General features: G+C 50.8%; 52 protein-coding genes (2 of these 52 running past the window's edge). 23 read left to right on the top strand and 29 right to left on the bottom strand.

Going from position 1 to position 57,671, the window contains the following annotated elements:
- Positions 1-525, bottom strand: partial view of an AraC family transcriptional regulator gene (locus tag LCS67_RS00795; RefSeq protein ID WP_000891808.1) — the 5' portion only. Its footprint begins 291 nt before the window's first position; only the first 525 of its 816 coding nucleotides appear in the window; its start codon is at positions 523-525; its stop codon lies off the left edge, out of view.
- Between the two features lie 263 nt (positions 526-788).
- Here LCS67_RS00795 and LCS67_RS00790 point away from each other — a divergent pair, with 263 nt between their 5' ends.
- A complete protein-coding gene (locus LCS67_RS00790; protein ID WP_001101497.1) occupies positions 789-2,744 on the top strand; it encodes a glycoside hydrolase family 127 protein in 1,956 nt (651 codons plus the stop codon).
- Positions 2,745-2,973: 229 nt separating this feature from the next.
- Here LCS67_RS00790 and aldB read toward each other — a convergent pair whose 3' ends face one another.
- Positions 2,974-4,512 carry an aldehyde dehydrogenase AldB gene (aldB, locus tag LCS67_RS00785; protein ID WP_000183988.1) on the bottom strand — a complete coding sequence of 513 codons (1,539 nt, stop codon included), beginning with the start codon at positions 4,510-4,512 and terminating at the stop codon, positions 2,974-2,976.
- Between the two features lie 168 nt (positions 4,513-4,680).
- Between aldB and LCS67_RS00780 the strand changes: the two genes are divergently transcribed.
- Positions 4,681-5,562 (top strand): ROK family protein, encoded by an 882-nt coding sequence (locus LCS67_RS00780; protein WP_001188271.1) that lies wholly within the window; start codon positions 4,681-4,683, stop codon positions 5,560-5,562.
- A 71-nt stretch (positions 5,563-5,633) separates the two neighbouring features.
- On the opposite strand, the gene yiaY is transcribed toward LCS67_RS00780, so the two are convergent.
- From yiaY to LCS67_RS00760, 4 genes are all read right to left on the bottom strand, one after another.
- Positions 5,634-6,785 (bottom strand): L-threonine dehydrogenase, encoded by a 1,152-nt coding sequence (gene yiaY, locus LCS67_RS00775; RefSeq protein WP_000741491.1) that lies wholly within the window; start codon positions 6,783-6,785, stop codon positions 5,634-5,636.
- 185 nt (positions 6,786-6,970) lie between these two features.
- Complete coding sequence (gene selB / locus LCS67_RS00770) at positions 6,971-8,821, bottom strand: selenocysteine-specific translation elongation factor (protein ID WP_000582383.1); 1,851 nt, start codon at positions 8,819-8,821, stop codon at positions 6,971-6,973.
- A complete protein-coding gene (gene selA, locus LCS67_RS00765) occupies positions 8,818-10,209 on the bottom strand; it encodes an L-seryl-tRNA(Sec) selenium transferase (RefSeq protein WP_023229751.1) in 1,392 nt (463 codons plus the stop codon). Before selA ends, selB begins: the two co-directional genes overlap by 4 nt.
- Positions 10,210-10,307: 98 nt before the next feature.
- Positions 10,308-10,916 (bottom strand): glutathione S-transferase, encoded by a 609-nt coding sequence (locus LCS67_RS00760; protein WP_000766674.1) that lies wholly within the window; start codon positions 10,914-10,916, stop codon positions 10,308-10,310.
- 476 nt (positions 10,917-11,392) lie between these two features.
- Between LCS67_RS00760 and mtlA the strand changes: the two genes are divergently transcribed.
- The 3 genes from mtlA (at position 11,393) to mtlR (ending at position 15,265) form a co-directional block, all read left to right on the top strand.
- Entirely contained in the window at positions 11,393-13,309 is a 1,917-nt protein-coding gene (gene mtlA, locus LCS67_RS00755; RefSeq protein ID WP_000093290.1) for a PTS mannitol transporter subunit IICBA, read from the top strand.
- Positions 13,310-13,529: 220 nt separating this feature from the next.
- Positions 13,530-14,678: a mannitol-1-phosphate 5-dehydrogenase gene (mtlD, locus tag LCS67_RS00750; protein ID WP_000645385.1), complete on the top strand. Its 1,149-nt coding sequence runs from the start codon at positions 13,530-13,532 to the stop codon at positions 14,676-14,678.
- Positions 14,675-15,265 carry a mannitol operon repressor MtlR gene (gene mtlR, locus LCS67_RS00745; protein ID WP_000193201.1) on the top strand — a complete coding sequence of 197 codons (591 nt, stop codon included), beginning with the start codon at positions 14,675-14,677 and terminating at the stop codon, positions 15,263-15,265. Before mtlD ends, mtlR begins: the two co-directional genes overlap by 4 nt.
- 9 nt (positions 15,266-15,274) lie before the next feature.
- Here the strand turns inward: mtlR and LCS67_RS00740 are convergent, their stop codons facing one another.
- On the bottom strand, positions 15,275-15,484 hold the full coding sequence (locus LCS67_RS00740; RefSeq protein WP_001062558.1) for a hypothetical protein: 210 nt from the start codon (positions 15,482-15,484) through the stop codon (positions 15,275-15,277).
- Positions 15,485-15,774: 290 nt separating this feature from the next.
- On the opposite strand from LCS67_RS00740, the gene LCS67_RS00735 reads away from it, so the two are divergent.
- The 7 genes from LCS67_RS00735 to trmL all read left to right on the top strand — a co-directional run bounded on the left by LCS67_RS00735 (position 15,775) and on the right by trmL (position 26,105).
- On the top strand, positions 15,775-16,137 hold the full coding sequence (locus tag LCS67_RS00735; RefSeq protein ID WP_000665687.1) for a YibL family ribosome-associated protein: 363 nt from the start codon (positions 15,775-15,777) through the stop codon (positions 16,135-16,137).
- 487 nt (positions 16,138-16,624) lie between these two features.
- Positions 16,625-17,266, top strand: a complete 642-nt coding sequence (locus tag LCS67_RS00730) for a DUF3251 domain-containing protein (protein WP_000549451.1) — start codon at positions 16,625-16,627, stop codon at positions 17,264-17,266.
- Positions 17,267-17,309: 43 nt separating this feature from the next.
- Positions 17,310-21,653, top strand: coding sequence for a trimeric autotransporter adhesin SadA (gene sadA, locus LCS67_RS00725; RefSeq protein WP_031567258.1), 4,344 nt, complete (start codon positions 17,310-17,312; stop codon positions 21,651-21,653).
- 298 nt (positions 21,654-21,951) lie between these two features.
- Entirely contained in the window at positions 21,952-23,607 is a 1,656-nt protein-coding gene (lldP, locus tag LCS67_RS00720; protein WP_001055308.1) for an L-lactate permease, read from the top strand.
- Positions 23,604-24,380 (top strand): transcriptional regulator LldR, encoded by a 777-nt coding sequence (gene lldR, locus LCS67_RS00715; protein WP_000636700.1) that lies wholly within the window; start codon positions 23,604-23,606, stop codon positions 24,378-24,380. The genes lldP and lldR overlap by 4 nt, the downstream gene beginning before the upstream one ends.
- Entirely contained in the window at positions 24,377-25,567 is a 1,191-nt protein-coding gene (gene lldD, locus LCS67_RS00710) for an FMN-dependent L-lactate dehydrogenase LldD (protein WP_000586996.1), read from the top strand. The genes lldR and lldD overlap by 4 nt, the downstream gene beginning before the upstream one ends.
- A 64-nt stretch (positions 25,568-25,631) precedes the next feature.
- Positions 25,632-26,105, top strand: a complete 474-nt coding sequence (trmL, locus tag LCS67_RS00705; RefSeq protein ID WP_000932335.1) for a tRNA (uridine(34)/cytosine(34)/5-carboxymethylaminomethyluridine(34)-2'-O)-methyltransferase TrmL — start codon at positions 25,632-25,634, stop codon at positions 26,103-26,105.
- Positions 26,106-26,287: 182 nt separating this feature from the next.
- On the opposite strand, the gene cysE is transcribed toward trmL, so the two are convergent.
- From cysE to LCS67_RS00680, 5 genes are all read right to left on the bottom strand, one after another.
- Entirely contained in the window at positions 26,288-27,109 is an 822-nt protein-coding gene (gene cysE / locus LCS67_RS00700; protein WP_001112114.1) for a serine O-acetyltransferase, read from the bottom strand.
- A gap of 77 nt (positions 27,110-27,186) precedes the next feature.
- A complete protein-coding gene (gpsA, locus tag LCS67_RS00695) occupies positions 27,187-28,206 on the bottom strand; it encodes an NAD(P)H-dependent glycerol-3-phosphate dehydrogenase (protein ID WP_001076597.1) in 1,020 nt (339 codons plus the stop codon).
- A complete protein-coding gene (gene secB, locus LCS67_RS00690; RefSeq protein WP_000003370.1) occupies positions 28,206-28,673 on the bottom strand; it encodes a protein-export chaperone SecB in 468 nt (155 codons plus the stop codon). The genes gpsA and secB overlap by 1 nt, the downstream gene beginning before the upstream one ends.
- Positions 28,674-28,716: 43 nt before the next feature.
- Positions 28,717-28,968 carry a glutaredoxin 3 gene (gene grxC, locus LCS67_RS00685; protein ID WP_001273795.1) on the bottom strand — a complete coding sequence of 84 codons (252 nt, stop codon included), beginning with the start codon at positions 28,966-28,968 and terminating at the stop codon, positions 28,717-28,719.
- Between the two features lie 85 nt (positions 28,969-29,053).
- Positions 29,054-29,485 (bottom strand): rhodanese-like domain-containing protein, encoded by a 432-nt coding sequence (locus LCS67_RS00680; RefSeq protein ID WP_001156179.1) that lies wholly within the window; start codon positions 29,483-29,485, stop codon positions 29,054-29,056.
- Between the two features lie 247 nt (positions 29,486-29,732).
- Between LCS67_RS00680 and gpmM the strand changes: the two genes are divergently transcribed.
- The 3 genes from gpmM to LCS67_RS00665 are packed head-to-tail and all read left to right on the top strand — an operon-like array spanning position 29,733 to position 33,536.
- Complete coding sequence (gene gpmM / locus LCS67_RS00675; RefSeq protein WP_000116587.1) at positions 29,733-31,277, top strand: 2,3-bisphosphoglycerate-independent phosphoglycerate mutase; 1,545 nt, start codon at positions 29,733-29,735, stop codon at positions 31,275-31,277.
- A gap of 33 nt (positions 31,278-31,310) precedes the next feature.
- A complete protein-coding gene (gene envC / locus LCS67_RS00670; protein ID WP_058814511.1) occupies positions 31,311-32,570 on the top strand; it encodes a murein hydrolase activator EnvC in 1,260 nt (419 codons plus the stop codon).
- Between the two features lie 3 nt (positions 32,571-32,573).
- Positions 32,574-33,536 (top strand): divergent polysaccharide deacetylase family protein, encoded by a 963-nt coding sequence (locus LCS67_RS00665; RefSeq protein WP_001135519.1) that lies wholly within the window; start codon positions 32,574-32,576, stop codon positions 33,534-33,536.
- Here the strand turns inward: LCS67_RS00665 and LCS67_RS00660 are convergent.
- From LCS67_RS00660 to kbl, 3 genes are all read right to left on the bottom strand, one after another.
- The gene (locus tag LCS67_RS00660; protein WP_000798195.1) at positions 33,523-34,557 is read right to left on the bottom strand and encodes a glycosyltransferase; all 1,035 of its coding nucleotides are present in this window, start codon (positions 34,555-34,557) and stop codon (positions 33,523-33,525) included. The two genes, LCS67_RS00665 and LCS67_RS00660, sit on opposite strands and share 14 nt — an antisense overlap.
- A 292-nt stretch (positions 34,558-34,849) precedes the next feature.
- Positions 34,850-35,875: an L-threonine 3-dehydrogenase gene (gene tdh / locus LCS67_RS00655; RefSeq protein ID WP_000645990.1), complete on the bottom strand. Its 1,026-nt coding sequence runs from the start codon at positions 35,873-35,875 to the stop codon at positions 34,850-34,852.
- A gap of 9 nt (positions 35,876-35,884) precedes the next feature.
- Positions 35,885-37,081 (bottom strand): glycine C-acetyltransferase, encoded by a 1,197-nt coding sequence (gene kbl, locus LCS67_RS00650; protein ID WP_001213790.1) that lies wholly within the window; start codon positions 37,079-37,081, stop codon positions 35,885-35,887.
- A 202-nt stretch (positions 37,082-37,283) separates the two neighbouring features.
- On the opposite strand from kbl, the gene rfaD reads away from it, so the two are divergent.
- From rfaD to rfaL, 4 genes are read left to right on the top strand one after another with little or no spacing between them, the layout of a single operon-like run.
- Positions 37,284-38,216, top strand: a complete 933-nt coding sequence (rfaD, locus tag LCS67_RS00645; RefSeq protein ID WP_000587771.1) for an ADP-glyceromanno-heptose 6-epimerase — start codon at positions 37,284-37,286, stop codon at positions 38,214-38,216.
- Positions 38,217-38,218: 2 nt separating this feature from the next.
- Positions 38,219-39,265, top strand: a complete 1,047-nt coding sequence (gene rfaF, locus LCS67_RS00640) for an ADP-heptose--LPS heptosyltransferase RfaF (RefSeq protein WP_000699196.1) — start codon at positions 38,219-38,221, stop codon at positions 39,263-39,265.
- Entirely contained in the window at positions 39,265-40,218 is a 954-nt protein-coding gene (gene rfaC, locus LCS67_RS00635; RefSeq protein WP_001221411.1) for a lipopolysaccharide heptosyltransferase RfaC, read from the top strand. Before rfaF ends, rfaC begins: the two co-directional genes overlap by 1 nt.
- Positions 40,219-40,257: 39 nt before the next feature.
- Positions 40,258-41,472 (top strand): O-antigen ligase RfaL, encoded by a 1,215-nt coding sequence (rfaL, locus tag LCS67_RS00630; protein ID WP_031567239.1) that lies wholly within the window; start codon positions 40,258-40,260, stop codon positions 41,470-41,472.
- A gap of 56 nt (positions 41,473-41,528) precedes the next feature.
- On the opposite strand, the gene LCS67_RS00625 is transcribed toward rfaL, so the two are convergent.
- From LCS67_RS00625 to rfaQ, 10 genes are all read right to left on the bottom strand, one after another.
- Positions 41,529-42,674, bottom strand: a complete 1,146-nt coding sequence (locus tag LCS67_RS00625; protein WP_000591836.1) for a lipopolysaccharide N-acetylglucosaminyltransferase — start codon at positions 42,672-42,674, stop codon at positions 41,529-41,531.
- 82 nt (positions 42,675-42,756) lie between these two features.
- Positions 42,757-43,566 (bottom strand): 3-deoxy-D-manno-oct-2-ulosonate III transferase WaaZ, encoded by an 810-nt coding sequence (gene waaZ, locus LCS67_RS00620; protein WP_000536017.1) that lies wholly within the window; start codon positions 43,564-43,566, stop codon positions 42,757-42,759.
- Positions 43,567-43,715: 149 nt separating this feature from the next.
- On the bottom strand, positions 43,716-44,414 hold the full coding sequence (gene rfaY, locus LCS67_RS00615; protein WP_000582809.1) for a lipopolysaccharide core heptose(II) kinase RfaY: 699 nt from the start codon (positions 44,412-44,414) through the stop codon (positions 43,716-43,718).
- 22 nt (positions 44,415-44,436) lie between these two features.
- Positions 44,437-45,450, bottom strand: a complete 1,014-nt coding sequence (gene rfaJ / locus LCS67_RS00610) for a lipopolysaccharide 1,2-glucosyltransferase RfaJ (protein WP_000376851.1) — start codon at positions 45,448-45,450, stop codon at positions 44,437-44,439.
- Positions 45,451-45,467: 17 nt separating this feature from the next.
- Entirely contained in the window at positions 45,468-46,481 is a 1,014-nt protein-coding gene (gene waaO / locus LCS67_RS00605; RefSeq protein ID WP_000088482.1) for a lipopolysaccharide 3-alpha-galactosyltransferase, read from the bottom strand.
- Between the two features lie 5 nt (positions 46,482-46,486).
- The gene (waaB, locus tag LCS67_RS00600) at positions 46,487-47,566 is read right to left on the bottom strand and encodes a lipopolysaccharide 1,6-galactosyltransferase (RefSeq protein ID WP_000683982.1); all 1,080 of its coding nucleotides are present in this window, start codon (positions 47,564-47,566) and stop codon (positions 46,487-46,489) included.
- An 85-nt stretch (positions 47,567-47,651) separates the two neighbouring features.
- Positions 47,652-48,575, bottom strand: a complete 924-nt coding sequence (locus tag LCS67_RS00595) for a glycosyltransferase family 52 (protein ID WP_000183407.1) — start codon at positions 48,573-48,575, stop codon at positions 47,652-47,654.
- 54 nt (positions 48,576-48,629) lie between these two features.
- Positions 48,630-49,427, bottom strand: a complete 798-nt coding sequence (gene rfaP / locus LCS67_RS00590) for a lipopolysaccharide core heptose(I) kinase RfaP (RefSeq protein WP_000229821.1) — start codon at positions 49,425-49,427, stop codon at positions 48,630-48,632.
- Entirely contained in the window at positions 49,420-50,544 is a 1,125-nt protein-coding gene (locus tag LCS67_RS00585) for a glycosyltransferase family 4 protein (RefSeq protein WP_001261579.1), read from the bottom strand. Before LCS67_RS00585 ends, rfaP begins: the two co-directional genes overlap by 8 nt.
- The gene (rfaQ, locus tag LCS67_RS00580) at positions 50,541-51,611 is read right to left on the bottom strand and encodes a lipopolysaccharide core heptosyltransferase RfaQ (RefSeq protein WP_071985502.1); all 1,071 of its coding nucleotides are present in this window, start codon (positions 51,609-51,611) and stop codon (positions 50,541-50,543) included. The genes LCS67_RS00585 and rfaQ overlap by 4 nt, the downstream gene beginning before the upstream one ends.
- Positions 51,612-52,019: 408 nt before the next feature.
- On the opposite strand from rfaQ, the gene waaA reads away from it, so the two are divergent.
- Together waaA and coaD are read left to right on the top strand one after the other, a co-directional pair.
- The gene (gene waaA / locus LCS67_RS00575) at positions 52,020-53,297 is read left to right on the top strand and encodes a lipid IV(A) 3-deoxy-D-manno-octulosonic acid transferase (protein WP_000891580.1); all 1,278 of its coding nucleotides are present in this window, start codon (positions 52,020-52,022) and stop codon (positions 53,295-53,297) included.
- A gap of 8 nt (positions 53,298-53,305) precedes the next feature.
- Positions 53,306-53,785: a pantetheine-phosphate adenylyltransferase gene (gene coaD, locus LCS67_RS00570; protein ID WP_001171884.1), complete on the top strand. Its 480-nt coding sequence runs from the start codon at positions 53,306-53,308 to the stop codon at positions 53,783-53,785.
- A 27-nt stretch (positions 53,786-53,812) separates the two neighbouring features.
- Here coaD and mutM read toward each other — a convergent pair whose 3' ends face one another.
- From mutM to radC, 4 genes are all read right to left on the bottom strand, one after another.
- Complete coding sequence (gene mutM, locus LCS67_RS00565; protein ID WP_001114508.1) at positions 53,813-54,622, bottom strand: bifunctional DNA-formamidopyrimidine glycosylase/DNA-(apurinic or apyrimidinic site) lyase; 810 nt, start codon at positions 54,620-54,622, stop codon at positions 53,813-53,815.
- 97 nt (positions 54,623-54,719) lie between these two features.
- Positions 54,720-54,887 carry a 50S ribosomal protein L33 gene (gene rpmG / locus LCS67_RS00560; protein WP_001051798.1) on the bottom strand — a complete coding sequence of 56 codons (168 nt, stop codon included), beginning with the start codon at positions 54,885-54,887 and terminating at the stop codon, positions 54,720-54,722.
- A gap of 20 nt (positions 54,888-54,907) precedes the next feature.
- Entirely contained in the window at positions 54,908-55,144 is a 237-nt protein-coding gene (gene rpmB / locus LCS67_RS00555) for a 50S ribosomal protein L28 (protein WP_001519051.1), read from the bottom strand.
- Between the two features lie 217 nt (positions 55,145-55,361).
- The gene (gene radC / locus LCS67_RS00550) at positions 55,362-56,027 is read right to left on the bottom strand and encodes a RadC family protein (RefSeq protein ID WP_000380129.1); all 666 of its coding nucleotides are present in this window, start codon (positions 56,025-56,027) and stop codon (positions 55,362-55,364) included.
- A gap of 175 nt (positions 56,028-56,202) precedes the next feature.
- On the opposite strand from radC, the gene coaBC reads away from it, so the two are divergent.
- Positions 56,203-57,423, top strand: coding sequence for a bifunctional phosphopantothenoylcysteine decarboxylase/phosphopantothenate--cysteine ligase CoaBC (gene coaBC, locus LCS67_RS00545; RefSeq protein ID WP_031567194.1), 1,221 nt, complete (start codon positions 56,203-56,205; stop codon positions 57,421-57,423).
- A protein-coding gene (gene dut, locus LCS67_RS00540; protein WP_000976078.1) for a dUTP diphosphatase crosses the window boundary here: on the top strand, positions 57,401-57,671 show its 5' portion. The gene runs 188 nt beyond the window's last position; the window shows 271 of its 459 coding nt (coding positions 1-271); its start codon is at positions 57,401-57,403; the stop codon falls past the right edge of the window. The genes coaBC and dut overlap by 23 nt, the downstream gene beginning before the upstream one ends.

The following is a 57,671-nucleotide window of genomic DNA, read 5'->3' as shown; positions in this document are numbered from 1 at the left end:
ATAGTGCGTTCGAATCAGCTGCTGTACTTTCCAGGCCAGCGACACGCCAGCGGCCTCGGCGTTTTCATTCTGCCGGGCGTCAACGGTAAGCTGCTGCAAAATCAGCAGCACGATGAACTCCAGCGCCGGGCTGCGCTGGTGCTTTTCCTGCTCGTTCATAAACTGGCGAAAAAGCGCAATCAGCGCCTGCGGATCGGCAACCTGGGTATGCTGCGGCACGGAAAGATGCGTCAGCCAGCGCGGGTCGCTGTCCGGCGCTTTGACCTCAAAATGGAGCCAGTAAAATTTAAGATCGGCGGGAAACTCCTCAACGCCAATATGGCGGCGATGCGGCCAAAGCAACAGGCTTTCCCCGGCTTCAACACAGAAAACACATTCTTCTTCCTGAATTTTCAGGCAGCCTTTTTCCACAAATATAATTTCCCACGATTGCAGACGCCTGGCAGGATGACGCCCAATGCCGCGAGAAATAAATAATCCGCCGTTTTGGACTTTAATCGGTAATGTTATGGATAATTCGAGCATTAATATGTCATTTCCCGCTCATTCAGCACCGTATTTCATATTAGCCTTTGATTATTAACTAAAAATAGTCATTTCACTCGATCCATCTCACATTTTTAAATACGGGTCGGAATCGTCATCTTTTTTTACTCTTTTATCGCCTTGTCGCTCACCGCTATCTGGGCAAAATGAATCAGGTCATAACGCGAAAATAAAAATTACTGCCATAAAATACCCCGTCAGCGAGGAATATCTATGACCTCTACAGCCTTAAGGAGCACGAAATGAACGTACTGGAAGTCGATCTGCATAAACTGACGGTCAGCGATCCGTTCCTCGGACAGTATCAACAACTGGTTCGCGATGTGGTTATTCCTTACCAGTGGGATGCGTTAAACGATCGTATTCCAGAGGCTGAACCCAGCCATGCCATTGAAAATTTCCGCATTGCCGCAGGACAGCAGACGGGCGACTTTTACGGCATGGTCTTTCAGGACAGCGACGTGGCGAAATGGCTGGAAGCGGTTGCCTGGTCACTGTGCCAGAAGCCCGATCCCGCGCTTGAGAAAACCGCCGATGAGGTGATTGAACTGGTGGCCGCCGCACAGTGTGACGATGGCTATCTCAATACGTACTTTACGGCAAAAGCCCCGCAAGAACGCTGGAGCAACCTGGCGGAGTGCCACGAGCTTTATTGCGCCGGGCACCTGATTGAAGCGGGCGTCGCCTTCTTTCAGGCCACCGGCAAGCGTCGGCTGCTAGACGTCGTTTGTCGACTGGCCGATCATATCGACAGCACTTTCGGCCCTGGCGAAAATCAGCTGCACGGCTATCCGGGCCACCCGGAAATTGAGCTGGCGCTGATGCGTCTGTATGAGGTAACAGAGCAGCCGCGCTATATGGCGCTGGCAAGCTACTTTATCGGGCAGCGCGGTGCCCAACCGCACTTCTACGACGAAGAGTACGAAAAACGCGGCCAAACCTCTTACTGGCACACCTACGGCCCGGCGTGGATGGTCAAAGACAAAGCCTACAGCCAGGCGCATCTGCCAATTTCGCAGCAGCAGACGGCCATTGGCCACGCGGTACGTTTTGTCTATCTGATGACTGGCGTGGCGCATCTCGCTCGCCTGAGCAACGATGAAGGCAAACGCCAGGACTGCCTGCGCCTGTGGAAAAATATGGCGCAACGTCAGCTGTATATCACCGGAGGCATCGGTTCACAGAGCAGTGGCGAAGCCTTTAGCTGCGATTACGATTTACCCAATGATTCGATCTATGCGGAAAGTTGCGCTTCAATCGGCCTGATGATGTTCGCCCGCCGGATGCTGGAAATGGAAGCCGATAGCCAGTACGCCGACGTGATGGAGCGCGCGCTGTACAACACCGTCCTCGGCGGTATGGCGCTGGATGGCAAGCATTTCTTCTACGTCAACCCGCTGGAAGTGCATCCAAAATCGTTAAAATTCAACCATATTTACGATCACGTTAAGCCCATTCGCCAGCGCTGGTTTGGCTGCGCCTGCTGCCCGCCGAACATCGCCCGCGTGCTCACCTCCCTTGGTCACTACATCTACACGCCGCGTGCGGATGCGCTGTACATCAATATGTACGTGGGTAACAGCGTGGAAATACCGGTTGAAAATGGCGCGCTCAAACTGCGGATTGGCGGGAACTACCCGTGGCATGAGCAGGTGAAGATCGCCATCGACTCTGTGCAGCCGGTACGTCACACGCTGGCGCTACGTCTGCCGGACTGGTGCCCTGAGGCAAAAGTGACGCTCAACGGGCTGGAAGTGGAGCAGGATATTCGCAAAGGTTATCTGCATATCCGTCGAACCTGGCAGGAGGGCGATACGATAACCCTGACGCTGCCGATGCCGGTTCGCCGCGTGTATGGCAATCCGCTGGCGCGTCACGTCGCCGGTAAGGTCGCCATTCAGCGCGGGCCGCTGGTCTATTGCCTTGAGCAGGCCGATAACGGCGAAGAACTGCATAATCTGTGGTTACCGAAAGAGAGTGAGTTCCGGGTCTTTGAGGGCAAAGGGCTTTTTGCGCATAAGATGCTGATTCAGGCTGAAGGCGAGAAGCAAAGCGCCCCAGATGCGCAGCATCAGGCGTTGTGGCACTACGATAACGCGCCGTCATCGCGCCAGCCGCAGACGCTAACGTTCATTCCGTGGTTTAGCTGGGCCAACCGCGGCGAGGGCGAAATGCGGATTTGGGTCAACGAGCGGTAATACTGTGCCGGATGGCGGCTGCGCCTTATCCGGCCTACAAGATTTGCAATATCAGTACATTGCGATGAATTTTTGTAGGCCCGATAAGCGAAGCGCCATCGGGCATTACCACCAGGCTGATATCAATGCGGTAGGCCCGATAAGCGCAGCGCCATCGGGCATTACCACCAGGCTGATATCAATGCGGTAGGCCCGATAAGCGCAGCGCCATCGGGCATTACCTCTTGCGTCAGAACAGCCCCAGCGGCTTATCGGAATAGCTCACCAGCAGACACTTGGTTTGCTGGTAGTGTTCCAGCATCATCTTATGCGTTTCGCGCCCGATGCCCGACTGCTTATAGCCGCCAAACGCCGCGTGTGCCGGATAGGCGTGATAGCAGTTGGTCCATACGCGCCCGGCCTGAATGCCGCGACCCATCTTATAAGCCAGATTGCCGTTGCGGCTCCAGACGCCTGCGCCGAGGCCATACTGCGTATCGTTAGCGATTTCCAGCGCCTCCTCCATGGTTTTAAAGGTGGTTACCGCCAGCACCGGGCCAAAGATCTCCTCCTGAAAGACGCGCATATTATTCTTACCAAACAGGATAGTGGGCTCAAGGTAATAGCCCTCTTTAAGTTCGCCATCCAGCTCCTTGCGTCGCCCACCGGTCAGAATATCGGCCCCCTCTTTTTTACCGATATCGATATAATTGAGGATAGTCTCAAGCTGGCCGTGGGAGACCTGCGCCCCCATTTGCGTACCGCTATCTAGCGGGTTCCCACTGCGAATGCTCTCTACCCGGCGAATAGCGCGCTCCATAAAGCGCTCATAGATGGACTCCTGGACCAGCGCACGGCTTGGACAGGTACACACCTCGCCCTGGTTAAAGGCAAACAGGGCAAAACCCTCCAGCGCTTTATCAAAGAACGCATCTTCTTCATCCATCACGTCAGCAAAGAAGATATTTGGCGATTTACCGCCTAACTCCAGCGTCACCGGAATAATATTCTGCGTGGCGTACTGCATGATCTGTTGACCCACTTCCGTCGAACCGGTAAACGCCACCTTCGCGATACGTTTCGAGGTCGCCAGATATTCACCGATCTCGCCGCCCGCGCCGTTCACGACGTTGACGACGCCCGGCGGTAACAGATCGCCAATGACTTCCATTAACAGCAGAACGGAAAGCGGCGTCAGGCGTGCCGGTTTAAGCACCACGCAGTTACCCGCCGCCAGCGCTGGCGCCATTTTCCAGCTTGCCATCAACAACGGAAAGTTCCACGGGATTATCTGCCCCACGACGCCAAGCGGTTCGTGAAAATGGTAGGCCACGGTTTCGCTATCAACTTCGCTGATCCCGCCCTCCTGCGCACGTATACAGGAGGCGAAATAGCGGAAATGATCGATCGCCAGCGGTACGTCGGCGGCGCTGGTTTCACGAATCGGTTTACCGTTATCCCAGGTTTCCGCTGTCGCCAACAGTTCGAGGTTTTGTTCCATCCGATCGGCGATCTTAAACAAGATAGCGGCACGGTCTTGTACTGACGTATGCGCCCACTTATCTTTCGCCTTATGCGCGGCGTCGAGCGCTAAATCGATATCTTTTTTACCGGAGGAAGCGACTTCACATAGCGGCTGGCCGGTCACTGGCGTCAGGTTTTGATAATATTCGCCGTCGGCGGGCGCTACCCAGTCACCGCCAATAAAATTGTCATAGCGGGCTTTTAATTTCAGTGGGTACCCGTATTCACCTGGCTGAATACGTGTTGAAGGGGGATTGTTCGTCATGACCAACTCCTTATTGTAAAGGTACTCCACAAGGGTAGACGGTACTGGTGAATTTTTCGCCAATGGTTTTCCGCTTTACGACAGCAATCACGAATTACTTTCCTTTACGTTTCTCCGTCTGGTTTTAGCCATACTAAACAGGTGCCTGTTTAACGTACGGAGAACACTATGCAGCAATATATCGGCATTGATGTGGGAGGAACTCACGTCAAATATGGCGTGATTAACAGTGACGGCGAAGAATTAACCCATCATCAATTCGATACGCCAGAGGACGCCTCCACGTTTACCCGCAAATGGCAGGATGTGGTGGCGCGTTGCCAACAGGACTATGACATTGCGGCAATCGGGGTCAGTTTCCCCGGCCATATTAATCCCCATAACGGTCATGCGGCAAAAGCGGGCGCGCTGGCTTACCTGGATGACGTCAACCTGATGGAGTTGTTCAGCGGGCTGACCGATCTGCCGCTGGTCGTGGAGAACGACGCGAACTGCGCGGCGCTGGGCGAAATGTGGCGAGGCGCCGGGCAGCATTATGACAATCTGGTCTGTATCACCATTGGAACCGGCATTGGCGGCGGTATTATCGTCGGACGAGAGCTGTATCGCGGCGCACATTTCCATGCCGGTGAATTCGGCGTCATGCCGGTCGGGAACAATGGCGAAAGTATGCATAAAATCGCGTCAACCAGCGGATTAATGGCGTCGTGCCGCCAGGCGCTGGCGCTGCCTGCCGAAGAGATGCCGCCTGCGGATGTGATCTTCGAACGAATGGCGACCGATGTTCATCTGCGTGAGGCGGTCAATGACTGGGCGCGTTATCTGTCACGCGGCGTTTACAGCGTGATCTCTATGTTTGATCCGGGCGTGGTGCTGATCGGCGGAGGAATAAGCGAACAGGAAAAACTCTACCCGCTCCTGACGCGGCATCTTGAAACGTTTGAAATGTGGGAGGCGCTCCAGGTGCCGATTCAGCCCTGCCAACTGGGAAATCAGGCGGGCAGGCTGGGCGCCGTCTGGCTGGCGCAGCAAAAGCTCGACCGAAGCTAACGTATTACGCCTTATCCGGCCTGCATCGTCTACGCAGGCCCGGTAAGCGTCCGCGCCACCGGGCAAAGGCGTTACATCGCCGCGCGATAAATTTCCACAATCTCATCGTGAGTCGCCTGAATCGGGTTCGTCAGACCACAGGCATCTTTAAGAGCATTGGTCGCCAGAACCGGGATATCTTCTTCCTTCACGTTTAGCTCGCGCAGTCCCGCCGGAATGTTGACTTTCTGCGACAGTTGGCGAATGGCCGCCACACACGCCTGCGCGCCTTCCGCCTCGCTCATATCTGATACATCGACGCCCATCGCCGCTGCGCAATCACGCAGGCGAGCCGCCGCTACCTGGCTGTTGAATACCTGCACATGCGGCAGCAGAACCGCGTTACATACGCCGTGCGGTAGGTTGTAGAAACCGCCAAGTTGGTGCGCCATAGCATGAACGTAGCCCAGCGACGCATTGTTAAACGCCATTCCCGCCAGAAACTGAGCATAAGCCATCGCTTCACGCGCCTGGACATTGCTCCCCTCTTCAACCGCAACAACCAGATTTTCCGCAATCATCGTTACCGCTTTCAACGCGCAGGCATCGGTAATAGGCGTTGCCGCAACGGAAACATAAGCTTCAATCGCGTGGGTTAACGCATCCATACCGGTTGCCGCCGTCAGGGATTTCGGCATACCAACCATTAAAGAGGAGTCGTTGACAGAGAGCAGCGGCGTAACGTGTTTATCGACGATAGCCATTTTAATATGACGTTCTTCGTCGGTGATGATACAAAAACGGGTCATTTCAGACGCGGTGCCGGCGGTCGTATTAATCGCAATCATCGGCAACTGCGGTTTCGCGGAGCGGTCAACGCCTTCATAGTCACGAATATCGCCGCCATTCGCCGCCACCAGAGCGATACCTTTCGCACAGTCGTGCGGGGAACCGCCGCCCAGCGAGATAACGCTGTCGCAGCCATTTTCTTTCAGAAGCTTCAACCCAGCTGCCACATTGCTGGTGGTAGGGTTAGGCTGCGTACCATCATAAATCACGCTAAAAATATCACGTTCCTGTAGCGCTTTTTGAATATCACCCGCCATCCCTAATTTTGTCAGCATAGCATCCGTAACAATTAATGTACGGCGAAAACCATATTCCGCCATCGTATTCATTGCGTTCTTTAATGAATCGGCACCAATTACATTCACGGAAGGAATAAAAAACGTTGAAGCTGCCATTATACTGTCCTTAATTACCAGAATAAGGTGCGAAGAATACGGGTGAAATTATCCTAATAATATGATCACGATGACTATTTTAAGAAGTCAGAAAAATAAAAAGCACATTAGGTTAATTTCCTGATGTGCTTTTATAAATCAACTCAATAATTGTATTGATTCATTTCTGATTTAATTTAACCATTTCATTCTTTTTGCGGAAATAATAACGCATCACGTAATAAATGATCATTTCCACGACGCCGTGTAAATCCAATCCGGTCAAAATATTCAAGGATCTGAATAGCCAGTTTCCGCCCTACATTCAGCCTGTCGCGAAAATCCGCCGCACACGTTGATCCTCTCTCTTGATCCAGCTCGCGGATCATATTGGCGAAAGCGACAATCCGATCGTTACGATAGTACCGATCTTTTACGATCGCGGTAATGATGCCTTGCTGTGCCGCCTGCCGCAGCACGAGCCGCATCAATTGTTCTTCCGTTCCGGTCTCTTTCGCCAGATCGCGTACCCACCAAGGCTCATCGCCAAATAGCGGTTCAACTTTTTGCCAGACGGCCTGCTGCTCATCGCTAAATCCCGCTTTATGATCCGGCAGATGCAACCAACCGTGATGGCTATGAATCAGGCCGTCGTCGCGCATCCGCTCGATCAGCATCAGGACCAGCGCTTCATCTTCCATTGGCAGGGCCATGCGGCGTAAACGCTCGCGTCCCGGCCCCGGTTCATCGCGGTGCTGTTCGTGGTAGGTCGCCAGAGTATCGAGAATCTTACGCTGCCAGCGGGCGGCGACGGGCGCGCTTAGCAGATTGTCTCCGGCCTGGATAAAACCATGTTGCTCAATAAGCTGACGCATACCGAGAGGATTAAGCTGACGCGCCCAACCGAAATCCGGCAGGTTGACGGCGCCGCGTTCCAGATGAATGGCCAACGCCGCGCTATCGTCCTGCGCGGCGGCAAGCGTTGAAAGCCAGTGCAAATAATCTGGTTTACGTTTACCGCGACGCGGCGCCTTAAGCGTCACCACGCGTGCGCCGGCAAGGGTGGCGCGTGCGGAAATATCACGCAGCACCAGTCTGTCATTATCGGCCAGCCACAACGGCGTATCGAAGATCAGCTCGGCCAGCCCGCCTTCCAGCAAAGAGACGCGACCGGTCACATGGCTGGCGGCATGGTGAATATGTAGCGGCTGCCATTGGGAAAGCGGCGCATGAAGTGCCAGAGAAACGATCACCCGGGAAAAAGCTTCCCCCACCGGCGCATCGGAAAGCAGCCAGTCGCCGCGGTTAAGCTGCTCCTTCTCCGCATCGCCCGCAATATTGAGCGCAATACGTTGCCCGGCGTGCGCATGGTCGGTAGGCTGATTTTGTGCGTGCAGGCTACGCACCCGCATCGGTTTATTTACTCCGGTTAACCACAGCGTATCACCTACCTTCACCTCTCCGCTCAGCGCCGTTCCGGTCACCACCAGTCCCGCCCCTTTCACCGTAAACGCACGGTCGATAGCCAGACGGAAGCGATGCTGCGCGGCGTGCAAACGTGCAGGAAGCTGCTGTAAATGAGCGCGAAGTTCTGCAATACCGCGTCCTTCATTGGCAGCGGTGACAAATAAAACGGTATCGGCGAAGCCATAGTTGTCGAGCGCCGCCAGTACCTCTTCACGTACTTCACCGATACGCGCCTCGTCCACGCGATCGGCTTTGGTCAGCGCGACGGTGAGCTGGAGATTGCCCGTCAGTTGCAGGATCTGTAAATGCTCGCGCGTTTGCGCCATGACGCCGTCATCACAGGCGACCACCAGCAAAGCGTGATCGATACCGCCTACACCCGCCAGCATGTTAGAGAGGAATTTTTCATGCCCAGGCACATCGATAAAGCCCAGCACACGGCCATCCGGCTGCGGCCAATAGGCGTAACCCAGATCGATAGTCATCCCGCGTTTTTTCTCTTCCGGCAGACGGTCGGCATTGACTCCGGTAATCGCCTGGAGCAACGTCGTTTTACCGTGGTCTACGTGTCCGGCAGTTGCAATAATCATTTCAGCATCATCTCCATAAACCGGCTTTCGTCTTCAAGACAGCGCATATCCAGCCATAAACGGCCATCATAAATTCGGCCAATGACCGGTACAGGCAGCGTGCGCCAGCGAGCCGCCAGCGCCTCCAGCCGACTACCGCGCCCGTCGTGCGGGGTAAATGTCATGGCGGCGCTGGGGAGGCGGTCTACCGGTAATGAACCGCTGCCGATTTGCGACAGGCAGGGTTTAACCTCCAGCGCAAATTCATCGCCGTAACGTGCCACCAGCCGCGCCTGTAACCGCTGCGCTTGTTCGCGAATCGACGCTTCACTGCGGGTTAACAGACGCAGGGTGGGTAATTTCTCCGCCAACGCTTCCGGGTGCAGATACAGACGTAACGTTGCCTCCAGCGCCGCCAGCGTCATTTTATCCGCGCGCAGAGCGCGTTTCAGCGGATGGCTTTGCAGTTGGGCAATCATCGCTTTTTTGCCGACGATGATCCCGGCCTGCGGCCCGCCCAGCAACTTATCGCCGGAGAAGCTTACCAGGCTGACGCCTGCGGCAATGAGCTGCTGCGGCATCGGCTCTTTGGGTAAGCCATATTGACTTAAATCCACCAGTGAACCGCTGCCCAGATCCGCCACCACCGGAATATCCAGCTCTCGCCCGATTTCCGCCAGTTCCGCTTCCTCTACCGTTTTGGTAAAGCCCTCAATGCTGTAATTACTGGTATGCACCTTCATCAACAGCCCGGTATTTTCATTTACCGCCTGACGGTAATCTTTCGCGTGCGTCCGGTTGGTGGTGCCTACTTCATGCAGCGTACAGCCCGCCTGGCGCATAACATCCGGAATACGAAACGCGCCGCCGATTTCGACCAGCTCGCCACGCGAAACCACCACCTCTTTGCCGCTGGCGGTCGCCGCCAGCATCAGCAATACCGCCGCCGCATTGTTATTGACGATACAGGCGTCCTCCGCCCCGGTGATACGGCATAACAGCGTCGCCAGCGCCCGGTCGCGATGCCCCCGCCCGGCGCCATCCAAATCATATTCCAGCGTCACCGGCGCGCGCATCGCCTGCGTTACCGCCTCAATCGCTTCTTGCGCCTGCAATGCGCGGCCAAGGTTGGTGTGCAGCACCGTCCCCGTCAGGTTAATCACCGGGCGCAGCGCGCTTTGCGCCGCATTTTCCAGCCGGAGTTTCGCCTCTTGCGCCCAGTCTGCGTACCAGTCGGGAAGTGTTTGCGTATTCCGGATGACGTCGCGCGCGTCGTCAAGCATCCGCCTAAGCAGATCAACCACCTGGGTATGGCCATACCGATCGCGCAGAGAAAGAAAAGCGCTATCGTGCAATAAGCGATCGATAGCAGGAAGCTGGCTGTAGAGTGTACGCGTTTCGCTTGTCATGAAAATGCCTGGCTGTTGGTGGCCCTCTCCTGGCGGGAGAGGGATATCGACATAAGGGGGATTGTAACGTGAGTTTGCTCAGGCGGACATAATGCGCGTCAAGCCTTTGGCGCTTCGGTGCGGGCAAAGCTTTCGCGTTGAAAAAGCGTTTCGACCAGTTTGACCAGGTGGGGGCGGCTAACGCACCAGCCAGGCGCGACCCGGCGGAAGTTGAGATAGCCTACCGCACAGGCAATCGCGATAGTCGCCAGATTGACCGTATCCGTTTTTAGCGTCCCGTCGCTCAGATAACTTTCGAGCATATCCAGGCTGCGGTTGATTTTTTCCCGCTGGCGCAGCAGTTCCGTTTCCGATTGTTGCGCCGCCGGGCGCGCCTGTTCGCGTACAGACACCAACGCTGCATCCATAATACCGTCAGCCAACGCTTCGAGCTGGCGAATTTTAAGCGCTGCCATCGGGTCACGCGGGAGCATCGCTGGCGCGATATCCAGCAGCTCAATATATTCCGCGATGATCGGCGAATCGAACCAGTACTCCCCTTTCTCCGTCACCAGCGCTGGCACCTTACCCAAAGGGTTGTATTGCGCCACGCCGTTATCCGCCTCGTAGGGTAATTCATTAATAAATTCGAAGGTAATGCCCTTTTCGAGCAGCAGAATAGAGATTTTGCGCACAAAAGGGCTGGTGTAGCTACCGATGAGTTTCATGCCGTGTCCTTTTTGCCAACCAGTAAAAATCATAGTATGGCTCAAATAAGACGAAAAGAGACACAAAAGGAGGTTGCTGAATGACATAACGTGAGAGGACTCGCGACAAAATGTTTGCCGGATCGTATTGACGTTACCCGGGCTTAAAATTTCTTGTGAAGAAGATCACAAAAATTCAACAAAGCACCAAAATAAAAATGTGAAATATCTCACATAAAATTGCCTTTTAAGAGCTAAAAATTAGATTCGTTGTTTTTTTACACAGCCACTTTGTGATCAATATCACATCAATTACCTCTCTACCCCCTATATTTATGTGACACAAATCACATAAATTGTCCCTGTCTGGACAGTTGAACGATTCAGTGCCAGATTGCGCAGTATCTACACTACAGGGTCCGGCTACCTCTGCCGCTACATTAACAAACCTCGGGCTTTCAGCCTGCGCGACAGCAACAATAAGAAGGGGTGTTTTTATGTCATCCGATATTAAGATCAAAGTGCAAAGCTTTGGTCGATTCCTCAGCAATATGGTGATGCCTAATATCGGCGCGTTTATCGCGTGGGGTATTATCACCGCATTATTTATTCCAACAGGGTGGTTGCCTAACGAAACGCTGGCGAAACTGGTTGGTCCGATGATCACCTACCTGCTGCCGCTGCTCATCGGTTATACCGGCGGTCGTCTGGTTGGCGGCGAACGCGGCGGCGTAGTGGGCGCTATCACTACCATGGGCGTTATTGTCGGCGCGGATATGCCGATGTTCCTCGGCTCGATGATCGCCGGTCCATTAGGCGGCTACTGCATTAAGAAATTCGACAGTTGGGTAGACGGTAAGATCAAATCCGGTTTTGAGATGTTGGTGAACAACTTCTCCGCTGGCATCATCGGTATGATCCTCGCCATCCTGGCGTTCCTCGGTATTGGTCCGGCGGTTGAAGTCCTGTCCAAAATTCTGGCGGCGGGCGTTAACTTCATGGTGGCGCACGATATGCTGCCGCTGGCGTCCATTTTTGTTGAACCGGCGAAAATCCTGTTCCTCAATAACGCGATTAACCACGGCATCTTCTCACCGCTGGGTATCCAGCAGTCCCATGAGATGGGTAAATCCATCTTCTTCCTGATTGAAGCTAACCCGGGTCCGGGGATGGGCGTCCTGCTGGCGTACATGTTCTTCGGTCGTGGCAGCGCTAAACAGTCTGCGGGCGGCGCGGCAATTATCCACTTCCTGGGCGGTATCCATGAGATCTACTTCCCGTACGTGCTGATGAACCCACGCCTGATTCTGGCGGTGATTCTCGGCGGTATGACCGGCGTATTCACCCTGACCATCCTGAACGGCGGTCTGGTCTCTCCGGCATCTCCGGGTTCCATTCTGGCGGTACTGGCGATGACGCCAAAAGGCGCTTACTTCGCTAACATCGCTGCCATCGTGGCGGCAATGGCGGTGTCCTTCGTGGTGTCTGCAATTCTGCTGAAAACCAGCAAAGTGAAAGAAGAAGATGACATTGAAGCGGCCACCCGTCGTATGCAGGACATGAAAGCGGAATCTAAAGGCGCCTCTCCGCTGGCGGCTGGCGACGTGACCAACGACCTGAGCCATGTGCGTAAAATCATCGTGGCTTGCGATGCCGGTATGGGTTCCAGCGCGATGGGCGCAGGGGTACTGCGTAAGAAAGTACAGGATGCGGGCCTGAGCCAGATCTCCGTCACCAACAGCGCCATTAACAATCTGCCGCCGGATGTGGATCTGGTCATTACTCACCGTGACCTTACCGAGCGCGCGATGCGTCAGGTACCGCAGGCGCAGCATATTTCGCTGACCAACTTCCTGGATAGCGGCCTGTACACCAGCCTGACCGAACGTCTGGTTGCCGCACAGCGCCACAATACTAATGAAGAGAAAGTACGCGACCATCTGAAAGACAGCTTTGAGGAGGGTGATAACAACCTGTTCAAGCTGGGCGCGGAGAATATCTTCCTGGGCCGTAAAGCCGCTAACAAAGAAGAGGCGATTCGCTTTGCCGGTGAACAACTGGTGAAAGGCGGCTATGTTGAGCCGGAATACGTCGAGGCGATGCTGGACCGCGAAAAGCTGACGCCGACTTACCTCGGTGAATCCATCGCAGTTCCGCACGGCACGGTAGAAGCGAAAGACCGCGTGCTGAAAACCGGCGTGGTGTTCTGCCAGTATCCGGAAGGCGTACGCTTCGGTGAAGAAGAAGACGATATTGCCCGTCTGGTCATTGGTATCGCCGCACGTAACAATGAGCACATCCAGGTCATCACTAGTCTGACCAACGCGCTGGATGATGAATCCGTGATCGAACGTCTGGCGCACACCACCAGCGTGGATGAAGTACTGGAACTGCTGGCAGGTAAAAAAGCTTAACAGTTAAGTATCCCCAAAATAGTTCGAGCTGCAGGAAGGCGGCAACGCAGTGAATCCCCAGGAGCGTACATAAGTACGTGACTGGGGTGAGCGAGGAGAGCCAACGCATCTGCAGTTCGAAATATGAAGGCGATATCCTCTCCCTTGTGGAGAGGGTTAGGTTGAGGGAAAAGCCTCACCCCAGCCCTCTCGGGTAAAAACATTAATGAAGGTTAATACTATGAAAGCATTACATTTTGGCGCAGGTAATATCGGTCGTGGCTTTATCGGCAAACTGCTGGCTGACGCGGGGATACAACTGACGTTTGCGGATGTAAACCAGGTCGTACTCGATGCCCTGAATGCCCGTCATAGCTATCAGGTTCATGTTGTGGGTGAAAATGAGCAGGTGGATACCGTTTCCGGCGTCAACGCTGTCAGCAGCATCGGCGATGATGTTGTCGACCTGATTGCCCACGTTGATTTAATCACTACTGCCGTGGGTCCGGTTGTGCTTGAGCGTATCGCTCCGGCCATCGCTAAAGGGCTGGTAAAACGTAAGGCGCAGGGCGTGGATGCCCCGCTGAATATCATCGCCTGTGAAAATATGGTGCGCGGCACCACACAGCTCAAAGGTCATGTGATGAACGCGCTGGCGGATGGCGATAAAGCCTGGGTTGAACAGCACGTCGGTTTTGTGGATTCCGCCGTTGACCGTATTGTGCCGCCATCTGCTTCCGCCACCCATGACCCGCTGGAAGTGACGGTAGAAACCTTCAGCGAGTGGATCGTCGATAAAACCCAGTTTAAAGGCGCGTTGCCGACCATTCCGGGGATGGAGTTAACGGATAACCTGATGGCATTTGTCGAACGTAAACTCTTCACGCTGAACACAGGTCATGCTATAACCGCGTACCTCGGCAAATTAGCCGGTCATCAAACCATTCGCGACGCCATTCTCGATGAGAGTATTCGCGCGGTGGTTAAAGGCGCGATGGAAGAAAGCGGCGCGGTGCTGATCAAACGCTACGGTTTTGACGCCGACAAACATGCGGCATACATTCAGAAAATCCTCGGTCGTTTTGAAAACCCGTATCTGAAAGATGATGTTGAGCGCGTTGGACGTCAGCCGCTACGCAAACTCAGCGCGGGCGACCGTCTGATCAAACCGCTGCTTGGCACCCTGGAATATGGTCTGCCGCATGTGAATCTGGTCAAAGGGATCGCGGCGGCGATGCATTTCCGTAGTGAAGAAGATCCGCAGGCACAGGAACTGGCCGCGCTGATTGACGAAAAAGGTCCACAGGCCGCTCTGGCGCAAATTTCCGGGCTGGATGCCAATAGCGATGTGGTGGCGGAGGCGGTTAACGCTTATAACGCGACCAAATGACGCAGAACCCGGCGCAGGTTAGCCTGCGCCCAAATAACAGATTGTCAGATATGCAGGCAATAATGGAACAAACCCAGGCCTTTGAAAATCGTGTGCTTGAGCGTCTGAATGCTGGCAAAACCGTACGGAGCTTCCTGATTACTGCCGTCGAGTTATTGACCGAGGCGGTGAATATTCTGGTGCTCCAGGTGTTTCGCAAAGACGACTATGCGGTGAAATACGCTGTGGAACCGTTGCTGGACGGCGACGGACCGCTGGGCGATCTTTCGGTACGTCTGAAACTTATCTATGGCCTGGGCGTACTCAGCCGCACCGAATATGAAGATGCGGAGCTGTTAATGGCGCTGCGCGAAGAGCTGAATCACGACGGCAATGAGTACGCCTTTACCGACGATGAAATCCTCGGGCCGTTTGGCGAACTACACTGCGTCATGGCGCTGCCGCCGCCGCCGCATTTTGATACGTCCGACGCGGCGCTCTACGCCATGCAAATTCAGCGCTACCAGCAGGCGGTGCGTTCGACGATGGTTCTCTCCCTGACCGAGCTGATTTCTAAAATCAGCTTAAAAAAGGCCTTTCAAAAGTAAATCCCTCCGTTAACCTCTTTCTTCTTCTTTTGGTCGGTACAGCCGCCGGTAATATTCCAGACGCTGCAAATAAATGGGCGCGCTCTCCGACGGCACCTCGGAAGGAACATAATCACGCGGCGGCGTTTTATTCAGGTATTCACGGAACGCCTGGCTGGACGCCATAAAATCGACGGCTTTATCAATAAGAAGTGGTACGTTCTCACCTATTTTTGCCATGATAGATCCTCCATGTGTGACCCGCGTCTGACTCCCGCGGTCGCTTATTTGAGTTTAGGATCAATTTAGCGTTGTCATTGAGGAAAATGTGCTTAATCGCTTTTCTTGCCGGCAAAAAAGGCGCTTCATCTTTTCTTTCGAAAAAAAGATTTTATTCTCAAAGAGATAACTAAATAATTAGCGGTGTAATACTTGCCATAATTGATTATCTTTACGTCATGAGTTGTGAAGAATCACTCACTGCGCGCATACTATAGGGTATCTATCCCATTTCTATCAGAAGCAATCCCATGAAAGAAGTTGAAAAAAACGAAATTAAACGCCTGAGCGATCGTCTTGACGCTATTCGCCACCAGCAGGCAGGTCTCTCTCTGGTTGAATCCGCCGATAAATACGCGGAGCTGGAAAAAGAAAAAGAGACGCTGGAAGCAGAAATTATCCGTCTGCGCGAAGTACACAGCCAGAAACTGAGTAAAGAAGCGCAGAAGCTGATGAACCTGCCGTTTCGCCGCGCGATCACTAAAAAAGAGCAGGCCGATATGGGCAAACTCAAAAAAAGCGTACGCGGCCTGATCGTGGTGCACCCGATGACGGCGCTGGGCCGGGAAATGGGGCTCAAAGAGATGACAGGGTTCGCGAAGAGCGAGTTCTAAACCTTCCGCATCTCAGGCTCTCAGGACACCCGTGTACGGAGGATGTCTTGAGAGCATCGGGCTATATTCCGAATTTTTATCCAGACGTATTTACACCGCTTATATACAAGTTCATTTTTAACGGTAATCCCCGCTTTTTCGGGATGAAAAATTCCACTATCATGCCTATTTGTATTTATGCAATGAATTTTTTCATCCCCTTTCCTCATATCCCGCAGAATATGATTGACCCGCAAAATTAAATAACATTATCATCCATGAAAAAAAATGCTCATACATAAATATTATAATTATATTTTTATAAAGTATTGCTATGAATAATTGATAAACAACGTCTGGTATTTGCACATTCCTATAGAAACAATGAATGTTTTAATTATAACCATATATTAATGGCTATTGGCAATGCTCGCAAAATGATGAGTTAGCTGTATAAATAACAGGTTAACTATTTATATTATATAAATTATTAACAAGGATATTTTATATGCACAAAAATGGAAAATTTATCCCCCTGCTTGCGTTGGGATTCACATTCTTTTTATCTGGTTGTGATTACTTTGCAGATAAACACCTTGTTGAAGAACTGAAAAAACAACAAAAAGAACAAGAAACAAAGATAAATCTGTTAGAAAAACAACAAACTACGATTATCAACACGACCCAAAAGGTCGCCGAAGTCGTTGGCCGCGTTGAACGCAAACAACGGCTATTCGACTACACAGAACTGGATCCATCACAAACGCGCTATTTTATTATTAACAACGGCAATATCGGATTAGCCGGGCGTATTCTATCTATTGAGCCAATAGATGATGGAAGTGTTATTCATCTTGATTTGGTTAACTTACTCAGCATTCCCGTATCAAACCTTGCGTTTAATATGACATGGGGTACGAAAAAACCTTCCGAGGCAAAAGATCTGCCTCGCTGGAAACAACTCCTGCTTAACACGAAAATGGATTCGACAATCGAACTTTTACCGGGAACATGGACAAACGTCACGCTAACATTAAAAGGCGTATCGCCCAATAATCTTAAGTATCTAAAAATAGGTATTAACATGGAGAATGTCATATTCGACAGCATACAACCTATTAATGATACGAAAAAGAAGCCAAAAAAATAATAGCCATTGATACAACTATTTTAGAAAAGGAAAGCACTTATCCATGAACAGAATATTTAAAGTCCTCTGGAATGCCGCTACGGGAACATTTGTTGTCACCAGCGAAACCGCAAAAAGCCGCGGGAAAAAAAGCGGCCGCAGAAAGCTGGCGGTTTCCGCACTCATCGGTCTTAGCAGTATTATGATCTCAGCGGATGCGCTGGCCAAAGCAGGGAACGATACTGGCGCCGGCGTTACTCCAACGGGTACCCAGACTGGGGGAACAGGGTGGATTGCAATTGGTACCGATGCCACAGCCAATACTTACACCAACGTTGATGGCGCAAGCGCCGCAATGGGTTATAAAGCCTCCGCGATGGGGAAATGGAGTACCGCCATTGGATCTTACAGTGATTCATCTGGCGATTCCTCTTTGGCTCTGGGGGTAAAAGCAGCCTCCGCCGGAAACCGCGCCATTGCAATGGGAGCCTCATCATCCGCTGCTGGAAATTTTGCTATGGCAATGGGAGTTCTCTCCACTGCCAGCGGAGAAAACTCCGTAGCACTGGGTTATAAAGCTACCGCGAGCGGATCAACTGCCGTTGCATTAGGTTATCAAACCACTGCGAGCGGCGACGACAGCGCTGCATTTGGTAATGGCGCACAAGCGATAGGCACCAACTCAGTTGCCCTTGGCACAGGCTCTACCGCTCTGGAAGACAATTCGGTCGCCGTGGGTAACAGCACCACTCAGCGACAGATCACCTACGTTGCTAAAGGCGACATCAATGCCAACAGTACCGATGCCGTTACAGGCGCGCAAATTTATTCTTTAAGCCAATCCGTCGCCGATCGACTAGGCGGAGGGGCTTCCGTTAATTCTGATGGTACAGTGAATGCGCCCCTCTACAAGGTGGGCACAGGCATCTACAATAACGTAGGCAGTGCGTTAAGCGCACTTAACTCTTCTATCACGAATACAGAGGCCTCTGTCGCAGGATTAGCCGATGACGCGTTACTGTGGGATAGCAGCACAAGCGCATTCAGCGCTAACCACAGCGGAAGCGACAGCAAGATTACCAATCTGGCGGCAGGTACCCTGGCCGCAGACAGCACTGATGCGGTTAACGGCTCCCAGTTGTTTGATACAAATGAGAAAGTGGATCAGAACACCGCTGATATCACTACCAATACCGACAGCATTAACCAGAACACAACCGATATCGCCGCCAATACAGCCAGCATCAATCAGAACACCACTGATATCGCCACCAACACCACCAATATCAACAGCCTGAGCAACTCCGTTACCACGCTCACCGACGATGCCCTGTTGTGGGATAGCAGCGCAAGCGCATTCAGCGCCAACCACAGCGGAAGCGACAGCAAAATCACCAATCTGGCGGCAGGTACCCTGGCCGCGGACAGCACCGACGCCGTTAACGGCTCCCAGCTGTTTGCCACCAATGAAAATGTGTCTCAGAACACCACGGATATCGCTGCCAATACTGACAGCATTAACCAGAACACCACTGATATTGCCACCAACACCACCAATATCAACAGTCTGAGCAACTCCGTCACCACGCTCACCGACGATGCCCTGTTGTGGGATGCAGCCTCTGGCGCATTCAACGCTAACCACAGCGGAAGCGACAGCAAAATCACCAATCTGGCGGCAGGCACCCTGGCCGCAGACAGCACCGACGCCGTTAACGGCTCCCAGCTGTTTGCCACCAACGAAAATGTGTCTCAGAACACCACTGATATCACTGCCAATACCGACAGCATTAACCAGAACACCACTGATATCGCCACCAACACCACCAGTATCAACAACCTGAGCAACTCAGTTACCACGCTCACTGACGATGCCCTGTTGTGGGATGCAGCCTCTGGCGCATTCAACGCTAACCGCAACGGAAACGCCAGCAAAATCATTAATGTCGCCGCCGGGGACCTTTCTGAAGACAGTACAGACGCGGTGAACGGCTCCCAGTTGTATGAAACCAACCAGAAGGTGGATCAAAACACCTCTGCTATCGCAGATATTAATACGTCCATCACTAACCTTAGCTCTGACAACCTGAGCTGGAATGAGACAACGAGTTCGTTCTCTGCCAGCCACGGAAGTAGTACAACAAACAAAATCACCAACGTTGCTGCCGGAGAGCTGTCTGAAGAAAGTACCGACGCGGTTAACGGATCGCAGCTGTTCGAAACCAATGAAAAAGTGGATCAGAACACGACCGATATCGCTGCCAATACCACCAACATCACTCAGAACAGCACCGCGATTGAGAACCTGAATACTTCTGTCTCCGACATTAATACGTCCATTACCGGCCTCACTGATAACGCTCTGTTATGGGACGAAGACATCGGCGCTTTCAGCGCAAACCACGGTGGAAGCATCAGTAAAATAACCAATGTCGCCGCCGGGGCGCTTTCTGAGGACAGTACAGACGCAGTAAACGGCTCACAGTTGTATGAAACCAACCAGAAGGTAGATCAAAACACCTCTGCTATCGCAGATATCAATACGTCCATCACCAATCTTGGTACCGATGCACTGAGCTGGGATGACGAAGAGGGTGCGTTCAGCGCCAGCCACGGTACCAGCGGTACCAATAAGATAACCAATGTGGCAGCAGGTGAAATCGCCAGTGACAGTACTGACGCTGTTAATGGCTCTCAGCTTTATGAAACTAACATGCTGATTTCTCAGTATAATGAATCTATTAGCCAACTAGCCGGCGATACCAGCGAAACCTATATCACGGAAAATGGTACCGGCGTGAAATACATCCGTACGAATGATAGCGGGCTTGAAGGCCAGGATGCATACGCAACGGGTAACGGCGCAACGGCAGTGGGTTACAACGCCGTCGCATCCGGTGCTTCGAGTCTGGCGCTTGGAGAGAACAGCAGCAGCAGCATTGATGGCAGCATCGCTTTGGGCAGTGGCTCCACCTCTAACCGCGCTATTTCATCAGGTATACGAGCAACGAGCGTAACAAGCGATGGCGTCGTCATTGGCTACAATACAACAGACAGAGAGTTGCTGGGCGCGTTGTCATTGGGGACGGATGGAGTAAGCTATCGTCAAATTACCAACGTTGCGGACGGCTCTGAAGCGCAAGATGCGGTAACAGTTCGTCAGTTACAAAATGCCATTGGTGCGGTCGCCACTACACCGACCAAGTACTACCACGCAAACTCAACGGAAGAAGATTCACTGGCTGTCGGGACTGACTCACTGGCAATGGGTGCGAAAACCATCGTCAATGCTGATGCAGGTATTGGTATTGGTCTGAATACACTGGTGATGGCTGATGCCATCAACGGTATTGCTATCGGTTCTAACGCACGCGCCAACCATGCAAACAGTATTGCAATGGGTAATGGTTCTCAGACCACTCGCGGCGCACAGACTGACTACACCGCCTACAACATGGACGCACCGCAGAACTCTGTCGGTGAGTTCTCTGTCGGCAGTGAAGACGGTCAACGTCAGATCACTAACGTCGCGGCGGGTTCGGCAGATACCGATGCCGTTAACGTGAGTCAATTGAAAGTCACCGACAGCCGTGTTGCCGCAAATACCGAAAGCATTAATAACCTGAACACGCAGGTGAGTAGTCTTGATACTCGCGTCACCAATATTGAAAACGGCATTGGCGATATCGTCACTACCGGTAGCACCAAGTACTTCAAGACCAACACTGATGGCGTAGATGCAAATGCCCAGGGTAAAGACAGTGTTGCGATTGGCTCTGGCTCTATTGCTGCCGCTGAAAACAGCGTAGCGTTAGGCACAAATTCAGTCGCAGATGAAGCTAATACTGTGTCTGTCGGCTCTTCTACCCAACAACGCCGTATTACCAACGTTGCCGCAGGGGTGAACAACACTGACGCGGTTAATGTGGCGCAACTGAAAGCTTCAGAAGCAGGCTCCGTTCGTTATGAAACCAATGCAGATGGCTCGGTTAACTATAGCGTGCTCAACCTGGGAGACGGGAGTGGCGGTACTACTCGGATCGGCAATGTTTCAGCGGCGGTGAACGATACGGATGCGGTTAACTATGCGCAATTGAAACGCAGCGTCGAAGAAGCAAACACCTATACCGACCAGAAAATGGGTGAAATGAACAGCAAAATCAAAGGGGTAGAAAACAAGATGAGCGGCGGTATCGCCTCAGCGATGGCCATGGCCGGTCTGCCACAAGCCTACGCTCCAGGCGCCAACATGACCTCGATTGCTGGCGGTACATTTAATGGTGAAAGTGCCGTCGCTATTGGTGTCTCCATGGTAAGTGAAAGCGGGGGCTGGGTGTATAAATTGCAAGGAACCAGTAACAGCCAGGGCGATTACTCTGCAGCTATTGGCGCTGGCTTCCAGTGGTAATGGAGTAACCATACTCCCGACATCAAAGGCAATGGCATAATGCCATTGCCTTTTCACTTCCCTTTGTTGTACTCACCCCTTAATTGGCCCTACCAATTCCCGCTAAATCCGGCCACATGTTCACATTTCATTAAATTACCCCTACAATACCGTTGCCAATAAATAACATCTGGTTAACTATTTGTTGTCATTATCCATACACAACAATATTGGCAGGACCACTTTTACACATAATGTGACCCCAACGAGATGAGCAAAGATTCATCCCATTATGCGTGTGGTTCTCAGGAGACCTGCAATGAACCTCTGGCAACAAAACTATGACCCGGCGGGTAATATCTGGCTTTCCAGCCTGATCGCATCGCTCCCAATCCTGTTCTTCTTTTTCGCCCTGATTAAACTCAAGCTGAAAGGCTACGTTGCCGCTTCGTGGACAGTGGTTATCGCGCTCGCCGTCGCGCTGCTGTTCTATAAAATGCCGGTCGATCACGCACTGGCATCGGTCGTGTATGGCTTCTTCTACGGGCTATGGCCGATTGCCTGGATAATCATCGCCGCGGTCTTCGTCTATAAAATCTCGGTAAAGACCGGGCAGTTTGACATTATCCGCTCGTCAATTCTGTCGATAACCCCCGATCAACGCCTGCAAATGCTGATTGTCGGCTTCTGCTTCGGCGCGTTCCTTGAAGGTGCGGCGGGTTTCGGCGCGCCGGTGGCGATAACCGCCGCGCTGCTGGTGGGTCTGGGCTTTAATCCGCTGTATGCGGCAGGGCTGTGTCTGATTGTAAATACCGCGCCGGTCGCCTTTGGCGCGATGGGTATTCCGATTCTGGTTGCCGGACAGGTTACGGGCCTGGACAGCTTTGAAATCGGTCAGATGGTAGGCCGCCAGTTGCCATTCCTGACCATTATCGTGCTGTTCTGGATTATGGCGATTATGGACGGCTGGCGCGGCGTGAAAGAAACCTGGCCTGCGGTGATGGTCTCTGGCGGTTCATTTGCTATCGCCCAGTATCTCAGCTCCAACTTTATCGGGCCGGAACTGCCGGACATTATCTCTTCTCTGGTGTCTCTGGTGTGTCTGACGCTGTTCCTCAAACGTTGGCAGCCGGTACGCATCTTCCGCTTCGGCGATATGGGCGCGTCGCAGGTCGATCAGACGCTGGCCCGTACCCGTTATACGACAGGACAAATTGTTCGCGCCTGGTCGCCGTTCCTGTTCCTGACCGCCACGGTCACTCTCTGGAGCATACCGCCGTTCAAAGCGCTGTTTGCCCCCGGCGGCGCGCTGTATGACTGGGTAATTAACGTTCCGGTACCGTATCTCGATAAACTGGTCGCCCGTATGCCGCCGGTCGTACACGAAGCGACCGCTTACGCGGCGGTGTATAAATTTGACTGGTTCTCCGCCACCGGCACAGCGATCCTGTTTGCCGCGCTGTTGTCTATCGTCTGGCTGAAAATGAAACCCTCAGCCGCAATCCAGACCTTCGGCAGCACGCTGAAAGAGCTGGCGTTGCCGATTTACTCCATCGGCATGGTGCTGGCGTTCGCGTTTATCTCGAACTATTCCGGGCTTTCCTCCACGCTGGCGTTAGCGCTGGCGCACACCGGCAGCGCCTTCACGTTCTTCTCGCCGTTCCTCGGCTGGCTGGGGGTATTCCTGACCGGCTCGGATACCTCATCTAACGCGCTGTTTGCCTCTCTACAGGCTACCGCGGCGCAGCAAATCGGCGTTTCGGATGTGCTGATGGTGGCGGCAAATACCACCGGCGGCGTGACCGGCAAGATGATCTCGCCGCAATCTATCGCCATCGCCTGCGCGGCGGTGGGGCTGGTAGGGAAAGAGTCCGATCTGTTCCGTTTTACCGTCAAACACAGCCTGATCTTCACCTGTATGGTGGGCGTGATCACTACGCTTCAGGCCTATGTTTTAACCTGGATGATTCCGTGATTGTGATGCCAAAACGCCTGTCAGACGAGATTGCCTCTCGCGTGCGGGCGCTGATTGAAGAACAAAACCTGGAAGCGGGCATGAAATTGCCCGCCGAGCGCCAGTTGGCTCTACAGCTTGGCGTATCACGCAACTCTTTACGCGAAGCGCTGGCGAAGCTGGTCAGTGAAGGCGTGCTGGTGAGTCGTCGCGGCGGCGGGACATTTGTCCGCTGGCAACACGAAACCTGGTCTGAACAGAATATCGTTCAGCCGCTGAAAACCCTGCTGGCGGACGATCCTGATTACAGCTTCGACATTCTGGAAGCCCGCCACGCCATTGAAGCCAGTACGGCCTGGCACGCCGCCATGCGGGCCACCAGCGCCGACAAAGAGAAGATCAGACTCTGCTTTGATGCGACGCTCAGCGAAGACCCGGATCTCGCCTCCCAGGCCGACGTGCGCTTTCATCTGGCGATCGCGGAAGCCTCGCACAATGTGGTGCTGTTGCAAACCATGCGCGGTTTCTTCGATGTCCTGCAATCCTCCGTCAAACAGAGTCGCCAGCGTATGTATCTCGTTCCGCCCGTATTCTCAAAGCTGACGGAACAACACCAGGCGGTGATGGACGCCATTCTGGATGGTAACGCCGACGGCGCGCGTAAAGCGATGATGGCGCACCTCAGTTTTGTCCACACCACGATTAAACGATTTGATGAAGACCAGGCCCGCCAGGCGCGTATTACCCGCCTGCCCGGCGACCATAATGAGATGACCAGGGAGAATAAATCATGATTATTTCAGCAGCCAGCGATTATCGCGCCGCAGCTCAGCGCACGTTGCCTCCTTTCCTCTTCCACTACATCGACGGCGGCGCGTATGCGGAATATACCCTGCGCCGAAATGTGGAAGACCTGTCGCAAGTCGCTCTGCGCCAGCGCGTGCTGAAAAATATGTCCGATTTAAGCCTGGAAACGACCCTGTTTAACGAAACGTTGTCGATGCCGGTGGCATTAGCGCCGGTAGGCCTGTGCGGCATGTACGCCCGTCGCGGCGAAGTACAGGCCGCCGCCGCCGCAGACGCAAAGGGCATTCCGTTCACCCTTTCCACCGTCTCCGTCTGTCCGATTGAAGAAGTTGCACCAACCATTAAGCGCCCGATGTGGTTCCAGCTTTATGTACTGCGTGACCGGGGCTTTATGCGTAATGCACTGGAACGAGCAAAAGCGGCGGGCTGCTCCACGCTGGTCTTTACCGTGGATATGCCGACGCCGGGCGCGCGCTACCGTGACGCCCACTCCGGGATGAGCGGCCCAAACGCGGCCATGCGCCGTTACTGGCAGGCGGTGATGCACCCTAAATGGGCGTGGGATGTCGGCCTGAACGGTCGCCCGCATGATTTAGGCAATATTTCCGCCTATCTGGGTAAACCGACCGGCCTTGAGGACTATATCGGCTGGCTGGCAAATAACTTCGATCCGTCCATCTCCTGGAAAGATCTGGAGTGGATACGCGAATTCTGGGACGGCCCAATGGTGATCAAAGGGATCCTCGATCCAGAAGATGCCCGCGATGCGGTACGTTTCGGCGCTGACGGTATTGTGGTGTCGAATCACGGCGGCCGCCAGCTCGATGGCGTGCTCTCTTCCGCCCGCGCCCTGCCCGCCATTGCCGATGCGGTGAAAGGTGATATCGCCATTCTGGCGGATAGCGGGATTCGTAACGGGCTGGATGTCGTGCGTATGATTGCGTTGGGGGCCGATACCGTACTGCTGGGTCGGGCCTATCTCTACGCGCTGGCGACGGCAGGAAAAGCGGGTGTCGCCAACCTGCTGGACCTGCTCGAGAAAGAGATGAAAGTCGCCATGACCCTGACCGGCGCGAAATCCATTAGCGAAATCAGTGGCGATTCACTGGTGCAGGAACTGGGGAGAAGTTTGCCCGCCGCGCTGGCGCCAATGAGCAAAGGCGATGCCGCCTGAACGCCTGGCGCGTGAGAGCCCGGTAAATTTCTGCTATTCTGCCCCCCGCATTTAAGGGGGCATCATGCTTAACATCGTACTCTTCGAACCAGAAATCCCGCCGAATACCGGCAACATCATTCGTCTTTGCGCCAATACCGGCTTTCGTCTGCACATCATCGAACCGATGGGGTTTACCTGGGATGATAAGCGCTTACGCCGCGCAGGGCTGGACTATCACGAATTCGCCGCGGTTCAGCGCCATCACGATTATGCCGCCTTTGTCGCCGCTGAAAATCCGCAGCGCCTGTTTGCGTTGACGACAAAGGGGACGCCCGCCCATAGCGCCGTAAGCTATCAGGATGGCGATTATTTGATGTTTGGCCCGGAAACGCGCGGCCTGCCCGCCAGCATTCTCGATGCGTTGCCTAAAGAGCAGAAGATTCGCATTCCGATGATGCCGGATAGCCGTAGCATGAACCTGTCGAATGCGGTGTCGGTGGTGGTGTATGAAGCGTGGCGCCAGTTAGGATATCCCGGCGCGGTATTGCGCAGTTGATTTGTGCCGGATGGCGGCTGACGCCTTATCCGGCCTACATTAATATTGATAATATTCGTTTCGAGCGTTATCGGCGCAGCCAGATTGGACACGGACTGCGCTTGTCTACCTGAGCGTACACGCAATACGAGAGGATGACGAGCATAGCCCAGGTTCAATATGGCAAGTAAGATAGCTCGAAATCAGATGCCGTCGCCATACTCAAACGTATGGTGTAGCCCGTTGAAATGCTGGTCCATATCCATCGACGGCTTATCGCTGCCCGGCTTGCCGACAATACGCGCCGGAACGCCTGCAGCGGTAGTGTGCGGCGGGACAGGCTGTAAAACAACGGAACCTGCGCCAATTTTCGCGCCGCGCCCCACCTCGATATTGCCGAGAATTTTCGCGCCCGCGCCAATCATCACGCCTTCGCGGATTTTAGGATGGCGATCGCCGCTCGTTTTCCCGGTACCGCCCAGGGTGACGGATTGCAGAATCGACACATCATCTTCAATAACCGCCGTCTCCCCCACCACAATACCGGTGGCATGGTCGAGCATAATCCCGCGGCCAATTTTCGCTGCCGGGTGAATATCCACCTGAAACGAGACCGAAACCTGATTTTGCAGGAAGATAGCCAGCGCGCGGCGACCTTTATTCCACAACCAGTGACCAATGCGGTAGGCCTGTAGCGCATGAAAGCCTTTCAGATATAACAACGGCGTGGAGTATTTATCCACCGCCGGATCGCGAGTGCGCACGGCCTGAATATCGCAGGCTGCCGACGCGATCATTTCCGGGTCGGCGGCATAGGCTTCTTCAACTACTTCACGGATAGCGATAGCGGGCATGATGGGCGAAGCCAGTTTATTTGCCAGCATATAGCTCAGCGCACTGCCCAGATTTTCATGCTTGAGTAGAGTGGCGTGATAAAAACTGGCCAACATAGGCTCACAGTCAGCTAAAGCGCGGGCTTCAGCTTTAATATTCTTCCAGACGATTTCCAGTTCTTCACACGGCATGGCTTACTCCAGACGGGCAGAAAACGACCAACCCGTTCTGTGCGGGTTGGGTCGTTTATGCAAACAGTTCCTTACGGCTAGTGGCGACTCAGCTCTTCCTTGCGGGCGCGACCTAATAACGTTAATGCTGCCTCGCGCGCGTTTTTTCCGCAATACAATACTTGATAAATTTCCTCGGTTATTGGCATTTCAACACCAAAACGGTGCGCCAATTCACGAACTTCTTTCGTATTGCGATAGCCTTCGACCACCTGGCCAATCTTATCCTGCGCGCCTTTAACGTCCATGCCCTGGCCAAGCATCATGCCAAAACGACGGTTGCGCGACTGGTTGTCGGTACAGGTCAGCACCAGATCGCCTAAACCCGCCATCCCCATAAAGGTGGCGGGATCGGCGCCAAGCGCTGCGCCAAGCCGCGACATTTCGGTCAGTCCACGCGTGATTAGCGCCGTGCGGGCGTTCGCGCCGAAGCCGATGCCGTCAGACATCCCCGCGCCAATCGCAATCACGTTTTTCACCGCGCCGCCAAGCTGCACGCCGATAAAATCCGAATTGATATAGACGCGAAAACTTTTTCCGCAGTGCAACAGTTGCTGGAGATCGTCGGCAAAGGTCTCATCGGTTGAGGCCAGCGAGATTGCCGTCGGCAAACCCGCCGCCAGCTCTTTAGCGAACGTCGGACCGGAAATCACCGCCAGCGGGATTTGATCGCCTAACGCTTCGCGAGCGACATCCTGCAACAGGCGCCCCGTTTCCGCTTCCAGGCCTTTGGTCGCCCATACCAGACGCGCATCCGGACGCATCAGCGGTTTAATCTGCCGCAGCACGTCGCTGAAAACATGGCTTGGCACCACCACCAGAATGTTACGACTGGCCGCCAGCGCGGTTGCTAAGTCGCTTTCCAGGTGTAACGTATCGGGAAAAGGCACATCGGGAAGGAACGCGACGTTGCAGCGATCGTGCTCCAGGGTCGCGATATGTTTTGGGTCGTGGCCCCACAGGACAACCTGGTGGCCGTTTCTCGCCAGAGTGATGGCAAGGGCGGTGCCGTACGAGCCGGCACCGATGACTGTCATTGACGCATTACTTTGGTTCATCAGGCATCCTGATGTTCTTCAGTACCTTCGCCAGCCTGCTGCTGCAAATAGTTCATGAACAGCGCATCAAAGTTGACCGGCGCAAGGTTCAGTTGCGGGAACGTACCGCGTGAAACCAGGCTGGTGATGCACTCGCGAGCATACGGGAACAGAATGTTCGGGCAGTATGCGCCCAGGCAATGCGCCATCTGAGTACCTTCAATACCGCTGATGGAGAAAATACCGGCCTGCTGAACTTCGCACAGGAACGCGGTTTCTTCCCCCAGGGAAGCCGTTACGGTAACACGCAGCACAACTTCATAAACGTCATCCGCCAGTTGGGAAGATGCCGTATCAAGATCCAGTTTAACCTCTGGCTGCCAATCTTTCTGGAAAACATGTGGTGCGTTTGGCGCTTCGAAAGAAACATCCTTGGTATAGATACGTTGGATCTGGAAAGCCATTTCAGTGTTATTTTGTTCTGACATGTGTAAAACCCTTTAGTGTTGTCCTTAAATACTTGAGTACGCCTTAACGCAACAGCGGATCCAGTCCACCACGCGCATCCAGCGCATACAAGTCGTCACAACCGCCAATGTGCTGTGCATCAATAAAAATTTGCGGAACCGTCGTTCGGCCACTACGTTTGATCATCTCTTCACGCTTCACGGCGTCGCCGTCAATCGCAATTTCCTGGAAACTCACGCCCTTGCTGTTTAACAGCGCCTTTGCACGATGGCAAAACGGGCAGGTTGCTTTGGTGTAGATTTCAATATTGGCCATGACTTCGCTCCTGTTTTTTACCCGATGGATTTCATGTCGACGCAAGGGCAAGTCATTCCCCTTACGTCATGAAAACGACGGGTAATCACTTACCGCGCACCAGAGGCAGATTCTCGCCGCTCCAGCCTGCTACGCCTTCTTTCAACACAAAGACCTTTTCAAAGCCGGCTTTTGTCAGCGCGTTAGCGGATTCCTGGCACTGCATACCAGAACCGTCGACCACGATAATCGGCTTGTCTTTGTGCTTTTCCAGTTCGCCAACATTGTTGGCTTTGATTTCGCTCGGCAGCAAATTGGTCGCGCCAGCGATATGGCCTTTACGGAAATCATCACGTTGACGTAAATCCACAACAACGGCGTCCTCTTTGTTGATAAGGCGCGTGGCTTCGCCGCGTGTAATCACCTTAACTTTTGAAGTCAGACCTTTGAACGTGGTAAATAAAACCGCCACCAGTAACGCAATCCAGGCGATACTCAGTATGGGATGACGGCCAACAAATTGCATAATTTCTTGCATGGGGGGTAACAACTCCCGACGTAGTGATTAAAAAACCAGGAAAGGAGTATACCTGCGCAGTGGCGCAAATACAGCCAGAGCGTGCACTGGAATGCATTTTTGCGGGGCGCTACGAAAAAAAATCACGCTATTACTTGCCTTCTCACGCCAGCGCGATCCCTTTCTTTGATCTTCTGAGGCTATTTTATCGATTCAGCTGTAGTAAAATTACGCAATTATTTTGTCTATTGAGTATGAGGTTGTCGCAATGTCGGTTTCTAAAAAACCTATGGTACTGGTGATTCTGGATGGCTACGGCTACCGTGAAGAACAGCAGGATAACGCTATCTTAAACGCCAAAACCCCAGTGATGGATGCTCTGTGGGCAAAACGTCCGCATACCCTGATCGACGCATCCGGTCTGGAAGTGGGTCTGCCTGACCGCCAGATGGGCAACTCCGAAGTGGGCCACGTTAACCTGGGCGCAGGCCGCATCGTTTATCAGGATCTGACGCGTCTGGACGTTGAAATTAAAGAACGTACTTTCTTTGCTAACTCAGTCCTGACCAATGCGGTAGACCAGGCGAAAAACGCCGGTAAAGCGGTTCATATTATGGGTCTGCTGTCCGCGGGCGGCGTCCACAGCCACGAAGATCACATTATGGCGATGGTGGAACTGGCCGCAGAGCGCGGCGCAGAAAAAATCTATCTGCACGCCTTCCTCGACGGTCGCGACACGCCGCCGCGCAGCGCTGAAGCCTCGCTGAAAAAATTCGAAGACAAATTCGCCGCGCTGGGCAAAGGCCGCGTGGCGTCTATCGTCGGTCGTTACTACGCTATGGACCGCGACAACCGTTGGGATCGCGTGGAAAAAGCGTATGATCTGATGACCCTGGCGCAGGGCGAATTCCAGGCGGATACCGCTGTGGCTGGCCTGCAGGCCGCTTACGCTCGTGATGAAAACGATGAGTTTGTCAAAGCGACCGTTATCCACGCCGAGGGCCAGGCTGATGCGGCGATGGAAGACGGCGACACGCTGATTTTCATGAACTTCCGCGCTGACCGCGCGCGCGAAATTACCCGCGCTTTCGTTAACGCTGATTTCGACGGCTTTGCGCGTAAGAAAGTGGTTAATCTGAACTTCGTGATGCTGACCGAATACGCCGCCGACATCAAAACTGCCGTTGCCTACCCACCAGCGTCGCTGGCGAATACCTTTGGCGAATGGATGGCGAAAAACGACAAAACTCAGCTGCGTATTTCCGAAACGGAAAAATATGCGCACGTAACTTTTTTCTTTAACGGCGGCGTAGAAGAACCGTTTGCTGGCGAAGAGCGCATTCTGATCAACTCCCCGAAAGTGGCCACTTATGACCTGCAACCGGAAATGAGCTCTGCAGAATTGACTGAAAAATTGGTCGCGGCGATCGAAAGCGGTAAGTACGACACCATCATTTGTAACTATCCAAACGGCGATATGGTCGGTCATACCGGCGTGATGGAAGCCGCCATCAAAGCGGTGGAAGCGTTGGATAACTGCATTGACCAGGTAACAAAAGCGGTTGAGTCCGTTGGTGGACAACTGTTGATTACCGCGGACCACGGCAACGCGGAGCAGATGCGCGATCCGGCGACCGGTCAGGCGCATACCGCCCACACCAACCTGCCGGTGCCGCTGATTTATGTCGGCGAGAAAAACGTGAAGGCGGTTGAAGGCGGCAAACTTTCAGACATTGCGCCTACCATGCTGTCGCTGATGGGGATGGAAATCCCGCAAGAGATGACTGGTAAGCCGCTGTTCATCGTGGAATAATCCCTCCCCATGAGGGGAAAGGCGATTAACACCATTCAACAGGCCGTGAAACCAAGAACGTTTTCAGTCAGGCCTTTGTTCTACGCCAGCGTACTTAGCGCTGGCGTATTGTTGTGCGCCTTTTCCGCCCACGCGGATGACCGTGATCAACTCAAATCTATTCAGGCCGATATCGCCGCGAAAGAACGCGACGTACGCCAGCAGCAGCAACAGCGCGCCAGCCTCCTGGCACAACTGAAAGCCCAGGAAGAGGCCATCTCGGCCGCAGCGCGTAAGCTGCGCGAAACGCAAAGCACTCTGGATCAGTTAAACGCGCAAATTGATGAGATGAACGCCTCAATTGCCAAACTGGAGCAGCAAAAAGCCAGCCAGGAGCGTAATCTCGCCGCGCAGTTGGACGCCGCTTTCCGCCAGGGCGAACACACCGGCATTCAGCTTATTCTTAGCGGAGAAGAAAGCCAGCGTGGGCAACGCCTGCAGGCCTACTTCGGCTATCTGAACCAGGCGCGCCAGGAGACTATCGCCGAACTGAAACAGACTCGCGAACAGGTCGCCACGCAAAAAGCCGAGCTGGAAGAGAAGCAAAGCCAACAACAAACGTTGCTGTATGAACAGCGCGCCCAGCAGGCGAAGCTGGAGCAGGCGCGTAATGAACGTAAGAAAACGCTTGCCGGACTGGAGTCGTCTATTCAGCAAGGCCAGCAACAGTTAAGCGAACTACGCGCCAACGAATCACGCCTACGCAACAGTATCGCGCGGGCGGAAGCGGCGGCCAAAGCGCGAGCGGAGCGTGAAGCCCGCGAAGCGCAGGCGGTACGCGATAAGCAGCAGGAAGCCTCGCGTAAAGGCAGCACCTATAAGCCGACGGAAAGCGAGCGTTCGCTAATGTCCCGCACCGGCGGTCTGGGCGCGCCTCGCGGTCAGGCATACTGGCCGGTACGCGGCCCGATATTGCATCGCTATGGCGAACGGCTGCAAGGTGAGCTACGTTGGAAGGGGATGGTGATCGGCGCGTCGGAAGGCACCGAGGTCAAAGCCATCGCCGACGGCAGGGTGATTCTGGCGGACTGGCTGCAAGGCTATGGCCTGGTGGTGGTCGTGGAGCATGGTAAAGGCGATATGAGCCTTTACGGCTATAACCAGAGCGCGCTGGTCAGCGTAGGCGCGCAGGTGCGCGCCGGACAACCTATCGCCCTTGTGGGCAGTAGCGGCGGTCAGGGCAGACCCTCGCTTTATTTCGAAATTCGTCGCCAGGGTCAGGCCGTCAATCCACAGCCGTGGTTGGGAAGATAAGTTTTGCCTCAGTTTCGTCGCTCCATTCTCACGCTGGCCACTTTGCTGGCGTTTGCACATCCCGTTTTCGCTGGCAAGCTCGCCATCGTGATTGATGATTTTGGCTATCGCCCGCATACGGAAAACCAGGTTCTGGCGCTGCCGCCAAACATCTCCGTCGCCGTGCTGCCCAACGCGCCGCACGCGCGCGAAATGGCAACTAAAGCGCACAATAGCGGGCATGAGGTGTTAATCCATCTGCCGATGGCGCCGCTAAGCAAACAGCCGCTGGAGAAGGATACGCTGCGACCAGATATGAGCAGCGATGAGATCGAGCGCATTATCCGCGAGGCGGTAAACAACGTGCCGTATGCCGTCGGGCTTAATAACCACATGGGCAGCGCAATGACTTCCAGCCTGTTCGGTATGCAAAAAGTTATGCAGGCGCTGGAACATTACAATCTCTATTTTCTCGACAGCATGACGATTGGCAATAGCCAGGCGATGCGCGCGGCATCCGGTACGGGTGTGAAAGTGATCAAGCGCAAAGTGTTCCTCGACGATACGCAAAACGAGGCGGATATCCGCCGTCAGTTTAATCGCGCTATCGAACTGGCCCGTCGCAACGGTTCCGCTATCGCGATTGGTCATCCGCATCCCGCAACGGTTCGCGTGCTGCAACAGATGGTTTATCGCCTGCCGGCGGATATCACCCTGGTACGTCCAGGCAGCCTGCTCAACGAGCCGCAGGTAGATACGTCCCGACCGGGTGTGACGCCGCAGAAAATTGACGCGCCGCGCAATCCCTTTCGCGGCGTGAAGATGTGCAAGCCGAAAAAACCGCTGCAACCGGTCTACGCTACGCGCTTTTTCAGCGTCATCGGCGAGAGCATTACGCAAAGTTCCGTGGTTGTCTGGTTTCAGCACCAGTGGCAAGGCTGGGGGAAAATCGCCGCGCCTAAAAACGTGAGCGCTAAGACAGATTGAGCGCCTTACGGGCCATACGACGGTGCGACAAAGTTTTGTCGCGCCATTGCCACAGCCGGAAAGACCAGAGTAGCGTCTGATAAGCCGCTTTCGCGCTGCGGACGTTAGCCATCATCCGTCTATACATGCCAGAAGTAAAAATTTCGGCAATCATACGCTGGCGGGTCAAAATATCAGGTTCTTTACGCACCGCATGACAAACGCGTAACGCTTCCCAGGTAATTTGCTGGCGAAATTCCGGGTAAATCGGAATACGATGGGCATAATCACGATTGAGCTTTTCTAATAATCGCGTAATTTTAATATAATGCCGCTGATAATTAAGATTTTTATTGCCTTGTCTTTGCAAACGGCTTACCGAATTATCATGCAGGAAATATTTATATAATGATTGTTCGGTATAACGTACGCGCGTGGCATTAAACATAACTTCCGTCGACCATAATATGTCCTGATGATGTAGTCCGGGAACGAAAGTAATATTGTTATCGGTAATTAACGCACGTCGATACACGCCCATCCAGACAACATGCGTCCAGCGCCGCGAGGCCAGCGCCATACGCAACCAATCCGGTCCACTTAATACCCCGGTGGAACGCAGACGATCGGTCGGAATAGATTGCCAGGCGTGCCCGGTTTTTCGGACGCACCAGTCCGCATTACACTGCGCAACGTCCAGATCATCGTTAAGCGCCATGGTCATCAGCGTTTCATACATCTTCGGGTAGACCAGGTCATCCGCATCGACAAAGGCGACATAATCGCCGGTCGCCGCTTGCAGGCCAAGATTACGGGCGATAGATGCGCCAGCATTGGCCTGATGAAGCAGTCGAACATGCGGGTAATGTTCCGCGTAATGTTTTGCTATCTCAACGGAATGATCAGTCGATCCATCATTCACAATAATAATTTCCAGCGCCGACCACGTTTGCGCGATTAATGACGCCATGCAAGCATTAAAATCCGCTCCCGCATTATATAACGGGACAATGATACTCACTTTGGTTTTACTATTTTTCATAACGATTACCAGAAAAACCTTAATTTACCCTGCCTTTATACTGTGGCTCTATTAAGAAACTATTAAGTCGCCATAATTAATTTTTACAGTAAAAAGCAAGCACAAAACTCAGAGTAGAGCGTGACGTTAGCGAGTAAAATAAGAGTAAAGCGCAATTACGAATGCTTGATGTCTATGACAATTCTTTACGGCTTTCCAGATTTTCCCTAACAAAAAAGGTTGGCGAATGACACCAACCTTTTACGATGAAACGTATATCAGACCCGATAAAATTATCGGGTCTCTATACATATTAATCCCAGCTCAGAATAACTTTTCCTGACTGGCCTGAACGCATGGCGTCAAAACCTTTCTGGAAATCATCAATAGAGAAACGATGGGTGATAATCGGTGACAGATCCAGACCGGACTGGATCAGCGCCGCCATTTTGTACCACGTTTCGAACATCTCACGACCATAAATACCTTTAATGAACAAGCCCTTAAAGATAACTTTAGTCCAGTCGATAGACATATCTGATGGCGGAATCCCCAGCATCGCAATACGACCGCCGTGATTCATGGTGTCCAGCATGGTACGAAACGCCGGCGGCGCGCCGGACATCTCCAGACCCACATCGAACCCTTCGGTCATTCCCAGCTCCGCCATGACGTCGTTCAGGCTCTCTTTCGCGACGTTGACCGCGCGGGTGACGCCCATTTTACGCGCCAGCTCCAGACGGTATTCATTGACGTCAGTAATCACCACATGACGCGCGCCGACATGTTTCGCCACCGCGGCGGCCATTACGCCGATTGGCCCCGCCCCCGATACCAGTACATCTTCGCCGACCAGATCGAAAGACAGCGCCGTATGCACCGCATTACCAAACGGGTCGAAAATAGAGGCTAAATCATCAGAAATGTTATCCGGGATTTTAAACGCATTGAACGCCGGGATGACCAGGTATTCCGCGAAGCAGCCGGGACGGTTGACGCCCACGCCGGTGGTGTTGCGACACAGGTGAGTACGACCGCCGCGGCAGTTGCGGCAATGACCGCAGGTGATATGACCTTCGCCGGAGACGCGATCGCCGATTTTAAAGCCTTTCACTTCCTGACCGATGCCGACCACTTCGCCGACATATTCATGCCCCACGACCATCGGAACCGGGATGGTTTTTTGCGACCAGTCATCCCAGTTATAGATGTGAACGTCAGTGCCGCAGATGGCTGTTTTACGGATTTTAATCAGCAAATCGTTATGGCCGACTTCCGGTTCCGGAACGTCGGTCATCCAGATGCCCTCTTCCGCTTTCAGTTTGGATAACGCTTTCATCTTACATCCTCAGGCAATCACGCCCAGTTGTTTACCAATACGCGTGAACGCGTCTACCGCACGCGTAATTTGCTCAGGCGTATGCGCCGCAGACATCTGGGTACGAATACGCGCCTGACCTTTTGGTACGACCGGATAGAAGAAACCGGTAACGTAAATGCCCTCTTTTTGCAGTTCGCGGGCAAATTTCTGCGCGACAACCGCATCTCCCAGCATTACCGGGATGATGGCGTGATCCGCGCCTGCCAGCGTAAATCCCGCGGCAGACATCTGCTCACGGAACTGCCGGGCGTTCGCCCACAAGCGATCGCGCAGTTCTGCGCCCGCTTCCACCATCTCTAACACTTTAATAGAAGCCGCCACGATCGCCGGCGCCAGTGAATTGGAAAACAGATATGGGCGGGAACGCTGACGCAACCACTCAACGACCTCTTTGCGCGCCGCGGTATAGCCGCCGGATGCGCCGCCTAACGCTTTGCCCAGCGTACCGGTAATAATATCTACGCGGCCCATTACGTCGCAGTATTCATGGGAACCGCGACCGTTTTCGCCGACAAAGCCTACCGCGTGAGAATCATCAACCATCACCAGCGCATCGTATTTATCGGCCAGATCACAGACACCTTTCAGATTGGCGATGACGCCATCCATTGAGAACACCCCGTCGGTAGCGATCAGGACATGACGCGCGCCGGCCTCACGCGCCTCTTTCAGCCGAGCTTCCAGCTCAGCCATATCGTTGTTGGCATAGCGATAGCGCTTCGCTTTACACAAACGCACGCCGTCAATGATAGACGCGTGGTTCAGCGCGTCGGAGATAATGGCGTCTTCCGCGCCCAGCAACGTCTCAAACAAGCCGCCGTTAGCGTCGAAACAGGAGGAATACAGAATCGCATCTTCCATGCCGAGGAAGCTTGCCAGCTTTTGCTCCAGCGCTTTGTGGCTGTCCTGGGTGCCGCAGATAAAACGCACGGACGCCATACCGAAACCGTGGCTGTCCATTCCCGCTTTTGCGGCATTAATCAGCTCAGGGTGATTCGCCAGCCCGAGATAGTTATTGGCGCAAAAGTTAATAACGTGGCTTCCATCCGCCACGGTGATATCCGCCTGCTGCGCAGACGTAATAATGCGCTCTTCTTTAAACAATCCTTCCGCCCGGGCGGTTTCCAGATCGTTGGTTAACTGTTTGTAAAAATCCCCACGCATTGCGATTCTCCAGACTGGGCAAATTTCAGCACATATTACCCAAAGCGATACGTTGATACGAGATGACGCGTCATCACTTCTTTAAAATGCAGCATAAATCACGCGTATCCTCACGGGTTATCAGTGAATGGATGAATAGTGTTATGATAAGAGCATTCATGTCTGAGACAGTCTCTGACACCATAATTCAAAGGTTACAGTTATGATCATCGTTACCGGCGGCGCGGGCTTTATCGGCAGCAATATCGTTAAAGCCCTGAATGATAAAGGTATCACCGATATTCTGGTGGTGGATAACCTGAAAGACGGCACCAAGTTTGTAAACCTGGTGGATCTGAACATTGCTGACTATATGGATAAGGAAGATTTCCTGATCCAGATTATGTCCGGAGAAGAGCTCGGCGATATCGAAGCTATTTTCCATGAAGGTGCCTGCTCTTCCACCACCGAGTGGGACGGCAAGTATATGATGGATAATAACTATCAATACTCCAAAGAGCTACTGCACTATTGTCTTGAGCGCGAAATCCCGTTCCTCTACGCCTCTTCTGCCGCCACCTATGGCGGTCGCACGTCTGATTTCATCGAATCGCGCGAATACGAAAAACCGCTTAACGTTTACGGCTATTCTAAATTCCTGTTTGATGAATACGTGCGCCAGATCCTGCCAGAAGCGAACTCGCAGATTGTCGGTTTCCGCTATTTCAACGTCTATGGACCACGTGAAGGCCATAAAGGCAGCATGGCAAGCGTGGCATTTCATTTGAATACACAGTTAAACAACGGCGAAAGCCCGAAACTGTTTGAAGGCAGCGAAAACTTCAAGCGCGACTTTGTTTACGTGGGCGATGTGGCCGCTGTTAATCTGTGGTTCCTGGAAAGCGGCAAGTCCGGCATCTTTAACCTGGGCACAGGCCGTGCGGAATCTTTCCAGGCCGTCGCCGACGCGACGCTGGCATACCATAAAAAAGGTAGCATTGAATACATTCCGTTCCCGGATAAGCTGAAAGGTCGCTATCAGGCGTTTACGCAGGCGGATTTAACCAATCTGCGCAACGCGGGCTACGACAAACCCTTTAAGACCGTCGCCGAAGGCGTCACGGAGTATATGGCCTGGCTGAACCGCGACGCGTAAGTATGAAAATTTTGGTCATTGGCCCGTCCTGGGTGGGCGACATGATGATGTCGCAAAGTCTCTATCGCACGCTTAAAGCGCGCTATCCCCAGGCGATAATCGACGTGATGGCGCCAGCCTGGTGCCGTCCGTTGTTATCGCGTATGCCGGAAGTTAACGAGGCGATACCCATGCCGCTGGGCCACGGCGCGCTGGAAATCGGCGAGCGCCGCAGATTGGGCCATAGCCTGCGAGAGAAGCGCTACGATCGCGCCTGGGTGTTGCCAAATTCGTTTAAATCGGCGCTGATTCCTTTCTTTGCCAATATCCCGCACCGTACCGGCTGGCGCGGCGAAATGCGCTATGGCCTGCTGAACGATGCGCGCGTCCTTGATAAGGACGCTTGGCCGCTGATGGTGGAGCGCTACGTGGCGCTGGCCTATGACAAGGGCGTGATGCGCACGGCGAAAGATCTGCCGCAGCCGCTACTCTGGCCACAGCTCCAGGTTAGCGAGGGTGAAAAGTCGCTGATGTGCAGCGATTTTTCGCTATCTTCTGAACGTCCTCTGATTGGCTTTTGCCCCGGCGCGGAATTTGGCCCGGCAAAACGTTGGCCGCACTATCACTACGCCGAACTGGCAAAACAGCTCATTAACGAAGGGTATCAGGTCGTACTGTTTGGCTCGGCAAAAGACCATGAAGCCGGAAATGAGATCCTGGCGGCGCTGAATAGCGAGCAGCAGGCATGGTGTCGCAACCTGGCGGGGGAAACCCAGCTGGAACAGGCCGTCATTCTGATAGCCGCCTGTAAAGCCATCGTCACCAACGATTCCGGGCTAATGCACGTCGCGGCGGCGCTCGACCGCCCGCTGGTCGCCTTGTATGGCCCAAGTAGCCCGGATTTCACGCCGCCGCTGTCTCATAAGGCCCGGGTGATTCGTCTCATTACGGGTTATCACAAAGTGCGTAAAGGTGATACGGCGCAAGGCTATCACCAGAGCCTGATCGATATCACGCCGCAGCGGGTTCTGGAAGAGCTTCATTCGCTGTTGTCGGAAGAGGGCGTTTAATGCGGATTTTGATCGTTAAAACATCATCAATGGGCGACGTATTACATACCCTGCCTGCGCTTACCGACGCGCAACAGGCGATTCCGGGGATTCAATTTGATTGGGTTGTCGAAGAAGGGTTTGCGCAAATTCCGTCCTGGCACAGTGCTGTCGATCGCGTGATTCCCGTCGCTATTCGCCGTTGGCGCAAGGCCTGGTTTTCCGCGCCCATCAAAGCGGAACGCACAGCCTTTCATCGGGCGGTATGCGCATACCAATACGACGCTGTGATTGATGCGCAGGGGCTGGTGAAAAGCGCGGCGCTGGTGACGCGTCTGGCGCATGGGATAAAGCACGGTATGGACTGGAGTACCGCCCGCGAACCGCTGGCCAGCCTGTTTTATAACCGTAAACACCATATCGCAAAGCAACAACATGCGGTTGAACGGACGCGCGAACTGTTCGCCAAAAGTCTGGGATACGATAAACCGCAGTCGCAGGGCGATTATGCCATCGCAAAACATTTCCTGCATTGCCAGCAGGCGGTTAGCGATCCGTATGCGGTGTTTTTACATGCCACGACCCGCGATGATAAACACTGGCCGGAAGCAAACTGGCGCGAGCTTATCGGCCTGGTGGGTAACACCGGATTACGGATAAAACTTCCCTGGGGCGCGCCTCATGAGGAGGCCCGGGCTAAACGACTGGCCGAAGGCTTTGACTATGTGGATGTGTTACCGCGGATGAGCCTGGAGGAGGTCGCCAGAGTGCTGGCTGGCGCAAAATTTGTCGTATCGGTTGATACCGGCCTGAGCCATCTCACCGCCGCGCTCGACAGACCGAATATTACGCTATATGGCCCAACGGACCCTGGGTTAATTGGAGGTTATGGGAAGAACCAAATGGCATGCTGCTCACCAGAACAGAACCTGGCGAATTTAGATGCCACAAGCGTATTTGGAAAGATTCATTAAAGAGACACTGTCTCATCCCAAACCTATTGTGGAGAAAAGATGCTAACCACATCATTAACGTTAAATAAAGAGAAATGGAAGCCGATCTGGAATAAAGCGCTGGTTTTTCTTTTTGTTGCTACGTATTTTCTGGATGGTATTACGCGTTATAAACATTTGATAATCATACTTATGATTATCACCGCGATTTATCAGGTCTCACGCTCACCGAAAAGTTTCCCCCCTCTTTTCAAAAATAGCGTATTTTATAGCGTAGCAGTATTATCATTAATCCTTGTTTATTCCATACTCATATCGCCAGATATGAAAGAAAGTTTCAAGGAATTTGAAAATACGGTACTGGAGGGTTTCTTATTATATACTTTATTAATCCCCGTACTATTAAAAGATGAAACAAAAGAAACGGTTGCGAAAATAGTACTTTTCTCCTTTTTAACAAGTTTAGGGCTTCGCTGCCTTGCAGAGAGTATTCTGTATATCGAGGACTATAATAAAGGGATTATGCCATTCATAAGCTATGCGCATCGACATATGTCCGATTCCATGGTTTTCTTATTTCCAGCATTATTGAATATTTGGCTGTTTAGAAAAAATGCAATTAAGTTGGTTTTTTTGGTGCTTAGCGCTATCTACCTTTTCTTTATCCTGGGAACCCTATCGCGAGGGGCATGGTTGGCGGTGCTCATAGTAGGTGTTCTGTGGGCAATACTGAACCGCCAATGGAAGTTAATAGGAGTTGGTGCCATTTTATTAGCCATTATCGGCGCTTTGGTTATCACTCAACATAATAACAAACCAGACCCAGAACATTTACTTTATAAATTACAGCAGACAGATAGCTCATATCGTTATACTAACGGAACCCAGGGCACCGCGTGGATACTAATTCAGGAAAACCCGATCAAGGGCTACGGCTATGGTAATGATGTGTATGATGGTGTTTATAATAAACGCGTTGTCGATTATCCAACGTGGACCTTTAAAGAATCTATCGGTCCGCATAATACCATTCTGTACATCTGGTTTAGTGCAGGCATATTGGGTCTGGCGAGCCTGGCCTATTTATATGGCGCTATCATCAGGGAAACAGCCAGCTCTACCTTCAGGAAAGTAGAGATAAGCCCCTACAATGCTCATCTCTTGCTATTTTTATCTTTCGTCGGTTTTTATATCGTTCGTGGCAATTTTGAACAGGTCGATATTGCTCAAATTGGTATCATTACCGGTTTTCTGCTGGCGCTAAGAAATAGATAAAAAAACGCGCTGATACTTATTACGGTATCAGCGCGTTTTCCATCGTCCGGACTCAATCACTTATCAAACCAGCTTTTCATTTGTTCCTCGAAACGCTGCGCTACATTTTCCCAACTGTATTTTGAAAACACCAGGGATTTTGCTTTTTCGGCAATCTGGTGGCGTTCCTTATCAGCAAGCGCACGGTTAATATCATTAATTATACTGTCGCTCGACATAGGTTCTGCGAGGTGATAGCCCGTTATGCCATCTAACACAAATTCGCTAATCCCCCCTTTTTTGCTGGCAAGAACCGCTTTTCCTGCTGCCATCGCTTCTACAGCTACCATGCAAAATGCTTCTTCAACCTGAGATGGCACAATAACCAGATCGGCTATATGATAGAAGTTATGCATCTGGTCGGGAGATTGCCCCCCAGCCATAATACAATCCGTTCCAATCTCTTTTGCGGCGTCCAGTACTTTCTTTTGATACTCTGCTTTTTCACCCTTGCGGCTTGCATAAGGGTCGCCAACAACGACAAGTTTAATATTACTTCTTAAGGTACGTAATTTTTTGAACGCCTGCAAAAGCAACAGGATGCCTTTATCAGGCGAAATTCTCCCGGCATATAAGAGAACGGTGGCATCTTCCGCAATATTTAATTGCTGACGAAGATTATCTTGTGGGTTTCTTTTATAAGTCTCAGCACAAAAACCATTAGGCACAATACTAACAGCAGCGGCAGGCAATCTTTCTTCATAAAACGCTTTAAGAAACTGACTGGGCACGATAATTTTTGCATCGTTATCAGGAAGTTCTGGTTCAAATGCGTTATGCATGTGCATAACCAGTTTTGCATTCGGATTGCGCTCTCTGATCTGCCGATACAGTTTCATACTATTATGAATAACAATGACGCTATCTTCCTGGGTAGTCACTTTATCTCTAATATTAAGGACGCGCTGGGAATAGGGTAGTGGGTCGAGACGAGTCCATTTCTGAAAAAGACGCTTATAAACTTTACTAAACCCAATGTAATGAATATCACAGTTATCGTTTATTTTATTATATTCAGGATAGCCAACATTCTTTATACAAGCAATAGCACTCGGTATTGATAGTCGTTTTGCAACCTGGTAAATCCAGGTTTCTACCGCAGCCGCACCACGAGGAGGAATTGAAAATATAGGAGTAACAGTAAATATGATTTTTTTAATCATAATAGCTATAATCCAGAATAGTTAACTTTATAGAAAAAGAAATGCGTGCCAAAGCAACGCAAAGTAATGATTTATCTAGTATCTAGACAATTTTATCGTAATATATTTCATCCTCAAGTTCCGAGGCTGTAATATATGGAATAATATCGTAATGAATTGCAGTATCATCTGATAAATTAAAGATATTTAAATCACTCACATTTTTTCTCATAAAAGTAAAAAATGGCAGTATTTTAAACAAGTCTTTACTAAGCTCAGATGGCATAGGGCTGGTAGATTCGTCATAGAAACGTGGGCAACTGCCTGTTAAGTCAAGCCCAGAACATATAATACGACCATACTTAAGGGAATAGGCAACCTGAATAGCGGTATAAGCAATAGTATGGCAAGAGCAATACCCGATGCTGATATCCTTGCAAAATCCAGCCAGTCGTCCTCTTTTCGAAAGGGGAACTGAAATAAGTAATGCTTTATGAACCCGCTTGAGGATATTAAATTTAATTTTCTTTAAAAAGCCCCCTTTTTCTCGGCGATAAAAGGAGCGAATAATTAAACAGTTTTCTTCAATATATTTTTGATCATCCACTGAAGCCTGTTCGTACACATCAAGATTGACGATAGTAAACTGACTGTTGCGGCTAAAGTTATAAAAATCTTCGCGCCGGCGATGGAGGAAGCGAACATCCGTCAGAAGGTACAAAAATGGCTTGACGTTATTGTTTAGCAAATATTGAACAGAACCATTGACTGCAATGACATCTTTCATTCGTAACAAGGACAGCGGCGTCTTTCTGGACGTAGGACCAGAAAGAAAAATAATACAATCTTCAGCCGTTCTTTTCGCAATAAGTTGCAGAACATCGGCGTGAGTTATGAAGTTAACGCTGCCCATAAAAAACTCGTATGTTTATCATGCAACCTATAAATAAATGTTATATTCAATAACTAATATTACATCTCAAATTCTCTCAAGTATGTCATAACGCTGCAGCAAATAAAAGTCAGTCAGCCCCTTAAATTAAACCAAACGTGCTACATTGATCAGCGCTTTTCCTTACCCTTAATACGACGAAGGAAATTTCGAAGTTTTTTCTTATAAATCAATAAGTAAAATCCGATATCTCTCACATTATTTTTGATACCATAATGTCTTTCTAAATCAATACGATCCTTTGCTTTCCGTTGCCTGGAAGGTCTTTTTCCGGACAAATCGATAATTCTGATCTCATTGCCTTGCAGGATAAAGTTACCTTTATGGGGATCGCCCGAAACCATACCATGCTGATGCAGAGAATATATCGACTGTTTGATTTTCCCTCTCACCTCGTCAGAAATTTCTGGCATATCAACAAGTTCAATACCTTCAATATACTCAATTATCATCACGTATGTTTTTACATAGCGTAATGTTTTAATTTCCGCCAGCAGGTAAAAATCATTAAGCGCCGCAAACCCTTCACGCCGCACACGATCTGTCTGATGAAAAAGCTTTTCGTAGTAATCCCCTTTTACTAACGATTTGAAAAAGCGTTCAGTATTTTTTACTTTTGGACTAAATACTTTGAGAATATATTTTCCGTAGTCTGTATTAATCAATACAACTTTTGTATCTTCTATATTACGGAAGACTTTAATAACCTGATGATTATAAGATAGAAAATCTTTAAATATCTCAATGTATTTTTCACCGTCTTTTTTGACAAAGACAGTATAGTTTTTAATCTTTTTTTCAATAATCATAATGGAGATTTAGGCAGGGGAATTATTTGTGGAAAAGTTTACGATAAAGATATGCGCTTCCAGCCAGAAGGCCTTTAAAATAATGCCCCTGCACGAGAAGATGTTTATATCGCTTCTTAAATTCAACTATGGTACGCGCATCTTTTGCAGGAGAATCTTTCCAGGGCGAATTCAACCGTGCATTTTTATAATAGATAACTGACGGATAATTTGCCCAGGCATGCCATGGTTTTGTAGCGCCCGTATAATGAATTAAAATAGTATTATCATTAATTATATTGCTATACTTTTTATGTGACTTATCTTTCAACTCACTTTTGATAGTATAAATGGTATTATACGGTCGTGGGAGAAAAATGACTTTATCCTGTAGGAGAATATTCAAAACATCCTGATCGGGATATTTAAAAGAGTCAGCTTCTTTACCTGCCAAAAGTAAAAATGCCTTTTCGGTTAAGGCATTCTCTTTCCATAATTTCAGGTTAACAAAAACCACGCCGGAGTTAAAATAACCACCTTGTAAATTAAATGCTCTTAATCTCTCATTTACCTTATTCTGGATGGAATCAACATCTTTTACGACCGCAGCAATCTTCTCTGTCAAATCAAGCTGTAGAAGATCTTGCAAAGATCCTTTGCATACAACATCGGCATCCAAATAAAGTAAGGTATTTACCTTCTTGCTGAGATAATCGAAAGCAAATAAACGAAAATACATTGCTCTCGACCATACTTTAGTTTGAGGCAATACCTCAAGGCTTTCTACTTTAATAAGATAAAGAGAAATTTTTATGTGATGCTGTACGGCTAAACGCTCTATATATTTTACAAAACACGGAGAATATGAATCACAAATAATGTGAAAAGCGAGCGGGATATTATTGTTTAGTACAACTGAAGCAATTGATACCCCTACACCATCAAGATAGTTTTCATCAACGCCATAAGAAATGTTTAATACGTTATCATCATTATTATTATTACTTTCATCAAAAACTTTATAGTCAGCTATTTCTATCTCAGGAAATGAATCCATTACATCACCTATGGGTTTTATTCAAGAAGTTTACGTTTAAAGTAGGCTATATAATAATTTATACCCGAAGTATAATGCTTCTGATTAAACATATGCTTTGCCGCATAACGTAACTGATGACTAGTGACTGGATTTAAAAGTGCACAATGAGACCATGGTGAGTTGCTCTTAGCCTGTAAAAAATATTGTGACACAGGATAAGCCCCCCAACTATGCCAGGGCTTCGTTGGTCCGATATAATGAACAAATACAGTCTCAGCATCAACTGGATTAATAACTGAATCTTTTAATTCATAGTTAAGACTAAATTGTGTATTAAATTTTTTATCAACAAAACGCGCTTTATTCACTAACAATATATTTAATACATCCTGATCAAGGTGCGTTATGCGCTGTACTACCTCCGGATCTTTTAGCATTTCAATCGCTTTCTTAGAGATATTTTCTGCGGTCCAAAGAGGTATGTTAATTAAAATAAAACCGGCATTAAAATAGCCAGAAACCAGCCCAGGCGTTGCCAGGCTAACCGAGCGCTTAGTCCACCATTCCAACTCGCCTTCAGCAACGACAGCCGCAATCTCATTTTCAGCGAAGTTAAGATCAATAAGCTCCTGAATACTCCCCTTACATGCAATATCTGCATCCAGATAAAGTACTCTATCTGTTTTATCTGAAAAATAATCGGCGATAATGAATCTAAAGTATGTTGCATAGGTCCAGTTTTTGGTACTGGGTAGCGATTTTAAGCGCTCACAGTCGATTAGGTAAACAACAATCTGCGTAGCGTACTGTTTTGCTAATGCCTCAAATCGCTGCTGGTCTTCAGAGTCAAAGAAATCGGTAAAAACATGGAAAGCTAACGCCTTCTCTGGGTTAGCGAGGAGAACCGATGCAATAGAGACACCACAGCCAAAAAGAAAGTTTTTATCAATCCCATAAGCTATATTAAATTTATCAGCATCACTATGTTGTGCATAGTTATAATCTAAAGTCTGTTGAATGACTTCTTCTTCAAAATATTTTCTGCTCATAGTGATCACTTTTGTAATTTCGAGAATATTGCATTATTAAAATTTTTAAAATATAGCACATCATAAAATCTCTCAATCGTGCCGGGAATAATATCATGCTGATATTTTACTTCACCAGAAATAACGCGATTAAGGTGTCCTACAAAATCATCTATAGCCCCCGGGGTGTAAAGCTCACCATTCAAGCCGGGTTTAATCATATCGCGCGGACCAGACATACAATCAGAACTAATACACGGAATTCCATATGACATTGCTTCCAGCAGGGTCATAGGAAATCCCTCAAATGCAGAGGTAAGTAGTAACGCGGTGACATTTTTTATTTTTTGCTGTACGACTTGCCACGGCGCGCTTTGCCAACCATACCAGATCACACGCTGCTCAATACCAAGCTCCCGACTATAGGCCTGGCACTTTTCAAAATCTGAGCCATCACCAATAATATGTAGCTGCCATTCTCCTGTCGTACGAGCTAAGCCATCAAATAGATCTTTAACTCTTTTCTGCCCTTCAAATTTAAGACGCCCTACATAGAGAAATACAGCGGGTTTATCGCGCTCAGGCGGCGGCACAATGATTGTTTTAATAGAGACAGGATTATAAACGACGCTAATATCTTGCGCTGAGATACCCCGTGCCATCATCTGTTCTTTAATACCACTACTGATGGCCAGATGATAATCCGCGTACGTTATACATTCTGCATGTTTTTTATGGTCGAGCGAAAAATGCGGCCACGAGAAAATAGTAAACTGTTTACCACTTTTCTTTCGTGCTTTATTGGCATAAAGACATGAGATGACATCAATACATATCACAATATCCGGTGACGTTTCTTTCAGCCACTGACTAAAATTATAAACATGCTTAGCTCGACGAAGAAAACTTAATTTTATATTTGAGAATGATTGCGCATATTTAATCTCTTTTAGCCATGCTTTATCCATTTTGTCATTACGACAAAAGAAAAACATTTCACAGTTGATTTTCGGAGAGCTATTTTCAAACGTATGGATAACGTTGCTAATAACGGTTTCCATCCCTCCAAAACCAGATACCGCTTCGCCTATAAATGCTATTTTCAATGAAGTCACCATTTGCTGACACTCATGTTATTCGGCTTCCTTCACTTTTAAAATTCTGTAAGAACAAACCCAATCAACACTATATTTATACTGAGACCTGATTAAAATCGAACCCCAGTCCATGATTAAAGCTATCTTTTAGAAAAGGGCTGGTTATTTTATAGTTTTTGATAGTTGAGATATTATTTAGGTTATACTGAACTGTGCTATTAAATCCATATATCTCTAATGATATCCCTTGCTCCAGATATTCTAAAATAATGTCCTCGGCTATCATTTCAGAGTTAACATTCAATACACCATTAAACTGATGAGAGTCATATCGAGGGTGAGGAATATATATATCAACCGCTTCTTTTTTAATAAACCGCTGAAGATGCTGAAGAAAAACACACTCATCTTCTTTATTTTTTAACGCATCAGTATATACTGTTCCCAATAATACTTTTTTAAAGCCATTATTCGTATCAGGAAGACCGTTATGGTGTACCAATATAATTCCTTCGGTCTTTTCAATTATGTTGGTTCTATTAGGAAATAGAGTATAATGTTTTGCGTCTAACTTTAATATTTCATCTTTATGATATTTACGCCCCATCAGCTTTCGTATTAACTTCGATGTGGCGCTTATATTCTTATTTTCATACATTATACTTTTCTGATTGATATTATTTGTACCATCATCAAAGGTTTTTATTTCAGAAAAAGTGATACAGGATAAAATATGGTGTATAAGCGGGACATGAAAATTCGCGAAGAAAACAATATGATATTCTCTGGCATACTTTTCCATGATTTTTTTAGCATACCGTGTTCTTTGAATCGTTTTAAATGTCGAAAATTTTGCTACCTGCGGGACGATGTCTGAGTGCCGACATAACGGCTGAATTTTTTTTAAATAGTACTGATTTTTTACGTTATCTACATCGCCAATAAATAAAACATCAACTTTTTTCAACTGCTCTTTTTCTATAATTGACCGTGCAATCAATAATTGCAAATTAGTCATGCATATGAATAGAAACATATAGCCTCTAAGCTATTTAAATATATAAATTTTATATTAAAGATTTTTTCTTATTGTTCTTTCTTTAATTCGAGCGGCTTTAACATCCGCCTGATGAATCAACCCCGATTCTTTTTGCAAAATCTCTCGCAGGGGGAGAGAGAAATACTCACGCATAAACCGGAATATATCTCGCTGAGTCAGGCCAATATTCATTGAAGAAAAATAAAGCCCAATTAAATCCTTGTCACGCCAGCGAAGGGGAACGTGCTGACGTATCTGCGCGCGATGCAGGTCGATTATGGAGATTTTTAAATCCTCTTCACGACCTGTGAAAGGTAAATGCAGAAGAAAGTGGCAAATATAACAGTCACGATGGTTAATTCCCCCGGCGTGCATTTTACGTACCATAGTCGCAACACGCTTAATAATCATCCACTTCACCTGCGCGTCCGGTGGATTAACAGCCCAGTCAGCACAGTAGTCTTCAAGGCTAATCGTGGGCGTTAAATCTTCGGTGATAATAAATGATGTTCTGGTTAGCGGATTTACGCCTTTTTCACCAAAACCAACGCCGTGCATCGTATCAACGCCCAGCTCATGTAGACGATGAATGGCGTGCCATTCTCTGTCAGCGCCCAGAACAGGCATACGTAACGAAATCAGGTTCTTCACAATTTCTTTCAGCGAAGTGCCTTTATGCCACTTCAGGAAGTAGCTTTTGCCGTCCAGCTCAAACCGCAATGTTCGACGCGTCTCCAGCTCTCTGAACACTTCGCCCTGTAACGTTTTCACTTCCTCAAAAGCATCTTTACCGCGCCATAGTGTGGTTAACGGCGCTTTCAGCTCAACCATCTAAATCACCTGTAATAATATCTGCGGCCTTCTCCGGTAAGCTGTATAAATCCTGGGTATCAGCATAATACCGCGCATTTTCAGCCCAGGCGCTGCGTAAGGAAGGCTGTGTCAGCGCTTTGAGTAAAACCTCATTTAGAGCATCCTGGCGGAATGGTTCAGTCATCGCTTCGCCACAGTTTGCATCCACAATATAATGTGCATAACCGCACACCGCGGTTGTCAGCACCGGCAAACCAGCAGTAATGGCTTCCAGCAAAACAATACCAGCAGCTTCCTGATAGGCTGGATGCAGTAAAAGGTCGGCTGCCGCCATTAACTCCGCGATATCATTACGTCCGGAGAAAAAATGCACATTCGTGCCGACGCCGCTTCTTTCAGCCAGCGCTGCAAACTTCTTCGGCTTATCCTGCCCAACAACATAGAGCACCGTATTTTGCCGTAAAGATTCGGGTAGCGATGCCAGCGCTTCAATAGAGCGATCCACACCTTTACGAGTAAAGTCAGACCCTACTTGCAACAGTAATTTTTGCTGTTCTGAGATACCATTTTTCTGACGATAAATTTGACGACTGTTTGGGATCTGTTGGCTATATTTTCTGTCCGGGTAAATCCCCGGAGGAAGAATATGGAAACGCTCCGCTTCAGTCTGATAATGTTTTTGGAAGTCAGCAATCTGCTTATTCGTCAGCATTAATAGTTGCGTCGGCTTGCCGTGTTCAAACGTGGCGCGTTCAAAAGCAGCATAATGCCGATAGCGTGATGTCAGGCGATAGAAAAATCCTTTTTCCTGTGCGACTTTTTCGGCGTAACACACGTCTGCGGCGTAATACACATCAAGGCCCGGCATCTTATTGAATCCAACCACCCGATCGACAGGGTGGTCGCGCAAATGGTGTTGCACCCAGGCATAATATTCTGCGTTACGACCGTGGTTCGTCCGGGATTTAACCGGCACGCGGATTAATTCAAAATTATCCGGGCATTCCCCTTCCCATGACTGAGTATAAACACGAACCTGATGACCTCGCGCCGCCACGGTTTGGGCAATGCGCATAAAATCACGCTGCAGACCGCCAAAAGGAAAATATTTATATAAGCAAAAGGCAACTCTCATAGCAGGTTGTCCAAATCTATGGGGCGTGCCTCATGCGGCAGCATTTTTTCCGTCGCGGCGATAACATCTTCAGCCGGAATCACGGAAAGGTATTTTTTATTACGATCAAGCTCATGCCGTTCAGGCATCGGCTGATAATTTCCTGCCCAAAACTGAATGATGTCGTCGGTCCAGGGACGCCAGAACACATGATCCGTCGCGCCGAAAAGGCAAATGACCGGCGTTTTGACTGCTGCGGCAATATGACCAGGGGCCGAATCAACGCCGATAAAGAGATCCGCATGGTCAATCAACGCGCCCAATTCAGGAAAGCGAGTTTTACCCGCCAGACCAGTAACCGGTTTTGTCTCACAGCCGCGTGCAATAGCATCCACGCAGGCCATCTCGTCTGCGGCCGGGCCTGACGTCAGTACAACCTGATAACCGCGGCGCTGCACGGCATCAATAACCTGAGAAAATTTATCATTATCCCAGCACTTAAATAGCTGCCGTGCCGTAGGCTGAATAACAACATATTGTCGGGTCACACCAAGTTGTTTGAGCTGTTGTCGCATGTTTTCCCAATGTTCCGGGCGATAGCTCATGGTGGTTTCCGTGACATACTGTTTTAACGCTAACGGCTTTAGCGCGGATAATGTGCGCTCAACAGCATGTTCTCCCGCATAAGGTACTAAATGCGTAAAGCTCTTTTTCCATAAAGCAGACTGACGATTACCGAAATCCTGCGAGATTTTTGTTTTTGCGTTTAAAAAACGCACAATGAGCGCCACGCTCCACTGATCGGTGAGATTGACGACCAGATCATACGAGTTAGCACGCAATTTTTTGATTAGCGATAGCGCGTTTTTAATCTTCTCTTTTGTTCCTGCGCCTTTGTTACTGATGCCGTAGAGTGCATTAATCTCCGGATTTTCCGACAATATCGGTATGGTGTTCTGGTAAAGAAGCACATCGATTTTTGCATCGGGATAATTCTGCTTCAGCGTACTGATGACAGGGGTGGTAAGTAACATGTCTCCATGAAAACGCATTTTTATAATCAGAATTCTTCGAAATGGCTTTTCCACAAGCGACTCTTTGGTTGAAATTGTCCGGATAAATAAGCAGAAAAAAGCACGCTACCGCCCCAGGCTTCACAGCAACCCGATGGCTAATACCGCACTCATTTTAGATGCGCTAGTGTAACACTTCTTTCGCAGCAATCCGATACGAATAATTTTTATACACAATCATTTTTTTAATTATAAATTCAAAGAGATAATAATTTATCCCTCTCTTGTGAATGGTCATTCCCATTGTCTGGGGCGACAAGGGCGGCAAATTTCAATGGATTGCGTAAAAATGCAAAAATAATGGGGTTCAGCGCCTGGAATCCTCGCTTCTGAGCCAATTTGGCGCAAAAATGGGAAAAGTAATGGTAAAGCCCAGGCTAAATACATAGAATCCCCAGCACATCCATAAGTCAGCTATTTACTATGCTCGAATTGCTTTACACCGCTCTTCTCTACCTTATTCAGCCTCTGATCTGGATACGGCTTTGGGTGCGTGGACGTAAAGCGCCGGCCTATCGTAAACGCTGGGGTGAACGCTACGGATTCTACCGCCGTCCGTTGAAACCGGGCGGAATCATGCTGCATTCAGTCTCGGTGGGCGAAACTCTGGCGGCCATCCCATTGGTCCGCGCTCTACGTCATCGCTATCCCGATCTGCCTATTACCGTAACGACCATGACGCCGACCGGCTCGGAGCGCGTCCAGTCCGCCTTTGGCAACGATGTTCAGCACGTTTACTTGCCTTATGATTTGCCCGATGCGCTCAATCGTTTCCTCAATGAGATTGATCCTAAGCTGGTATTGATCATGGAGACTGAGCTCTGGCCAAATCTGATTGCTGCGCTGCACAAACGTCATATTCCGCTGGTTATCGCTAATGCGCGGCTTTCCGCCCGCTCCGCCGCAGGTTATGCGAAGCTTGGCAAGTTTGTCCGTACGCTCCTGCGCCGTATCACCCTGATTGCCGCGCAAAACGAAGAAGATGGCGAACGCTTTGTGGCATTGGGCGCGAAGAACAATCAGGTCACGGTCACCGGCAGTCTGAAATTTGATATTTCAGTTACGCCGCAGTTGGCGGCTAAAGCCGTTACGCTACGCCGCCAGTGGGCGCCGCACCGTCCGGTCTGGATTGCCACCAGCACCCACGATGGCGAAGAGAGTATCGTTATCGCCGCTCACCAGGCGTTATTACATCAATTCCCGAATTTATTACTGATTCTGGTGCCCCGCCATCCGGAGCGTTTCCCGGATGCTATCAATCTTGTGCGTCAGGCAGGGTTAAGCTACATCACTCGCTCTTCGGGCGAAGTGCCGTCCGCCAGCACCCAGGTCGTGGTAGGCGATACTATGGGCGAATTAATGTTGCTCTATGGCATTGCCGATCTCGCCTTTGTTGGTGGTTCGCTGGTTGAACGCGGCGGTCACAACCCGCTGGAGGCCGCCGCTCATGCGATTCCGGTACTGATGGGTCCGCATACCTTTAACTTTAAAGATATTTGCGCCCGTCTGGATCAGGCGAGCGGACTTATCACGATTACCGATGCGGCTACGCTGGCAAAAGAAGTTTCCTCTTTACTGACCGATGCTGATTATCGTAATTTCTACGGACGTCACGCAGTTGAAGTGCTGTATCAAAATCAGGGCGCGCTCCAGCGTCTGCTGCAACTGCTGGAACCTTATCTGCCACCGAAAACGCATTGAGGACTGTCATGCAAAAACGGGCGATTTATCCAGGCACGTTTGATCCGATTACTAACGGTCATCTCGATATTGTGACGCGCGCAACGCAGATGTTCGACCATGTCATTCTGGCCATCGCCGCCAGCCCCGGCAAGAAACCCATGTTCACCCTGGACGAACGTGTGGCGCTGGCGCAAAAAGCGACCGCACACCTGGGTAACGTAGAGGTGGTGGGCTTTAGCGACCTGATGGCCAATTTCGCCCGCGACAGACAGGCGAATATCCTGATTCGTGGTCTGCGCGCGGTGGCGGATTTTGAATATGAAATGCAGTTGGCGCATATGAATCGCCATCTGATGCCGCAACTGGAAAGCGTTTTCCTGATGCCGTCCAAAGAGTGGTCGTTTATTTCATCGTCGCTGGTCAAAGAAGTGGCGCGCCATCAGGGCGATGTGACCCACTTTCTGCCGGACAATGTGCATCAGGCGCTAATGGATAAGTTGAAATAAGTTTCCTTCCTTGCCGGGCCTGGCGTTTTACTTCTGACAGTGACGGCAATAGAACGTCGCACGCTGTGCGTGTTTCGTTGCGACTATCGGCGTACCGCATACCCGACACGGCTCGCCTTTGCGCCCGTACACCTGCAACTCCTGCGCAAAATAGCCCGGTTTCCCATCGCTTTGCAGAAAATCCTTCAGCGTTGTCCCGCCTTGTTCAATAGAGCGCAGCAAAACGGCTTTAATCACCCGTGCCAGCAGATCGCACTCCTCTGTCGAGAGTGACGACGCCAGGCGGTCAGGGTGAATACCAGCGGCAAACAGCGACTCGCTGGCGTAGATATTCCCCACGCCGACCACCAGCTTGTTATCCATCAGCCAGGGTTTAATCGCCGTCTTCTTCTTCGCGCATTTCTGCTGCAAATATTCGCCATTAAACTCATCGCTTAGCGGCTCCGGTCCCAGATGCGCCAGTACGTTATGCCCTTCCAGCTCTTTGGTCCATAACCAGGCGCCAAAGCGGCGAGGATCGGTATAACGTAGAATTTTGCCGTTGCTCATCACCAAATCGACATGGTCGTGCTTTTCCGCCGGCAGCGCTTCCGGCAGTATCCGCAAGCTTCCCGACATCCCCAGGTGAATAATTATCCAGCCGTCAGGCAGCTCCAGCAGTAGATATTTAGCACGACGCTGAACGCTAAGGACGGGTGTATCGCTCAGACGATAAATTTCATCTGAAACCGGCCAGCGCAGACGGCCGTTACGGATATGGGCGTGCAGGATAGTAGCACCAACTAAATGGGGTTCAATACCCCGGCGGCTGGTTTCAACTTCGGGTAATTCAGGCATAACGTCTCCGGCTGTGTGGCAGGTCTCATTAATATGGGGACGGCCAGAAAACAAAAAACCCCGCCGAAGCGAGGTTTTTGTTACATCAAAGCGAGAATTATTTGATTTTCGCTTCTTTGTAGATCACGTGCTGACGGACAACTGGATCGAATTTTTTCAGTTCCAGTTTTTCCGGTTTAGTACGTTTGTTCTTCGTAGTGGTATAGAAGTGACCAGTACCAGCAGAAGAAACCAGCTTGATTTTCTCACGAATACCTTTAGCCATGATTTATTTCCTCTTAGTACTTAGTACTTTTCGCCACGGGCACGCAGTTCAGACAGAACTGTTTCGATGCCTTTTTTATCGATGATACGCATACCTTTAGCAGATACACGCAGGGTGACAAAACGCTTCTCGCTCTCAACCCAGAAACGGTGAGAGTGCAGGTTAGGCAGGAAACGGCGTTTAGTCGCGTTCAGTGCGTGGGAACGGTTGTTACCGGTCACCGGACGCTTGCCAGTAACTTGGCAGACTCGGGACATGTCTATTCTCCAAAAATCAAATTAGCTCGAGCTTCGTATGGGGTATCGGCGCCTCGTCAGGCTTTACAGCCTGGTCATCGCGCAGTTCTATTGAACTCTCGATTGCCAGGCCCAAATGCCAAACCCGAGATTCTCAAAGGTGGCGTAGTATACGCTGACCCGGCGATATGCTCAAGTCCCGAACAGACAAAGATCCCGATGGATCGCGCAAAGAATCTTAAATCCAGCCGCGTTCGGCAAAAGAAACGTACTCTCCGCGCCCAATTATCAGGTGATCGAGCACCCGGATATCCATAAACTGGCAACACTTTATCACGCGCTCAGTGATAAGTTTATCTGCTTTACTTGGCTCTGCGCAGCCTGAAGGGTGGTTATGCGCCAGAATGACCGCTGAAGCATTGAGTTTAATCGCTTCCCGAACAATCTCACGCGGATGCACCTCTACGTGGTTAAGCGTGCCGGAAAACAGGCGGCTGTGCTGAAGCACCCGGTGCTGGGCATCGAGGAAGATCACCAGAAAGATCTCACGCTCTTCGCCCGTAAGTTGGCTTTGCAGAAATTCCCGCGTCATTTCCGGACTCAGCAACGCACTTTCCTCATTCATGCGCACGCTGTAATAGCGCCTTGCCAGCTCAGCAATGCCTTTCAACTGCGCGAATTTCGCCAGGCCGATGCCGTTTACGCCGCGAAACTGCGCAAAGTCCGCCGACAACAGGCCATACAGCGACCCAAAGTGCTGCAATATCTCTTTTGCCAACGTCATAACATCTTTTCCCGGCGTGCCGGTACGTAAAAAAAGCGCCAGCAGTTCCACGTCGCTGAGGGAAGCAATGCCGGATCTGAGCATTTTTTCACGCGGTAATAATTCGTCCAACGTATCCATACGCGCACCTCCTTTTTTAAGGAAGCGGCATAGTGGCATAGCCTTTGGGAGAGATCGACGCCCCGATTTTGTTCTTGCGTAGCGCCTCGCAAAGTGGAGCGCAGGCAACGACACGACGCCGTAGAGATTGTGATAAAATAGCCGCCTTTCAAAGTCACCCAACAGGAAAGACATGATGAGCCTGGCCGGTAAAAAAATTGTTCTCGGCATTAGCGGCGGTATCGCTGCGTATAAAACGCCGGAGCTGGTGCGCCGTTTACGTGAGCGCGGCGCTGACGTGCGCGTGGCAATGACCGAGGCGGCAAAAGCCTTTATTACCCCCCTGAGCTTACAGGCAGTGTCGGGCTATCCCGTATCCGACAGTCTGCTTGACCCTGCCGCTGAAGCCGCGATGGGGCATATCGAGTTGGGGAAATGGGCCGACCTGGTGATTCTTGCCCCCGCGACCGCCGACCTGATCGCCCGTGTAGCATCGGGTATGGCTAATGATTTAGTCTCCACCATCTGCCTGGCGACGCCAGCCCCGGTGGCCGTTCTTCCGGCCATGAACCAACAGATGTACCGCGCTGCCGCCACGCAACATAATCTGGAGGTGCTCGCCTCTCGCGGTCTGTTCATTTGGGGGCCGGATAGCGGCAGTCAGGCGTGCGGCGATGTAGGCCCAGGCCGAATGCTGGACCCATTAGTTATCGTTGATAAGGCCGCCGCGCATTTCGCTGCCGTCAACGATCTGCGACATCTTAATATCATGATTACGGCAGGCCCGACGCGCGAACCGCTCGACCCGGTGCGTTATATTTCCAACCACAGCTCCGGTAAAATGGGCTTCGCTATTGCGGCCGCCGCCGCGCGTCGCGGCGCAAATGTCACGCTGGTCTCCGGTCCCGTTTCGTTACCAACGCCGCCTTTTGTAAAACGGGTTGATGTCATAACCGCGCTGGACATGGAAGCCGCTGTTCAGGCCGCCGTTCAACAGCAGCACATTTTCATTAGCTGCGCCGCCGTGGCTGACTATCGCGCAGAGACTATCGCCAGTGAAAAAATCAAAAAACAGGCGGCGCAAGGTGATGAATTACTAATAAAAATGGTCAAAAACCCGGACATTGTCGCCGGGGTGGCCGCACTCAGTGACAATCGACCCTACGTTGTTGGGTTTGCCGCGGAAACGAATAATGTGGAAGAATACGCCCGGCAAAAGCGTATCCGTAAGAACCTTGACCTGATTTGTGCAAATGATGTTTCTCTTTCAAATCAGGGATTTAATAGCGATAAAAACGCTTTACACCTTTTCTGGCAGGATGGAGATAAAGTCTTACCGCTTGAGCGAAAAGAACTCCTGAGCCAATTATTACTCGACGAGATCGTGACCCGTTATGATGAAAAAAATCGACGTTAAGATTCTGGACCCGCGTGTTGGTCAGCAGTTTCCGCTGCCGACTTATGCTACTTCTGGTTCTGCCGGGCTTGACCTGCGCGCCTGTCTCGACGACGCCGTAGAACTGGCGCCTGGCGCAACGACGTTGGTGCCTACCGGACTGGCCATTCATATCGCCGATCCATCACTGGCGGCAGTCATGTTGCCGCGTTCGGGCCTGGGCCATAAACATGGTATCGTGCTGGGCAACCTGGTCGGGCTGATTGATT

It is taken from the genome of Salmonella sp. A7 (assembly GCF_020181675.1).
GTDB lineage: Bacteria > Pseudomonadota > Gammaproteobacteria > Enterobacterales > Enterobacteriaceae > Salmonella > Salmonella enterica.
This window is presented reverse-complemented; position numbering and strand designations above follow the sequence as displayed.

Excerpts from the sequence above, each read along its gene's own strand:
- lldP (WP_001055308.1), top strand. The coding sequence starts at position 21,952 with ATGAACCTCTGGCAACAAAACTATGACCCGGCGGGTAATATCTGGCTT.
- rfaF (WP_000699196.1), top strand. The coding sequence starts at position 38,219 with ATGAAAATTTTGGTCATTGGCCCGTCCTGGGTGGGCGACATGATGATG.
- aldB (WP_000183988.1), bottom strand. The coding sequence starts at position 4,512 with ATGACGAACAATCCCCCTTCAACACGTATTCAGCCAGGTGAATACGGG.
- lldD (WP_000586996.1), top strand. The coding sequence starts at position 24,377 with ATGATTATTTCAGCAGCCAGCGATTATCGCGCCGCAGCTCAGCGCACG.
- mtlR (WP_000193201.1), top strand. The coding sequence starts at position 14,675 with ATGACGCAGAACCCGGCGCAGGTTAGCCTGCGCCCAAATAACAGATTG.
- coaD (WP_001171884.1), top strand. The coding sequence starts at position 53,306 with ATGCAAAAACGGGCGATTTATCCAGGCACGTTTGATCCGATTACTAAC.
- LCS67_RS00660 (WP_000798195.1), bottom strand. The coding sequence starts at position 34,557 with ATGAAAAATAGTAAAACCAAAGTGAGTATCATTGTCCCGTTATATAAT.
- gpmM (WP_000116587.1), top strand. The coding sequence starts at position 29,733 with ATGTCGGTTTCTAAAAAACCTATGGTACTGGTGATTCTGGATGGCTAC.
- LCS67_RS00740 (WP_001062558.1), bottom strand. The coding sequence starts at position 15,484 with ATGGCAAAAATAGGTGAGAACGTACCACTTCTTATTGATAAAGCCGTC.
- LCS67_RS00585 (WP_001261579.1), bottom strand. The coding sequence starts at position 50,544 with ATGAGAGTTGCCTTTTGCTTATATAAATATTTTCCTTTTGGCGGTCTG.
- rfaY (WP_000582809.1), bottom strand. The coding sequence starts at position 44,414 with ATGATTATTGAAAAAAAGATTAAAAACTATACTGTCTTTGTCAAAAAA.
- LCS67_RS00730 (WP_000549451.1), top strand. The coding sequence starts at position 16,625 with ATGCACAAAAATGGAAAATTTATCCCCCTGCTTGCGTTGGGATTCACA.
- yiaY (WP_000741491.1), bottom strand. The coding sequence starts at position 6,785 with ATGGCAGCTTCAACGTTTTTTATTCCTTCCGTGAATGTAATTGGTGCC.
- mtlA (WP_000093290.1), top strand. The coding sequence starts at position 11,393 with ATGTCATCCGATATTAAGATCAAAGTGCAAAGCTTTGGTCGATTCCTC.
- rfaP (WP_000229821.1), bottom strand. The coding sequence starts at position 49,427 with ATGGTTGAGCTGAAAGCGCCGTTAACCACACTATGGCGCGGTAAAGAT.
- LCS67_RS00680 (WP_001156179.1), bottom strand. The coding sequence starts at position 29,485 with ATGCAAGAAATTATGCAATTTGTTGGCCGTCATCCCATACTGAGTATC.
- waaO (WP_000088482.1), bottom strand. The coding sequence starts at position 46,481 with ATGAGCAGAAAATATTTTGAAGAAGAAGTCATTCAACAGACTTTAGAT.
- rfaC (WP_001221411.1), top strand. The coding sequence starts at position 39,265 with ATGCGGATTTTGATCGTTAAAACATCATCAATGGGCGACGTATTACAT.
- tdh (WP_000645990.1), bottom strand. The coding sequence starts at position 35,875 with ATGAAAGCGTTATCCAAACTGAAAGCGGAAGAGGGCATCTGGATGACC.
- LCS67_RS00595 (WP_000183407.1), bottom strand. The coding sequence starts at position 48,575 with ATGACTAATTTGCAATTATTGATTGCACGGTCAATTATAGAAAAAGAG.
- mtlD (WP_000645385.1), top strand. The coding sequence starts at position 13,530 with ATGAAAGCATTACATTTTGGCGCAGGTAATATCGGTCGTGGCTTTATC.
- sadA (WP_031567258.1), top strand. The coding sequence starts at position 17,310 with ATGAACAGAATATTTAAAGTCCTCTGGAATGCCGCTACGGGAACATTT.
- radC (WP_000380129.1), bottom strand. The coding sequence starts at position 56,027 with ATGGATACGTTGGACGAATTATTACCGCGTGAAAAAATGCTCAGATCC.
- rpmB (WP_001519051.1), bottom strand. The coding sequence starts at position 55,144 with ATGTCCCGAGTCTGCCAAGTTACTGGCAAGCGTCCGGTGACCGGTAAC.
- waaA (WP_000891580.1), top strand. The coding sequence starts at position 52,020 with ATGCTCGAATTGCTTTACACCGCTCTTCTCTACCTTATTCAGCCTCTG.
- selB (WP_000582383.1), bottom strand. The coding sequence starts at position 8,821 with ATGATTATTGCAACTGCCGGACACGTAGACCACGGTAAAACGACGTTG.
- grxC (WP_001273795.1), bottom strand. The coding sequence starts at position 28,968 with ATGGCCAATATTGAAATCTACACCAAAGCAACCTGCCCGTTTTGCCAT.
- LCS67_RS00780 (WP_001188271.1), top strand. The coding sequence starts at position 4,681 with ATGCAGCAATATATCGGCATTGATGTGGGAGGAACTCACGTCAAATAT.
- waaZ (WP_000536017.1), bottom strand. The coding sequence starts at position 43,566 with ATGGGCAGCGTTAACTTCATAACTCACGCCGATGTTCTGCAACTTATT.
- LCS67_RS00760 (WP_000766674.1), bottom strand. The coding sequence starts at position 10,916 with ATGAAACTCATCGGTAGCTACACCAGCCCTTTTGTGCGCAAAATCTCT.
- gpsA (WP_001076597.1), bottom strand. The coding sequence starts at position 28,206 with ATGAACCAAAGTAATGCGTCAATGACAGTCATCGGTGCCGGCTCGTAC.
- rfaJ (WP_000376851.1), bottom strand. The coding sequence starts at position 45,450 with ATGGATTCATTTCCTGAGATAGAAATAGCTGACTATAAAGTTTTTGAT.
- kbl (WP_001213790.1), bottom strand. The coding sequence starts at position 37,081 with ATGCGTGGGGATTTTTACAAACAGTTAACCAACGATCTGGAAACCGCC.
- secB (WP_000003370.1), bottom strand. The coding sequence starts at position 28,673 with ATGTCAGAACAAAATAACACTGAAATGGCTTTCCAGATCCAACGTATC.
- rpmG (WP_001051798.1), bottom strand. The coding sequence starts at position 54,887 with ATGGCTAAAGGTATTCGTGAGAAAATCAAGCTGGTTTCTTCTGCTGGT.
- coaBC (WP_031567194.1), top strand. The coding sequence starts at position 56,203 with ATGAGCCTGGCCGGTAAAAAAATTGTTCTCGGCATTAGCGGCGGTATC.
- rfaL (WP_031567239.1), top strand. The coding sequence starts at position 40,258 with ATGCTAACCACATCATTAACGTTAAATAAAGAGAAATGGAAGCCGATC.
- cysE (WP_001112114.1), bottom strand. The coding sequence starts at position 27,109 with ATGCCGTGTGAAGAACTGGAAATCGTCTGGAAGAATATTAAAGCTGAA.
- trmL (WP_000932335.1), top strand. The coding sequence starts at position 25,632 with ATGCTTAACATCGTACTCTTCGAACCAGAAATCCCGCCGAATACCGGC.
- mutM (WP_001114508.1), bottom strand. The coding sequence starts at position 54,622 with ATGCCTGAATTACCCGAAGTTGAAACCAGCCGCCGGGGTATTGAACCC.
- selA (WP_023229751.1), bottom strand. The coding sequence starts at position 10,209 with ATGACAAGCGAAACGCGTACACTCTACAGCCAGCTTCCTGCTATCGAT.
- rfaD (WP_000587771.1), top strand. The coding sequence starts at position 37,284 with ATGATCATCGTTACCGGCGGCGCGGGCTTTATCGGCAGCAATATCGTT.
- LCS67_RS00625 (WP_000591836.1), bottom strand. The coding sequence starts at position 42,674 with ATGATTAAAAAAATCATATTTACTGTTACTCCTATATTTTCAATTCCT.
- LCS67_RS00790 (WP_001101497.1), top strand. The coding sequence starts at position 789 with ATGAACGTACTGGAAGTCGATCTGCATAAACTGACGGTCAGCGATCCG.
- LCS67_RS00735 (WP_000665687.1), top strand. The coding sequence starts at position 15,775 with ATGAAAGAAGTTGAAAAAAACGAAATTAAACGCCTGAGCGATCGTCTT.